Here is a 48908-nt window from a genome sequence, read left to right on the forward strand (position 1 = left end):
GCCCCCCCCGTTCTCCCCCCCCCCCCCCCCCCCCCTCCTCTTCCCCCCCCCCCCCCCCCCCCCCCCCCCCCCCCCCCCCCCCCACCACCGGTCAGCGGCCGACCTCCTGCGAGACCCAGGAGGAGACCGCCGAGCAGTAGTCCCGCGCGTTGGGCGCGAGGTTCATCGAGTGGCCGTAGCCGGACAGCGCGCAGGCCCTCAGCGGACTGCGGAAGTACGGCGCCTCGGCCGCGCGCAGCGTCTCCGACGTCGAGCAGTCCGTGGCCCGGTCCAACTCCAGCACTTGTCCATCCCGCCAGGAATTCGCCGGATCGGCGGCCAGTGCGGTCATCGTCTCCGAATACCGGGTGAGCGGACGGCGGTGGAAGGTGGGTTGGATCATCCGCGGTGGCCGGCGGTGGAATTCGCCGTCGGTGCTGACCAGGCCGTTCCCGAACGCCAGCCGCAGTTTGTCGATGAAGAGGCCCTTGTCGAACTTGTCCGTGTCGCCGGTGAGCACTTGGTGCGCCAATTTTGCGGTGGTGACGAAGTGCAGCGGTAGTTTGCCCTGGTAGACCCGCACGACCCAGCCGTGGGTCCGCAGCTCGGTGGTGAAGGCGAGCCGTTGTCGCAGGATGGCGGCGGTGTGCCCGAGCAGCGGTAATCGCCCGGGAACCGTGGGCACCTCGGTTTTCCCGGCATTCGCACTGGCGGTCATCGGCGTGCACTCTATGCGCCGTTCGGAGCCCGGCGGGATCGCGCATTGGAGTCAAGTTGGTCGAATCCGCTGGTGCCCGTGCGTCGCGAGCGGTTGGATGTTCTGGTCCGCCCGTCCCCTTGACCGATTCGCGAAAGCCCGGAGCGCGCCATGACCGACTTGGACTGGGTGCCCGAGGGCATCGACACCACAGTGCCGAGCGTGGCCAGGACCTACGAGGACGACACCCTGGTCTGGGCGGGCGTCGGCCGCAAGCCGGAGCCGGACCGTGAGCCGGTAGCCGGGGGTCGGTGATGACCGCCGCGCTACCGCAGGACGCGGACGGGCTGCGGGCCCGGACGAAGCTCGCGAAGAAGTGGGCCTACCTGCTCAGCTCCCGCACGTTCGTCCCGCTCACCGCCGTCGAGCTGGAACGGCAGCTGCTCGGGCTGGTCGAACGGCTGTGCGCGGGCGTGGCGACCGAGTCGCTGGCGCAGCGCGCGGGCCACGAGGTCGGCGACGCGCTGGTCGACCTGAACTGCACCACCGCCGAGGCGCTGCGGGTCTCGGTGGAGATCGTGAGCAAGGGCCTGCTCGGCATGCCCTCCCTCGCGCCGCCGGACAAGGTGCGCGAACGCGTGGTCGACGTGATCGCCTCGCTCTCGGCCGGTTTCGTCGACAAGACCCGCGCCACCGTGCTGACCCAGCAGGAGCAGCTCGGCCGCTCGCTGTACAAGGCGATGCGCGAGGCGCAGGTGGAGCTCCAGTACGGCGAGGCCAGGTTCGAGCTGCTGGAGCACCACCTGTCCACCGGCATCGCGACGGCCGACCCGGACGGCAGGCTGGTGCGCTCCAACGGCGCGCTGGCCCGGATCGTGGACCGCCCGCCCGCCGAGCTTGCCGGGTCGTCGCTGTTCGAGCTGGCGCACCCGGACGAGCGGACGGCGTTGCGCGCCGAGTTCGCGGAGCTGGCCGACGGCGGCACGGGGTCGGTCACCCAGCCGCGCCGGCTGCTGCGCGGCGACGGCGAGCCGGCCTGGGTGATGCTCACGCTGTCGCCGTTGCGCCGGTTGGAGGGCCACGCCCAGGTGATCGTGCTCGCCGAGGACGCCACCGACGTCAACCTGCTGCAAGGCCAGCTCAACCACCAGGCGCTGCACGACGTGCTGACCAGGCTGCCCAACCGCCAGTACTTCACCAGCAGGCTCGAGCAGGCGCTGCGCACGGCCGATCCCGGCACGGGCGTCACCGTGTTCCACCTGGACCTGGACGGCTTCTCGCGGATCACCGGCGGCCTCGGCCGCGAGGTCGGCGACCACGTGCTCAAGGTCGTCGCCGGCCGGCTGGGCGCGGTCGTGGCCGAGGAGAACGCGATGGTGGCCCGGTTCGGGCACGACGAGTTCGCGATCCTGATCGAGAACACCCCGACCACCCCCGACGTGGTGACCACGATCCGCCGGATCAACGACCTGTTGTCCGCGCCGTTCGACTCCGGCGGCAATCGGGTGGCGGTGTCGGCGACGATCGGCGTGGTGCACCGGCCGCCGCGCGACTCGGCGCCCTCGGACCTGCTCGACTCGGCCGACCTGACGTTGCGGCGGGCCAAGGGCAACGGGCGCAGGCAGTGGGAGCTGTACGACCCGGCGCGGGACGGTCGGGACCGGCGCGCGTTCAGCCTGGCCGCGACCATGCCCGGCGCGTGGGAGAACGGCGAGATCACGGTGCTGTACCGGCCCGTGGTGCGGCTGGCGGACGGGCGCGTGGAGTCGGCCGAGGCGGTGCTGCGGTGGGACCACCCGACGGCGGGCGCGCTGCCGCACGAGCAGTGCCTCGCCCTGGCCGAGGACACCGGGCTGATCGTGCCGCTGGGCACGTGGGCGCTGCGCGCGGCGTGCGAGCAGGCCCGGTCGTGGCGGCGGGAGCGGGGCCGCGACCTGCCGGTGCGGTGGGCGTTGACGCCGAGCCAGGCGGCGGACCCGGAGCTGCACGCCGTGGTGCGGGAGGCGTTGTCCGACACCGGGTTGCCCGCGTCGTCGTTGCGGCTCGGCGCGCCCGGTCAGGCGTTCTCCGGCGAGCGCGGCGACGCGGCCGACACGCTGAGGTACCTGGTCGAGGACGGGGTGGGCGTCGAGGTGGAGGACTTCACCGCCGCGCCGGACGACCTGGCGCGCCTGCTCGACGGCGTGCCGGTGCGGGCGGTGCGGATGGCGCGGTCGCCCGCCACGCGACCGGGAACGGCGGTGGCGCGGGCGTTGGCCGGTGTGCTGGAGGTGGTGCGTGACGCCGGCGTCGGGGTGACCGCCGCCGACGTCACGACACCGGAACAAGCCCGGTGGTGGCGGGAGGTGGGTGCGGACACCGCGTCCGGTCCCCTGTTCGCTCCCGCCGGTCCACCGGACGTGATCACCCGATAGCGCAAGTCAACGCAGGCGCTGTCGGGGAGCCGCTGGCGAGGTACCCGAACGTGACGCTCTCCCCCGGCTTGATCGCCGAGTTCCACGAGACGTTCCTGGCCGTCGCGGTCGTGCCGTCGGTGGTGATGGTCGCGCCCCAGGCGTGCCGGACGTGCCCGTTCGGGAACGGCCAGCTCACCCGCCAGCCCGCGGACGGCGAGTTCTCCTGGTGCCGCACGGTGATCTCGACGTGGTACCCGGTGCCCCACTGCGCCACCACGCGCATGGTCGCGGCGCAGTCGCCCTGGGTCGTCTTGAAGTCCGGCAGCTCGTCGAGGGTGATCACGTTCGCGTGGTCGTACACGCGGTGCACGAAGTCGCGCGGGTTGACCACGCCGTCCTGGATGAACGAGCCGCTCCAGGTGACGAACCAGGACCAGCGGGCCTCGTAGGCGCGGACCAGGTCGGGGTCCGGGATGGAGCCGACCTCGCCCAGGGCGACGAGCTTGCGGTCCTCGCCGAGGTCGACCAGCTTCTCGTACGGGCCGATGACCGGACCGTGGTCGCCCTGCGGCGGGTACGAGTCCATGCTGACCACGTCGACGACGTCGGCGCCGGGGTACCAGTCGGGCGAGACGGAGTTCCAGACCCAGATCAGGTTGTGCAGGCCGTGGTGGCCGACCAGCCGCTGGTGCAGCAGGCGGTAGAGCTGCTTGGCCGGGCCGGGCCCCTTGGCGCCCCACCAGAACCAGCCGCCCTCGGCCTCGTGCAGCGGTCGCCACAGGACCGGGACCTTGACGTCGGCGAGGCGCTTGAGCTGCACGGCGATCGCGTCCATGTCGCGGATCAGCAGCCGGTAGTCGGTGGAGGTCGGGTCGGCGAGGGCGGCGGCGAGGTCGAAGGTGGTGGCGTCGGTGTAGAAGCCGCGCCACCACTCCTTGCCCGGCTGGTCGATCAGGCCGGACGGGGCGTTCCAGTGCCAGGCCAGGGTGACGATACCGCCGCGCTGGTCGTAGGCGAGGGCGTGGTCGACGTCGCGGCCGACGGTGCCGCGCTCGACCCGGCTGGGCGAGTAGTCCATCAGGTCGTAGCCGCCGATGGCGGGCGCCTCGCCGATGTTCTGCTCGACCCAGTCGATGCTCGCCTGGTCCTGCTGACCCGACAGGATGTTCTCGCCGTAGTTGTCGGCCAGGTAGCGCATCAGGCCCTTGGCCTCGGTGGTGGCGGCCGGGTCGGTCAACGCGCCGGTGACCTGGTGCGGGCCGCGCGGCGCGCTGGGCGTCACCTTGATGGCGTCGATCAGGTACCAGCCCCAGTTGTTGGTGATGGTGACCGTGTTGTCGCCGGGGACCAGCAGCACCTTGCCGGCCGGGATGGACGTGAACGTCGGGTGCTCGGGGAACTGCACGTCGCCGAGGCCGCTGCCGTTGAGGGAGAGCGACGCCGTCTTCGCGCCGTACGGGGTGGCGTAGAGGATCGTGAGGTCGTGCAGGCCGCCGGGGCTGTCCGGGATCGTGATGGTCACGTTGTCCGTGCCGGTGTCGAAGCCCGCCACGTAACCGCGACCGGAGAAGCCGGCCACGCTCGACTCGACCACGGTGCCGTTCAGCTCGCCGTCCTCGGCTTCGTGGACGCCGGGCGCGGGAGGTGCGCTGGGGGTCACCTTGATCGCGTCGATCAGGTACCAGCCCCAGCCGGTGGTGAAGGTGACCGTGTTGTCGCCCTCGGCCAGCAGCAGCTTCGCGCCGGTGGCCTCGGTGAAGCCGGGGTTCTCGGCCAGCGCCACCTCTCCCACGGAGGCGCCGTTGAGGGAGACGGCCGTCTGCTTCGGGCCGTAGGGCGCGGCGTAGCGGACGGTGAGGTCGTGCAGCCCGCCGGGGCTGTCCGGGATCGTGATGCTCACGTGGTCGGCGGCCTCGTCGAACCCGCCGACGTAACCGGCGCCGGAGAAACCCTCGACGGACGTCTCGACCACGACGCCGGACAGGGCGCCGCCCTCCGCCTCGATCCACTCGCCCGGCGCCGCCGCGGCCGGTGGGGCGAGGGTCAGGGCTATCAGCGAGACGAGCAGTAACAACCTCACGTCGTTGGTCCCTTCACCGCCGTTGGCAGGGCACGAGCCGGGCTGCGCTCTGGGAGCGCTCCCAGCAGCATAGGGCGGGCATGGGCGCGGAGAAAGAGTCGGGGGTCTGCAACCCCGAAGACTTATGTAAGAACCAGACAAAAGTCCGGTCAGAATCAGCGAAAGTTCTGGACTAGACCACTGCCGGCGACCTACCGTTCACCACGTTCCGCCCATCCCCTGTGACCCGACCACAGCTCCCCTGCCACACCCCGCCACCGCGTGCGGACCCTGCAACCGTGCGACGACGACGTCGGACACCGCGTGGTCGTCCCTGCCCTCCTGGAGCATGGATCATGAGATGGACAGCGCGACGGACGCGCAACCCCACCCTCGGTCTGTTAGCGGCAGCCCTGCTGATCGGCGGCTCGGGCCTGCCGGCGACGGCCGATCCCCGCGGCGACGCCGTGCCGCCCCAAGAGCCCGGCGTGACGTTGCGGGTCTTCGACGTCCAGGTGCCGCTGGACAAGCTGTGCGCGCTCAAGCCCGCCCAGACGCCCAACGTCGACAAGCTCATGCCCACCGTCGACTGGACGACGACCACCGACTTCGGGTTCGCCGACCGGTTCGTCGCCCAGGTCACCGGCAACCTCAACGTCACGCAGGCGGGCACCTACGCGTTCCGGCTGCTCAGCGACGACGGGTCGCGGCTGACCGTGGACGGCGGCGTCGTGGTCGACCACGACGGGCTGCACGGTCCGGACCCCAAGGACGGCACGGTCACCCTGTCGACCGGCTACCACTCCCTGCTGATCGACCACTTCGAGCGCGACGGCGGGCAGCAGCTGACGTTGCAGTGGAGGCCGCCGGGCGCCACCGGCTTCACGGTCGTGCCGAACTCGGCGCTGAGCACGGACGCGGACGTCGTGCGGGTCACCGCGCCCGGCCGCAAGGACTGCGCGACCGGCTCCGACTCCCCCGGCGACGGGTTGCCGCTCAACTCCGTGCACCCGGACTACACGCTGACCACCCTGCGCCCCACCGGTTTCCAGCCGCGGGTCAGCGCGATGGACTGGTTCCCCGACGGCCGCCTGGCCATCGCCACCTGGGACGGCAAGAGCACCGACACCGGCGAGGTCTGGGTGCTCGGCAACGTCACCGGCGCCACCTCGCCGGACCGGGTCACCACCAAGCGGATCGCGACGAACCTGCGTGAGCCGATGGGCCTGAAGGTGCTCGACGGCAGGATCTACGTGTCGCAGAAGCACCAGCTGACCGAGCTGACCGACACCAACGGCGACGACGTGATCGACCAGTCGCGCGCGGTGGCGTCGTGGCCGTACGGCGGCAACTTCCACGAGTTCGCGTTCGGCCTGCTGTACCAGAGCGGGGCGTTCTACCTCAGCCTCTCCGTCGCGATCAACGAGGGCGGCGCCACGACCAACCCGCAGCCCGCGGCGAACCGGGGCACGACGGTGAAGGTGGACCGCGCGACCGGGCAGGTCAGCTACATCGCGGGCGGCCTGCGCACGCCCAACGGGATCGGCTGGGGTCCGGAGGGCGGCATCTTCGTCAACGACAACCAGGGCGGCTACCTGCCCGCGTCGAAGATGGTGCACATCAAGCAGGACCGGTTCTTCAACCACTACACCAACCCGGCGGGCCCGTTCGACGCGAAGCCGGTCAGCCCGCCGGTGTTGTGGTTGCCGCAGAACGAGATCGCCAACTCCCCCAGCACGCCCGTCCAGCTCACCCAGGGCGTCTACGCCGGGCAGATGGTCTTCGGCGACGTGACGTACGGCGGGTTGCAGCGCGCGTTCCTGGAGAAGGTCAACGGCGAGTACCAGGGCGCGGTGTTCCGGATGACGCAGGGGCTGGAGGCCGGCGTGAACCGGATCAGCCTCGGCCCGGACGGCGCGATCTACGTCGGCGGCATCGGGGACGGCGGCAACTGGGGCCAGGACGGCAAGCTGCTGTACGGGCTGCAGAAGCTCGCGCCCAACGGCGGCCGGACGTTCGACGTGCTGGCGATGCGGGCGATCGCGGGAGGGTTCGAGATCGAGTACACCCAGCCGTTGTCGGCGGAGACGGCGGCCGGGCTCGCCGGTCGGTACCGGGCCACGCAGTGGCGGTACGCGGCGGCGCCGACGTACGGCGGGCCGAAGGTGGACCAGGAAAGCCTCTCGGTCGCCTCTGCGGCGGTGTCCGCGGACGGCCGGAAGGTCACGTTGAAGCTCAACGGTCTCAAGGCCGGGCGGGTGGTGCACCTCCGCTCGCCGCGGCCGTTCTCGTCGAACACCGGCGTGCCGCTGTGGAACACCGAGGCCTGGTACACCCTCAACAACCTCGTCGGCGCCGCGCCGTCGGCCACGCAGTCGTTCGAGGCCGAGAGCGCGGCCCTGTCCGGCGGCGCGGGGGTCAACACCGACCACACCGGCTACTCGGGCTCGGGATTCGTCGACGGGTACGGGACTCAGGGTGCGACCACGCGGTTCGCGGTGAACGCGGCGGCGGCAGGCTCGCACAACGTGGGCCTGCGCTACAGCAACGGGCCCAACCCGTCGTCCGGGACCAAGACGGTGAGCGTGTACGTCAATGGTGCGAAGGTCAGGCAGGTGGCGTTGGCCGATACGGGGACGTGGGACACGTGGGCGACGCACACCGAGGCGTTGACGCTGCGGGCGGGCGCGAACACCATCGCGTACCGGGTGGACAGCGGGGACGTCGGGCACGTGAACCTGGACTACCTGACGGTCACCCCGGCCCAGCGCGTCGTCCTGTACGGCGGTGGCGGCACGGAGAACTGGCGCAACGCCGACGGCAGCGCCCCGTCGTGGCCGGTGGCGGGCGGGTCGATGGAGGCGCTCGGCGGCGACATCCGCAGCAGGCAGGTGTTCGGGGACTTCAAGCTGCACCTGGAGTTCTGGTTGCCGAACCTGCCGTCGAACGTGACCGGGCAGCAGCGGGCCAACAGCGGTGTCTACCTCCAGGACCGGTACGAGTTGCAGATCCTGGACAGCTTCGGGAAGCAGCCGTTGGGCGCCGATGAGGCGGGGAGCGTCTACTTGAAGCGGGCGGCGTCGGTCAACGCGGGCAGCGCGCCGCAGACGTGGCAGGCGTACGACGTCACGTTCCGGGCGGCCCGGTTCGACGGCGCGGGGGTGAAGATCGCGAACGCGCGGGTCACGGTGGTGTGGAACGGGGTCACGGTCCATCAGGACTTCGTGGTCGACGGGCCGACCGGTGGTGGTGCGGAGGAAGGGCCGACGGCGGGGCCGTTGCGGCTGCAGGACCACGGTGATCCGGGTGAGAACGTCAGGTTCCGCAACATCTGGGTCGAGCCCCTCGGGTGACGCGGGCCGCGCCGGGCCGCTTGTCGGTGAGCGGCCCGGCGCGGGTGGGGAAGGTGCGGATGGGGGTAAGAAGGCCCGTGCGGTGAAAGCGTTGTGCGGGACGCCTCAGAGGCCGCACAGTTCGTTGGCGGTGGCCCACAGTTCCTCCTCGCGTCGCTCGTCGTAGGACTCCGACGATGACGGGACCACCTTGCCCTTGTTGATGTAGGAACCGCTCTCGCCGGGGCGCGGCCCCGCCATCGCCTCCGCCAGGAGTCGGCCGGCTTCGGCGGGGGTGGTGGCGACCGGCAGGGCGACCAGCGCCTTGCCGACCGCGCGGAACGCGGCCCGGCCGAGCCGACCGGCGTCGCGCGACAGCTCTGTGCCCGGCACCAGCCCGGGGTTGTAGGAGTAGACGTCCACGCCCTCCGGTAGCCGGCGCCGCAGCGCGTGGACCAGGTAGATCACGCCGAGCTTGCTGGTGGCGTAGGCCCGCCTGCCCTCCCTGCCGGAGTCCTTGCCCGGCTTGACCAGCTCGCGCGGGTGGTCCCAGCGCGGCGGTGGGATCAGGCCCAAGGTGTTGAGGTCGGCGTCGTGCACGTCGCTGCCGACCACGATGATCCGCGCCGGGTTCGTGAAGCGCGGCAGGAGCAGGTTCAGCAGCAGGTGGTAGGCCAGCACGTTCACGCCGAAGGTCATCTCGAAGCCGTCGGCGGTGAGCTTGCGGGTGGTCGCCATCTGCAAGCCCGCGTTGCCCAGGAACCCCTCCAGCGGCCCCTCGACCTCGGCGGCGACGCGGCGGATGTCGGCGAACGACGCCAGGTCGCCGACCACCTCGGAGACGTTGCGGTTGCCGGTGACCGCGGTCAGTTCGGCGGCCAGGCCGGGCTTGCGGTTGAGCACGAGCAGGTGCCGGTCCGGGTGGTGGCGGAGCAGGTGTTCGGCGGCTTCGCGGCCGAGGCCACGGCTTGCGCCGGTCATCAATGTGGTGCCCGTGGTGCCCATGGTCGCTCCTGGTACGTAGTTCGAAGTGGTACTCAGTACCGTACCGGACTTCGTACCGGGGCCGCTATGCTGAGGCCATGTCGGAACGGATGCCGCTGCGCTTGCGCAAGCAGCAGCGCGCGCGGGAACAGATCGTGGAGGCGGCGTTCGAGCTGTTCGACGAACGCGGGTTCGCCGCGGTGACGGTCACCGACATCGCCGAACGGGCCGAGGTGGGTCGCACGACGTTCTTCCGCCACTTCGGCGACAAGCAGGAAGTGGTGTTCTCCGACGAGCAGGCGATCGTCGAGGCGCTGAGCGAACGACACCGGGCGTTGCCGCCGGTGACCGACCTGGCGGGCGCGCTGGCGCAGCTGCGGGTGGTGGCGACGGAGCTGTGCCGAGAGCTGACGGCGGACGGTGAGCACTACCGCACGCACGAACGGCTGCTGCGCGAGAACCCGGAGCTGCGGGACCGTGCGGCGCGCAAGTTCGCCAGGTTGTCCCAGATCCTCCGGGCCAACCTGCTCGAGCGCGGTGCGTCGGCTGAGGTGGCGGCGCTTGCGCCGCAGTTGGCGATGGCCTGCTTCGCGGCGGGGAATGCGTTGGCGGATGGCGATCCGGAGGTGTTGCCTGGGGCGGTGGATGCGGCGTTTGCGCGGTTGGGTGAGTTGGGTTCGGTGGACGGGGCGGGTGCGGTGGGTGGGGTGGAAGAGCTTTAAAGATTAAGAGAGTCCTCGCCGGACGGGCAGATCAGCAGGATGACGGGCCGGTGGGTGGTTCGGCGGCGGGTCCGTTGTTGGTCGGGTTTCGTGTCATCCCACCGACCTCCCTACGGGCTACCACACGCGTCAAGGGGGCCGGTATTGGCGGAGGGGCGGGCAGGGACGCACAGGCCCCCTTGACGCGCGCGGTAGGGCGGAGCCAGGTCGGCGGGATGACACGAAGCCCTTCCTTTGGGTAGGGCGGCGGGGGTGGGCGATTCGCACACGTGAGCGAATTTTGGTGCTGGACATCGCCTGAACGCACGCCTGTTGTCGGTCTGATGGGCTAAGTTTCTGGTTGCTATGCGACTCATCGGACGTGACCACCCAGCCGGGGTGCTGAGCGCGGAAGTAGACCGTGCGGTTGGCAGCCACGGTGGGTTGGTGCTGGTCGCGGGTGAGGCGGGGATCGGTAAGACCACGTTGGTGACCGGGGCGGCGGAGCGGGCGCGGCGGGTGGGGGCGTTGGTGCTCGGTGGGTCCTGTTGGGATTCCGAGAGCGCGCCCGGTTACTGGCCGTGGGTGCAGGTGATCCGGGCGTTGCGGCGGGCGGCGGCGGTCCAGGAGTGGGAGGCGGTGGACCGGGGGCCGCTGGCGGTGTTGCTCGGTGAGGAGCCCTCGGAGCACAGGTCGGAGAGCTTCGCGCTGTACGACGCGGTGACGTCGGCATTGGTGGCGGTGTCGCAGCATCGGCCGGTGGTGGTCGTGCTGGAGGACTTGCACTGGGCGGACTCGGCGTCGTTGAAGTTGTTGGAGTTCGCGGCGCAGCACACGTGGTTCGAGCGGGTGCTGCTGATCGGCACTTATCGTGACAACGAGGTGGACGCGGAGAGCCATCCGCTGAGGCCGTTGATGACGCCGTTGCTCAGTCGGGCCGCGACGGTGGCGTTGACCGGGTTGGCGCCGGCCGAGGTCGGTGAGTTGATGGCGCGGACGGCGGGGCGCGAGCCGGAGCCGGAGCTCGTGGCCGAGGTGCACTTGCGCACGGGCGGTAATCCGTTCTTCGTGGAGCAGACGGCGCGGCTGTGGCACGGCGGTGGGTCGGTGACGGCGGTCGCGCCCGGGGTGCGTGACGCGTTGGGGCGGCGGTTGTCGTTGCTGCCCGCGCCGGTCGGCGACCTGTTGACGACGGCGGCGGTGCTGGGGCACGAGTTCCACCGGAAGGTGTTGGCCGCCACGGCCTCGCTGCCGGTGCCGGCGGTGGACCGGTTGCTCGACCAGGCCGCGCAAGCACGGCTGGTGCACGGGTTGGGCGGTGGTCGGTTCTCGTTCGCGCACGACCTGGTGCGCGAGGCGCTGTACGGCTCGCTGTCCGATGTGGACGCACGGCACGCGGCGGTGGTGCAGGCGTTGGACGGCGACCTCGCGGAGCAGGTGTTCCCGGCGGACCTGGCCCGGCACGCGCACCTGGCCGGGGACCGGTTGGCGGCCGACCGGGCGGTGGACCTGATCGTGGCGGCGGCGCGGGACGCGAGCCGGCGGATGGCGGTCGAGGAGGCGGCCGGGCACTACCGGCGGGCGCTGGAGCGGGCCGAGGGCGCCAGGCGGCGGATCGCGGTGGCGTTGGAGCTCGGCAACGAGCTGTACCACTGCGCCGAGCCCGCGGAGGCGCGGAAGATCTTCGACGAGGCGGCGGCGCTGGCGCGGGAGCTGGACGACGCGGAGCCGTTCGCCCGGATCGCGTTGGCGGTCTACCGGTTCGCCGAGGACGAGGCGCGGGCCACCGCGGTGGTGCGGGAGGCGTACTGCCGGTTGATCGGGCCGGCGCCCGATGTGCCGACGGAGGTGTTGGCGCGCGAGATGAGCCTGCACGCCGCCGAGGTGGCGCGCGGTGGAGGCGACGACGACGCGTTGGCCTCAGGGCTGTGGGCGGTGCACGACACGACTGTGGGCATCGGCAACGCCGAGCAGCGGCTGGCGTTGATCGACGAGCTGATCACCGTGTCGCGGCGCAGCGGCGACCACACCGTCGAGCACTTCGCCACGTCGTTCCGGTGGGTGGCGCTGGTGGAGCTCGGCGACCCGCGCTACGTCGAGCAGCTGCACGCGTTCGTCGCGCTGTCGGAGCGGCTGGGCATGAGCCGGTTCAACTTCTCGGCCGCGATCGACCAGTCGATCATCACCGCGATGCAGGGCCGGTTCGTCGAGGCGGAGGCGTTGCTGGCCAGGGCGATCGAGCTGGGCGCGAGCAACCACACCGGGTTCCGGATGATGTACCTGCACCTGCGGTGGGCGTTGCTGGTGTTGCAGGGGAAGTTCGCCGAGCTGGACGAGTTGGCGCCGGAGATCCTCGCGAGCAACTACCCGTACCCGGGGCTGCCGGCGGGCATCGCCGCCCTCGAACGCGGTGACGTGGCGGCCGCCCGGGTCCACCTCGAGCAGCCCGTCCAGGACGACCGGTCGCACGCGTCGTTCGAGCCGCTGTGGCTGCGGTTCCGGGCCCAGTTCGCCCACGCGGCGGGTGACCGGGAGCTGGCGGCGCGGGTGCGCGAGGAGTTGGCGCCGCACCGGGGCAAGTGGCTGGTGTCGTTGTACGGGTGCGACATCAGCGGGCCGGTGGACCTGTGGCTGGGTCTGGTGGACCTGGCGCTCGGCCGGTGTGACGACGCGGTGGACGAGTTGACCGCGGCGCTGGGGTCGGCCGAGCGGATGCGGGCCCGGCCGTGGGTGGCGCGGGCGCGGTGCCACCTGGCGGAGGCGTTGCGGGCGCAGGGCGCGCCGTCGGGGCCGGCCGGGTCGGTGCCGGTCCGCGAGTTCCGGCGTGAGGGCGAGGTGTGGGCGTTGTCCTACGACGGGGTCACCGTGCGGATGCCGGACTCCAAGGGGCTGCGCGATCTGCACGTGCTGCTGAGCAGTCCGGGCGAGCCGGTGGCCGCGGTGGCGTTGCTCGCGCCGGAGGCGGTGGCGTCGGCGCGGTTGGGCGGCGACCCGGTGCTGGACGACGAGGCGAAGTCCCGCTACCGGCGTCGGCTGGCGCAGCTGGACGACGAGATCGACCGCGCGTTCGACGACGACCGCGCCGCCGCCCTGGACCGGGAACGCGCCGCGCTGCTGGAGGAACTGCGCACCGCCGCCGGTCTGGCCGGTCGCACCCGCAGGCTCGGCGACGAAGCCGAACGGGCCCGCAAAGCCGTCACCGCCCGCATCCGCGACACGCTGCGCAAGCTGGACGAACGCCACCCCGGTCTCGCGGCCCACTTGAGGGAGACCGTCTCGACCGGGGCGACGTGCGTCTACTCAGGACACGAGAGCTTCCGGCTCTAGCTCACTTCCGGTTGTACAGGCGCATGGTCAGGGCGCCGAACACGACGGTGAACACGATGCCGTAGCCGAGCGTCCACATCATGGCGTCGCCGTCGAACTCGCCCGCCATCAGCGCGCGCACGGCCTCGACCAGGGTGCTGATCGGGTTGACGTCGACGAACGCCTGCAACCAGCCCGGCATCGTCGCCGGGTCGACGTAGACGTTGGACAGGAACGTCAGCGGGAACAGGAAGAGCATGCTCACGCCCATCACGGACTTCTCGCTGCGCATCAGCAGGCCGAACATCGTCCACACCCACGAGAACGCGAACGAGAACGCCACCAGCACCGCCACGCCGAGCACCACGCCGACGAACCCGCCGCCGGGCCGGAAGCCCAGGATCAGGCCGACCACCATGATCACGGCGGACGCCAGCACGTACCGCAGCAGGTCGCCCAGGATGTAGCCGACCATCGGCGCCGGCCGCCAGATCGGCAGCGTGCGGAACCGGTCGAACACGCCCTTCTCGATGTCGGTGTTCACCGCGACGCCCGTGTACATGGTGATCATCACGACGCTGGTCACCGTGATGCCGGGCAGCAGGTACTGGATGTACTCCCCCGGCGACCCGGCCAGCGCGCCGCCGAACAGGTAGGTGAACATCAGAATCATCATGATCGGGAACGCGGTGACGTCGAACAGCTGCTCGGGCACGTGCTTGATCTTGAGCACGGCGCGCCAGCCGAACGTGAGCGACGCCGACAGCGCGCTCGGCCGGCGCGGCTGCACGGTCTCCAGCAGCACCGCCGCCAGGTCCTCCGCCTTGGGCGCGGGCAGGAGCTCGGCTTCCTTGGTGACGGTCACGCCGCCGCCTCCTTCTTGTCGGTGAGGGCCAGGAAGACCTCGTCCAGGCTGGGCTGGCCGAGGGAGAACGTGTCGACGGTGATGCCCTCGCGGGCGAGTTGGGCCAGCGCCTCGGCGGCCTGCTCGGTGGCCCGGCCGGAGAGCCGCGCGGTCAGCGCGACCGGGTCGGAGTCCAGCTGCACGTCGGCCTCCAGCGCGCCGGCCAGCACCTGCCGCGCCCGTTCCCGCTGGTCCGCGTCACGCAGGCGCAGGTGCACCGCGCCGACCCCGACGGACGCCTTCAGCTCACCCTTCGTGCCCTCGGCGATCACCTTGCCGTGGTCGATCACCGCGATGCGGGACGCCAACTGGTCGGCCTCGTCCAGGTACTGCGTGGTCAGCAGCACGGTGGTGCCGTGCGCGACGACCGCGCGGACGATGTCCCACACCTGGTTGCGGCTGCGCGGGTCGAGGCCGGTGGTCGGCTCGTCCAGGAACAGCAGCTTCGGCGTGTTGAGGATGCTGGCCGCGATGTCCAAGCGGCGGCGCATGCCGCCCGAGTAGTGCTTGACCTGCTTGGACGCGGCGTCGGTCAGCCCGAACGCCTCCAGCAGCTGCCCGGCCCTGGCGCGGGAGTGCGGGCGGGTGTGGCCGAGCAGCCTGCCCAGCAGGACCAGGTTCTCGGTGCCGGTCAGGTCCTCGTCGACGGAGGCGTACTGCCCGGTGAGGCTGACTAGTTGGCGCACCGCGTCCGGATCGGCGCGCACGTCGTGACCGAACACCCGCGCCTCCCCTTCGTCGGGTCGTAGCAGGGTGGCCAGCAGGCGGACCGTCGTGGTCTTGCCCGCGCCGTTCGGGCCGAGCAGGCCGTACACCGTCCCGGCGGGCACGGTCAGGTCGACGCCGTCCACCGCGCGGGTGTCGCCGAAGACCTTGACCAGGCCCGACGTTTCGATGGCGTTCATGGAGTTCCCCCTTCTCGGTGAAACACAGCTAGGAGACGTAAGGGCGTCGGGTGCGGGCATCCTTGAGGGCCGACGCCCACCAGGTGAGCTGGTCGAACATCGCCGCCGCGGCCCGGCGGCGGTGCTCGGTGTCGAGCGGTTCGTCGGCGAGCAGGTTCACGCCGACGCCCGTTCGCACTGTCATGACGTGCAACTCGGTGAAAACTGTTCGGAGCTGTTCCACGGCGTGGAAGCCCTCGGAGCGGTAGCCGTAGGAGACGAACCCGGCGGGCTTGGCGTGCCACTCGTCGTAGGCGTAGTCGATGGCCTGCTTGAGGGAGGCCGGGAAGCTGCGGTTGTACTCGGGGGTGACGACGACGAACCCGTCCGCGTCGGCCACCTGCCCGGTGAACCGCCGGATCTCCGGCGTCGGCCGGCCCGGGTAGCACGGCGGGAAGTCGTAGTCGGCCAGGTCGAGCACGACCGGCTCGACGTCGTCGCGCTCGGCCGCGACTTCGGCGACCCACCGGCCGATGCCGTCACCGACGCGTCCCTCGCGGGTGCTGCCGATGATCACGGCGATGCACAGCGGCTCCACGCGCCACCTCCTCTCACCCAGTAGGCGCGAGACGGCCCGCTAGACCGGATCTAGCAGCCGCGCGTCCTGGGTTGAGGACGGTGAGTCGAACGTCCGGAACGCGAAAACTCCACGTCCCCGGGGTGGGGACGTGGAGTTTTCGCGGTGCGCGTGGCTAGATGCGGCAGGTGTCCAGGGAGCTGACCAGGATCGCGCGGGCGCCCACGCGCCACAGCTCGTCCATGATGAACGGCGCGTCGTCGCGCGGCACGAGGGATCGGACAGCGACCCAGCCCTCGCGGGCCAGCGGCGAGACGGTGGGCGACTCGATGCCGGGCACCAGCTTGAAGGCCTCCTCCTGCGCCTCCACCGGGCAGTCGAAGTCGAGGATCACGTAACGGCGGGCGATCAGCACGCCCTGGAGCCTGCGGTGCAGGATCTCGACCGCGCGCACGGCGTCCGGGGCGTCGGCGACCGTGTCGCCCTGGATCAGCACGGCCTCGGACTTGAGGATCGGCGAGCCGAACGTCTCCAGGCCGGAGGTCTTCAGCGTGATGCCGGTTTCGACCACGTCGGCGATCGCGTCGGCCACGCCCAGCTCCACGGCGGTCTCCACCGCGCCGTCGAGCCGCACGAGGTGCGCCTTGATGCCGAGGTCGGCCAGGTGGTGCCCGACCAGGTTCGGGTAGCTGGTCGCGATCCGCTTGCCCTCCAGGCCCGCGGCGTCGTGGATGCCGCCCGGCTTGGACGCGAAGTAGAACGACGCCCGGCCGAAGCCGAGCGGCAGGATTTCCTTCGCCGACACGGTGGAATCGAGCAGCAGATCACGCCCGGTGATGCCGACGTCCAACGACCCCTCGCCCACGTACACCGCGATGTCGCGGGGACGCAGGAAAAAGAACTGCACATCATTTGCCGGGTCCGCCACGATCAGCTCACGGCCGGACCTGTTCACCCGGTAACCAGCTTCGGCCAGCATTTGCGCCGCGGGAGCACTCAACGAGCCCTTGTTGGGCAGGGCGAAGCGAAGAGGAGCCATGGCGCGAAGTCTCCCACACGGGGGCGCGCACCCACGTCTCGGGTATGCCCAGGTGTCCCACGGTGTGGAAACCACGCGGTGTCGCGCCGGCGTCACCCGTCCGTGCTTCCCACTAGGTGAGCGCGGACCGCCGGGACATTGACCCGGCGGACCTGTTCAACCCATTGACGACGGCCGTCGAATGAATTACAGAAACCGGCCCGCACGGGTTCGCGAGGTCAATAGCCAGCCCGCCCCGAAAGACACCGCGATCGCGACCGCGGCCACCAGGAATGCTTTCACCTCGGCCGGGAACGGCAACGGCCGGGCGGCCACCGCGAGCACGATGAGCACCGGCCCCTGGATGAAGAACGCGGCGAACGCGCCACGGGCGAGCGCCACGGCCAGCGGGCCGTCCCGGGTCAGCCGCCGTTGCGCCCACCCGAGCAGCCACACCGACCCGCCGACCACGAGCACCGCCTCCACCGCGGCGAACAGCAGCGCCTGCCACCGCCAGCCGCCGAGGAACGGGCCCGCCTGCCCGGCGAGGTCGGACACGCCGAGGGCGATCGCGGTCACCGGCACGGACACGATGGCCAGCGCCGCGACCACCCGGCTGCCGCGCCACATCCGCTCCGGCACCCGCTGCGCCAGGCCCGAGCGCGCGCCCACGATCCCCACCCCGAACATGGCGATCAGCTGCGGCCACCACCAGACGTGCAGGTCGCCGATCTGCCCGCTGCGCGCCGGGAACCACAGCCGCACCGCGAACGTGCTCACCACGACGCCGGCGGTGACCGCGACGAGGTGGCCGCCGGTCAGCACGACCGGCGTCACGCGCGGCCTGCCGAACAGCGCGTAGGCGACGGAGAACAGCAGCAGGATCTCCACGAACCACAGCGAGCCGGAGTCGAGCAGCGGGTCGCGGTGGGTGAACACCCACCACGGGCTGACGTCGTGCCCGGCGGCGCGGTAGGCCACCCACAGCGTCAGCGGCCACACCAGCAGCGCCGACAGCGCGAACGGGACGCCGAGGCGGACGAGCCGGTCCCGGACGAACCGGCCGGCACCCTTGCGGGCCACCGACTCGGGGGTGAACAGGCCGGACAGCAGGTAGAAGGTGCCCATCAGGAACAGCCCGGACGGGCCGAGGACGGCGGCGAGCACGGCCTCGACGTGCGGCTCGAAGGTGACCTCGTTGACCTCGTCGTACGGCCACCCGCCCACCGCCGAGTACCCGAGGAGCGCGTGCCCGCCGATCACCCAGGCGACGAGCAGCACCTTCAGGTTGTCCACCGCGGCCAGCCGGGACCGCTGCCCCACCTCTGCGGTCATCCTCCCAAGGTAACTGCTCCGGGCGGCGGCGGACCGGGTGAATTCGGCGGCGTCGCGGCGGGTCGGGGGGTCACGACCAGCCCGTGTTCGACCACCACGTGGCCTGCGTGACGACGGAGAAGCCCAGCGACTCGTACAGCGGCAGGCCCTGCTTGGTCGCGCTGAGGGCCATCGGCCGCGTCGGGTACTCGTTGACCACCGAGTTCAGCAGCGCCCGGCCGACGCCGCGCGAGCGGTGCCGGGGCAGGGTCGTCACCCAGTACACGCCGACCACGTCGTCCGCCTCGGCGGTCAGGCACGCCCCGGCCACGACGCCGTCACGCCACGCCGCGTGCAGCCCGAACCCCTCCCGGTCCTTCAGCGCCAGGGGCAGCGCGTTGCCGGTCGGGAAGCCCGGCAGCGGGAAGCCGTCGACCACGACCTGCTCGGCGACGGCCCACTCGGCGGCCGTGCGCACGCGCCGGACCTCCAGGGCGGGCGGCGGCGCGGGCGCGGGCGGCCGGACCATCACCGGCAGGTGCCGCGGGATCAGGCCGAGCGCCGCGCCGTCGATCCCGCCGAACGAGTCCTCGACCACGACCCGCGTCCCGGCCCGCTTGATCAGCAGCTCCAGCTCGGCGAAGTCGTCCGGGTCGAGGTCCGGCCGCACCGCGAGCACCCGCAGCAGGGTCGGGCCGCTCATCGCGAGGAACGCGTCGCGGCTGATCAGGACGTGCCCGCGGGTGCGGGCGAGGGCGGTCGCCAGGACGGCGGCGTTGCGCACCGCGAGGTGCAGCGAGGCGGACATGGGCCGAACCCTATGCGGCACCCGGACCAGTGGTCAGGTCCATTTCCGCCTCGCTCGCGTGGCCGCTCAGCGTCCGGCGAGCAGCTGGTCGAACGGCACGAACCCGGTGCCGGCGGGCTTCGCGGGCGCCCGGCCGACGAGCAGGTCGGCCAGCTCCCCCGCGGCCCGGTCGACGCGGCCGGGCAGCCCGTCGGCGCCCCAGTCGGACGACGCGGCGTACACGCCGGTCGGCACCACGACCGCCCGCAGGTAGGCGAACAGCGGTCGCAACGCGTGGTCGAGCACCAGCGAGTGCCGCTCGGTGCCGCCGGTCGCGGCGATCAGCACCGGCTTGCCCGCCAGCGACTCCGGCTCCAGCACGTCCACGAAGGACTTGAACAGCCCGCTGTAGGACGCGTTGAACGTCGGCGTCACGGCGATCACCGCGTCCGCGCCGACCACCGACTCCACCACGTCCCGCAGCCGTGCGCCGGGGAACCCGGTGACGAGGTTGTCCGCGATGTCGCGCGCCACGTCCCGCAGGTGCACGGTGCGCACCTCCAGGTCGGGCACGAGCCGTTGCGTGGCCTCGGCCAGCCGGGTCGCCAGCAGTTGGGTGGACGACGGCGTCCCGAGCCCGGCCTCCACGACCGTCAGCGTCGTCATCGGGCGTTCGCCTCCGAGGTGGCGGTCTTGAGCAGCGAGGCGTGGGTGGGCGCGTCGGGCACGTCGGCCGGGCGGCCGACCGCGAACTCGCGGCGCAGCGTCGGCACGATCTCGCCGAGGAGGTCGAGCTGCTCCAGCACCGTCTTCAACGGCAGGCCGGCGTGGTCCATCAGGAACAGCTGGCGCTGGTAGTCGCCGAAGTGCTCGCGGAAGGTCAACGTCTTGTCGATGACCTCCTGCGGGCTGCCGACGGTCAGCGGGGTCTGCTCGGTGAACTCCTCCAGCGACGGGCCGTGCCCGTACACCGGGGCGTTGTCGAAGTACGGCCGGAACTCGCGGACGGCGTCCTGCGAGTTGCGGCGCATGAACACCTGGCCGCCGAGACCGACGATCGCCTGGTGCGCGGCGCCGTGGCCGTAGTGCTCGAAGCGCTCGCGGTAGAAGGTGATCAGCCGCTGGAAGTGCTCCTTGGGCCAGAAGATGTGGTTGGCGAAGAAGCCGTCGCCGTAGTACGCGGCCTGCTCGGCGATCTGCGGGCTGCGGATCGAGCCGTGCCAGACGAACGGCGGCACGTCGTCGAGCGGGCGCGGGGTCGAGGTGAACGACTGCAGCGGCGTGCGGTGCTTGCCCTCCCAGTCCACGACGTCCTCGCGCCACAGCTTGCGCAGCAGGGCGTAGTTCTCGATGGCCAGGTCGATGCCGTCGCGGATGTCCTTGCCGAACCAGGGGTACACCGGGCCGGTGTTGCCGCGACCCATGATCAGGTCGACCCGGCCGTCGGCCAGGTGCTGCAGCATCGCGTAGTCCTCGGCGATCTTCACCGGGTCGTTGGTGGTGATCAGCGTGGTCGCGGTGGACAGGATCAACCGCTCGGTGCGCGCCGCGACGTAGCCGAGCATGGTCGTCGGCGACGACGGGACGAACGGCGGGTTGTGGTGCTCGCCGGTCGCGAAGACGTCCAGGCCGACCTCTTCGGCCTTGAGCGCGATGGCGACCATGGCCTTGATGCGCTCGGCCTCGGTCGGCGTCCGACCCGTGGTGGGGTCGGGCGTCACGTCGCCGACGGTGAAGACACCGAACTGCATGGCCACTCCTCGATCCGGTAGTTGCGCTTTCAACTAACTCGCACAACCGTACCGGGTCGCCGGCTATTCCGGTGTTGTCTGGTGGCGCGGAGCACGCCAAGGTGTGTGCCACGGGTCACCTATGGGGGAGGCACGGCACGGTGGTGCACCGCACTGGGGCGTACGGCACCGGGCAGGACGAGCTGGTGCGGCGTGCCGCGGAGATCGTCCCGGTCCTGCGCGCCCACGCCGAGTGGGGCGACGAGAACCGGATGCTGCACGAGGCGTCGTTGGAGGCGATGGCCGACGCGGGCGTGCTGCGGTTGCGGGTGCCCGCCGAGCACGGCGGCCACGAGGCGGACCTGGCCACGGTGGTCGGGGTGGTCGCGGAGCTGGCGCGCGGGGACGGCTCGGCGGCGTGGACGGCGGCGGTGTGGGCCCTCTCGACGTGGGTGGTCGGCTGGTTCCCCGACGACGTGCGGTGCGAGGTGTTCGCCAAACCGGACGTGCGGGTGACCGGCATCCTCAGTCCCACCGCGACGGCCGAGCCGGTCGGCGGCGGCGTGCTGGTCAACGGGCGGTGGGCGTTCACCACCGGCGCGCCGCAGAGCCACTGGACCACCAACGCCGCGGTGCTGCTGCCCGACCGGGCGCCGGTGGCGTTGGCGATCCCGCTCGTCGACCTGTCGGTCGTGGACGACTGGCACACCACCGGGCTGCGCGCGACCGGCAGCGTGACCACGGTGGCGAAGGACGTGTTCGTGCCCGCCGAACGGGTGCTGCCCCTCGAACCGGTGCTGCGGGCGCACCCCCACGCCGCCGCGCCGATGTTCCGCGCGCCGTTCACGCCCACGGCCTGCGCCACGGTGAGCGCGCCCGCGGCCGGCCTGGCCCGTGCGGCCGTGGACGCGGCACGGGGATCGGGGCTGCGGGAGGCGACGGTGCTGGCCGACGAGGCGGAGTTCCACTCCCGCCGCGCCGCCGCCGTGGTCGACCTCAAGGCCGCCGGCGGCGAGGAGTGGACGCCGGAGGACCGCGCCGGCGTGCGCCGCGACCTCGGCGAGGCGTGCTTACGGGCCCGGGACGCGGTCGACGTGCTGCGGGGTGACAGCCCGGCGCTGCACCGCGTCCAGCGCGACGCGCACGCCCTGAACCTGCACGCGATCCTGCACCCCAACGCCAACCTGGAGCGCTACGGCCCGGTGTTCCTCGGCGGCCGGCCGGAGGGCTGAGGACGCGAGGCCGGCGTACCCACCAGGCGACAGCACCGGGTGCGGGTGGCCGAGGCCGGACGCCGTTCGCGACGCGGCACGCGGAAGCGGTCCGGCACGGTGATCGGCGTCGCGGTGAGTCATCGCACTTCACCCTCAGTGCCCTGCCGGCGGCAACGGTCGTCAGCCGGTGCGGCGAGCCACCACCACCGCCGTGTCGTCCCGCCGCCACCGCACGGCGACCTCGCCGAACCCGGCCGCCCGGAGCGCGTCCACGTGCCACGACGCCGGCGGGTAGAAGTCGGCCGACTCGCCGTCCACCCGGTCGCGCGCGGCCTCGGCCAGTGCCGGGTGCGCCAACGCCTCGGCCCACCACTCGTGCCACCCGACCAGGCCGTCGCCCGACGACGAAGGCCCGCCCTGGGGCATCCGGTCGGCGTTGGCGAACACGCCGCCGGGCGCGAGCACGTCGTGGACCTCCCGGTACAGCTCGCGCAGCCGGTCCGGGCCGAAGCAGTGCAGCGCGGTGCCGGCGACCACGGCGTCGAACTCGCGTCCGGCGCCCCACCCCGGCGCGCCCAGGTCGGCCGACACCACCGCGACCCGATCACCCAGCGCGGCACGGGCGATCGCCAGCAGCACCGGGTCGACGTCGAGCACCGTCACCTCGGCGTTGACCAGCCGTGACGCGATCGACCCCGTCCCGCCCGCCAGGTCGAGCGCCCGACGTCCGACGGCGGCGTCCGCCAGCACGGCGAACGCCTCGTCCCGGTGCGGCAGGAAGGGCTCCTGCCGCGCGTCCCACCCGCGCCGCAGTCGCTCGGCGTCGGCGAAGCTCAGTCGTGTCGTCACACCACCGAGCTTATCGAAAACGATTGTCAGTCGCGCTCGATCAGGTGACCGACCACGTCCGGACCCGGGTGCGCGTGCCCCGAACCGTCACGGCGCTCGTCCGGCACGGGCAACTCCACCGGCGACCCGTTCCGCGCCGCACCCGCCGGCCGCGGCCCCACCCAGGCCAAGGCCAGGGCCGTCTCGCCCTTCAGGAACCGGTGCGCCCGCACACCGCCCGTCGCCCGGCCCTTCGCCGGGTACGCGGCGAACGGCGTCACCTTCACGCTCTGCCCGGTCGACGTGACCACCATCGGCTCACCGTGCTCGTCGTCGTCCGTGCGCACCGCGCCGAAGAACACCACCCGCGCGTCCGACCCCACGTTGATGCCCGCCATGCCACCGCCGCGCAGGCCCTGCGGGCGGACCAACGACGCGGGGTACCGCAACAGCGACGCCTCCGACGTCACGAACACCAGCGTCTCGTCCGCACTGGCCAGCCACGTCGCGCCGACCACCTCGTCACCCTCCTTGAGGGTGATCACCTCGAACTCGTCCGACCGCACCGGCCACTCCGGCGCGCACACCTTCACCGTGCCCGACCGCGTGCCCAGCGCCAGCCCCGGCGACCCGGTGTCGGTCAGCGGCGCGATGCCGACGACCTTCTCACCGGCCTCCAGCCCCACCAGCTCACCGGCCGCCATGCCACCGCTCAACGACACCGTGCCGCTCTGCTCCGGCAACACCGGCAACGGCAGCACGTCGGTCTTGAACGCCCGGCCCCGGTTCGTCACCACCAGCACCTGGCCGCGCGCCGTCGTGTGCACGGTCGCCGCCACCGCGTCGTGCTTGGTCCGCCCGTTGCGCCGACGCGCCTCCGACGACTCCTCCGACTCCGCCGCCGTCCGCGCCACCAGCCCCGTCGCCGACAGGATCACCTGGCACGGGTCGTCGGCGACCTCCAGCGGACCGGCGGGCTTCGACGCCGCCAGCACCTCCTTCAGGTCACCGTCGAGCAGCACGGTCCGGCGCTCCTGCTGGAGGTCCTTGGCCACCTTCGCCAGCTCCGCCGACACGACCTTCTTCAGCACGGCCGGGTCGTCCAGGATCTTGCTCAGCTCGGCGACCTCGTTGCGCAGCTTCTCCTGCTCCGCCTCCAACTCCAACGAGTCGTAGCGGGTCAACCGGCGCAGCGGCGTGTCCAGGATGTACGTCGCCTGGATCTCGGAGAGCTTGAACTTCGCCATCAAGCCCTCCTTCGCGGCGGCGGCGTTCTCGCTGCCCCGGATGAGCTTGATCACCTTGTCGATGTCCAGCAGCGCCTTGAGCAGGCCCTCGACCAGGTGCAGCCGGTCCTCGCGCTTGCGCCGCCGGAACCGGGTGCGCCGCGTGACCACCTCGTAGCGGTGCTTGAGGAACACCTCCAGCAGCGCCTTGAGCCCCAACGTCCGCGGCTGGCCCTCCACCAGCACCAGGTTGTTGATGCCGAACGACTGCTCCATCGGCGTGAGCCGGTACAGGTCCGCCAGCAACGCCTGCGGGTTCACCCCGACCTTGCACTCGATCACGACGCGCGTGCCGTTCTCGCGGTCGGTCAGGTCCTTGACGTCGGAGATCCCGGTCAGCCGCTTGGACTTCGTCACCTCGTCGGTGATCTTCTCGATGATCTTCTCCGGGCCGACGCCGTAGGGCAGCTCGGTGACCGTGATCGCCTGCCTGCCCCGGCTGCCCTCCAGCAACCCGGTCTCGACCTTGGCCCGCATCCGCACCACGCCGCGCCCGGTCTCGTAGGCCTTGCGCACCTCGTCCAGCCCGAGCAGCACGCCGCCGGTGGGCAGGTCCGGGCCCGGGATGAACTCCATCAGCTTGTCCAGCGTCGCGTCCGGGTGCGTCACCAGGTGCCGCGCCGCCGCCACGACCTCGCCCAGGTTGTGCGGGATCATGTTCGTCGCCATCCCGACCGCGATCCCCGACGTGCCGTTGACGAGCAGGTTCGGGAACGCCGCGGGCAGCACCGACGGCTCCTGCAACGAGCCGTCGTAGTTGGGCCGGAAGTCGACCGTCTCCTCGTCCAGCTCCCCGACCAGCAACATCGCCGCCGGCGACATGCGTGCTTCCGTGTAACGCGAGGCAGCCGGGCCGTCGTCCGGGCTTCCGAAGTTGCCGTGCCCGTCGACCAACGGGGTGTTCAGCGAGAAGTCCTGGGCCAGGCGGACCATCGCGTCGTAGATCGCGGTGTCGCCGTGGGGGTGGTACTTGCCCATGCAGTTGTGCACGACGAGACCGCTGACCACGAACGCGTGCTCGGGGCTCGACACCTGGATGTCGTAGGTGGTGTCCGGCGCGGCCGGCTCGACCGACACGACGTGCGGGAAGTGCTCGTCGGCGGCGTGGCGGGCGTTGCGGATCACCTGGACCAGGCCGTCCTGGCGCGGGCCGACGCCCGTCCAGCGCAGCAGCGCCACGGCGAGCGCGGCGGCGTCGCGGCCGGTGATCGTCAGGGTCGTCGCGGCACGGCGGGCGCGCAGGCCCGCGTCGGCCAGCACGGCGTGCTCGGCGTCGCCGCCGGGCAGGACGATGTCGCGGCCGTCGCGGACGTGGCCGGACGCGAGGAACAGGCCCGCGAGGAACGGCGTCCAGGACGACCGGTCGCGCAGCACGGCGTCCAGCCGGCCGGTCGCCGCCGCTTCGAGCCCGGCGTGCCGGGCGAAGGTGAGGGTGAGCCGGTCGCCGTCCTTTTCCCGGGACGCGGTCACGTCGTGCGCGATGGCCCAGCCGTGCGCGATGTCGACGGCGTGGACGTCGGTCGACTCCAGCCGCACGCGCCGGTCGGCGAGCACGTCACCGGACGCGGCCACCAGGCCGAGCACGAAACCGGACGCGTCGCCGTCGGCGAGCAGGTTCGCGTGCCGTTCGGAGCCGAAGCCGGTGGTGCGGGCGCCGACGAGGTCGCGGGCGGCGGTCCAGTCGGCGTCGGTCCAGCCGTCGCCGGTGTGGAACCGCTGGCCGGGCGTCACGAGCATCGAGTGGCCGTCCGACCAGGTGACGCGCACCAGTTCGGAGACCGGGTTCTCGTACACCTCGTCGACCGCGACCGGCTCGCCACGCCCGTCCAGGACGAGGTCGCCGATCTCGATCTCCTCGATCGGCCGCAGGCCCTCCGGCGTGGAGACGAGCGCGCCGCGCACGAAGCAGTCGCCGACCACGCGGGAGGACTTCACGTACGAGCTGGTCGGGCGGTAGCCCTGCTCGTTCATCGAGAACAGGATCCGGCGGTGCACCGGCTTGAGGCCGTCGCGCGCGTCGGGCAGTGCCCGGGAGTGGATCACCGAGTACGCGTACTCGAGGTACGAGTCCTCGATCTCGGTGGTGAGCGAGTTGTCGAAGACCTGGGCGCCCGCGCGGTCGAAGGCGGACGGGTCGACCCTGGTCGTGGGGGTCTTGCGGCGTGCCATGGTCGGTCGTTCCCTCGTGTGTCAGGCGGCTCAGATGTCGATCGCGGACTGGTCGACCCGGGCGGACGACTCGACGAGCCACGCCCGGCGCGGCTCGACCTTCTCGCCCATCAGCAACTCCAACGCGGCCTCCGCGGCTTCCGCGTCGTGCATGGTGATGCGGCGCACGGAGCGGGTCGCGGGGTTCATCGTGGTCTCCCACAACTCGTCCGCGTCCATCTCGCCGAGGCCCTTGAACCGGGGCACCGGCTTGACCACCGTCTTGCCCGCCTTCTCCAGCCTGGCGACCTTCTGCTCCATCTCGCGCTGGGTGAAGGTGAAGTGGGTCTCCGGGTTGCGGCCCTTGGTCATCACCTTGTGCAGCGGGGGCATCGCGGCGTAGAGCCGCCCGTCCTCGATCACCGGCCGCATGTACTTGGCGAACAGGGTGATCAGCAGCGTCCGGATGTGCGAGCCGTCGACGTCCGCGTCGGCCATCAGGATCACCCGGCCGTAGCGCATGGTGTTGAGGTCGAACGTCCGCCCGGTGCCCGCGCCGAGGACCTGCACGATGCTGGCGATCTCGACGTTGCGCAGGGTGTCGGCGAGGCTGGCCTTCTGCACGTTGAGGATCTTGCCGCGCAGCGGCAGCAACGCCTGGTACTCCGACACGCGCGCCATGCGAGCCGAGCCGAGGGCGCTGTCGCCTTCCACGAGGAACAGCTCGCTGCGGGCCACGCCGGTGGTGCGGCAGTCGACCAGTTTCGCGGGCATCGCGGCGCCTTCGAGGGCCGTCTTGCGGCGGGCGGCGTCCTTCTGCTGCTTCTGGGTCAGGCGGACGCGCGAGGCGTCGACGACCTTCTGCAGGACGAGCTTGGCCTCGCCCTTGGTGCGGCGGTCCTCGGTCCAGGCCTTGATGTGCTTCTCGACGACGCCGAGCGCCACCTTGGTGATGCCCGCGGTGGAGAGCTCGTCCTTCGTCTGCGAGGTGAACTGCGGTTCGGGGATGCGGACGTGGACGACGGCGGTCATGCCCTCCAGCACGTCGTCGAGCGTCGGCGGGTCCTCCTTGGGCTTGAGCAGGCCCCTGGTCTTGCCGATCGCGTCCTGGACCGACTTGAGCACCGCGCGTTCGAAGCCGCGGCGGTGGGTGCCGCCGTGCACGTTGCGGATGGTGTTGGTGAAGCACTCGACGATGCGCTCGTAGCCGGTGCCCCAGCGCAGCGCGATCTCGACCTCGGCGTGGCGCTCCACCTTGGACCGCATGACGCCGTTCTCGTCGGCCGCGTTCTCGTGGTAGACGCCGGCGCCGGTGATGAGCAGCGTGCCGGTGACCGGCTTGTCGCCGGTGGGCGCGAGGTAGTCGACCATGTCGACCAGGCCGCCCGGGTAGTGGAACGTCTCCTCGCTGATCGCGTCGTCGGTGGCGACGCGCAGGGTGTAGGTCACGCCGGGCACGAGGAACGCGGTGTTGCGCAGCTTCGTGCGGACGGCCTCGACGTCGAGCGCGGCGCCGTTCTCGAAGTAGCGGGCGTCGTACCAGTAGCGGATGGACGTGCCGGTGCGCTTGGTGCGGCCGGTGACGCGCAGGCCCGACTGGCGGGTGAAGCCGGCGTCGGGACCGGGCCCGTCGAACACGCCGGGCACGCCGTGGGCGAACGACATCTCGTGCGTCTTGCCCTCGCGGCGGACGACGACGTCGAAGCGGTGCGACAGGGCGTTGACGGCGGACGCGCCGACGCCGTGCAGGCCGCCGGAGGTCTTGTAGCCGGAGCCGCCGAACTTGCCGCCGGCGTGCAGCCGGGTGAGGACGAGCTCGACGCCGGACAGGCCGGACTTGGCGTGGGTGCCGGTGGGGATGCCGCGGCCGTCGTCGTCGACCTGGACGCTGCCGTCGGCGTGCAGGGTGACGACGATCTTGGTGGCGTGGCCGCCCACGCCCTCGTCGGTGGAGTTGTCGACCACCTCGGTGAACAGGTGGTTGATGCCCCTGCTGTCGGTGGACCCGATGTACATGCCGGGGCGCTTGCGCACTGCCTCCAGACCCTCCAGGTGGGTCAGGTCGTCGGCCCCGTACAGGATCTCAGCGGTCACCGGGTCGTTCTCCCCAGGTCGTGGCGTGTGTCGAGCGGCGTTCACGGTAGCCGAGCGAGGCGCGCGAGCACGCGCGGTCCCCGTTGTCCGGATACGGTCGGGCACGTCGTCGGTGTGGTTCACCGCGATCTTGTCATACTCGAACACAGGTTCGAACATGGAATCAGAACGGAGCACGCGCGCCCGCGGAGCACCCGCCGGGCCGGTTACCCGTCGCAGGTCCGGCCCACGCCTGGCGCGGGCGTGGCTGGTCGGATCGGTGTTCGGCGGCGTGCCGTCGACCGTGCACGTGCTGTGCACCGATGGTGACGTTCTGCGGTCGACGCGGGCGGCGGCGTCCTTGCTCGGCGGCACGGGTGTGATCCGCGGCGCGGTGGCCCACCTCGGCGTGTCGGCCTTCTGGACCGCCGTGCTGGCGGCCGTCGACCGGCGGTGGCCGTTGGACGCCCGCACCGGCGCGGTGGCGGGCGCGGTGATCGCGGCGGTGGACCTGGAGCTGGTCGGGCGGCGGTTCCCGGCGGTCCGGGAGCTGCACCGGGCGGCGCAGTGGGCGGACCACGTGGCCTTCGGCGCGCTGGTCGGAGCCGCTCTGAGGTCCACAGTGGACGAGGGTGGAGCAACGCGCCCGACCTCGATCGGGTGAATCCGCGTAGAGTGCTGGCGTTCCCGCACTGTCGTGCCTGGAGGTGATCGGGCGCCTTGAAGTTCCGACGTGCCGCACCGAAGGAGCGTGCCCCGCAGGTGGAGCCGGTGGTCGAACGAGAGCCCATGGCGGCGCCACCGGCGCCCGCACCCGCGCCCGCTCAGTTCTCGGCCTCGTTCGCCGGGGCGACGCTGATCGTCGGGCCGCCCGGTGGCGCGAGCCCCGCGGCGGTCGCGCTCGGCCGGAGCCTGCCGGTCGACCGCGGTCGCACGGTGGTCGTCGTCGAGCCGCCGGCCGGTGACGAGACGTCGTTCTGGCCCGCGGTGGCCGCCGCGCTGCACGGCAGAGGGCCGGTGCGGCTGATGACGCCCCACTCGGGCTCGATGCGGCCGACGGCTCCCGCGCAGTGGCTGACCGAGCAGTTGCAGGCGGAGGTCGTGGCGCCGGACGGCGCGGTCACCACCGTGCCGGGCGCCGCGTTCGTCGCGGGCAACGGCGGGTACGGCTGCTGGCTGCGGTTCCTGCCGGGCGCGTCGCCGGTGCCGATGGGCAGGCGGTTCCCGGTGCCGAACTGGGAGGCGGTCGACCCGAACACGCCGTGGCCGACGGGCGAGGTGGGCATCTCCGAGCCGATCCCGGCCGGGCTGTGGCTGCGGGCGCAACGCGCGCAGTTCGACCCGCAGGCGCCGGACGCGCGGGCGGTGATCGGGCTGCCGTGCCGGGACAACGTGCTGACCGTCGTGATCGGCGGACCGGGCCAGCCGGCCATCCCGACCGAGGAGGTGTGCCGCCTGCTCGGCGGGCTGCCGTCGGTGGCGCGGTCGCGGGTGCGGCTGGTCTGGTACGGCGGCGAGCACCAGGCGCAGGCGGTGGCGGAAGGGCTCGGCGAGCCGATCTCGCTGTACACGGGCCTGCCGGTGGGCGCGCTGCGCAGCGGCGCGGCCGTGGTGGCGGTGAACCCGCGCGGGCAGCAGACCTGGCGGCCGTACGTGACCGAGGTCCGCTACGCGCCGGGTGGAGCGCCGGTCGTCTCGGGCTACCGGGTGCCGGTGCAGGGGCTGGTGGAACGCGGGCCGGGCATCTTCGACCTGGGTGGCGGCGTGGTGCTCGAGGTCGTGCCGTCCGGGCTGTGGGTGCGTGACGCGGAGGACAACGGACCGGAGGTGCGGGCGCTGCCGGTGGACCCGGAGTGGGCCCGGCTGACCGTCGGCTCGCCCGGCCGCACGACGGCGGGCGCGGTCGCGGTGGCGGGCGCGTCGCTGGTGGAGCGGCTGGAGCCGGAGGTGCGGCGGCTGCTGAAGGTCGTGTTCTGCGACCCGTCGCCGATGCCGCGCCCGCCGGTGGCCGAGGAGCCCGCGCCGCCCGTGACCTCCGACGAGCCGGTGCCGCTGAGCGTGGACGGCCCGCTGGCGGACTCCCCCGCGCCCGTGTGGGGTGAGCAGGTGGGCGAGGAGGTCGTGCCGGTCGACCACCGCAGCACGGAGCCGGAGCGCGACGCGGTGCGCCGGATGCTGGGCGAGCGGTACGGCGAGCACGCGGCGGTGGCGTGCCGGCACATCGTGGAGCGCCCGGACGACCCGGAGGCGTTCGAGGCGGTGGTGACGGACCTCGCGGCGGTGTCGGCGTGCCTGCGCAACGACGAGGAGATCCTGGTCGAGGCGCTGCGCAGCGGGAAGCTGGGCCGGTTGTGGCCGTACGCCGCGTCGGTGGTGTCGGGGCTGCGCCGGTTGCCGACGCACCAGGGCGTGACGGTGTGCTGGGGTGACGCGCGCCGGTTCCGCACCGGTGACGTGCTGGTGGAGCACGGTCTGCTCAACACCGTCGCGGGGCCGCAGGTGCCGGTCGACGGGCGGGTGGAGTTCCTGCTCTGGTCGGTGACGGGTCGGCGGGTCTCGGTGGTCGACTCGTTCGGCAGCGTGGTCCAGGAGCGGGTGCTGTTCGCGCCGGGCACGGCGTTCAAGGTGCTCGCGGTGGTGGAGGCGGAGGAGTCGGCGCCCATGCAGGTCATGGCGCAGGAGGTCGTCGGTCGGCACCACGAGCTGCCGCCGGGCGTGCTGGGCAGTCTGGAACGGGCCGCGATCGCCCTCCGCAACCACGCCCGCGCCACCGCGTGAGGTCAGGGCGGTAGGCGGGGCGGCGGCAGGCGGGGCGACACGGCTCGGCAGGCGCTGACCCCCAGGCAGGCAGCAGCCTGAGCGGTGGTGCGTGCCTGAGCACGCCTCAGTACGCGACCGCGCGGTCGGCGAAGTTCGGTGCGGGGGCGACGCCGGCCGAGGACGGGTAGGAGATCCGGTCCGGCACGCCGTCGGACGTGTAGCGCTGCGCGGGCGAGGCGGCCAGCTGGTCGAGCCACACCGTGGAGCCGTAGCGGGCGTCCTCGCCGGTCGGGTCCTGTGACCGGATGCGGGGCGTGCGCGCCGGGTCGAAGTCCGCCGCGTACGGGGACGGCGCCGGGCCCGCGCCCACCATCAGCACGCACGCGTACTCGTACTGCGTGCCCTCGTAGCCGCCGCGCAGGGCGAGCGTGCCGTTCGACGGGATCGCGCCGAACGGCAGCGCCAGGCTCGACACCTGGTAGTCCGGCACGGCCCGCTGGATCTCCCGCTGCCCGGACGCGATCGCCTCCTGCACTCCCCCGTCGTCGGTCAACGCGAGGTTGGTGTGGTCGCGCGTGTGGTTGCCGATCTCGAACCCGTGCTCGCGCAACCAGCGCAGGGCCGCGCCGTCCGGCGACCCGAACGGCCCGGCGTTGACGTACAGGCTGGCCACCGGCCGGAAGCCGGGGTGCCGCGCGGCGACGTCCAGCAGGATGGCGATGGCCGTGCCGGCCGCGGGCTTCCCGTCGGCGCCGAGCGCGAACTGGGTCGCGTCGCCGTCGTCGAACGTCAGCACGACGGGGTGCGCGCCGGCCGGGAGGTCGATGCGCCCGGTCGCGTACTCGGTCGTGGTCACCGGCACGTACCCCTCGGCGGCCAACCGCTCCAGCTCCGCCCGGAACGCCGCCGGCGTCCGGTCGTAGACGGACGTGGTCTGCTCGACGAGCCGGTGGTACATCAGGATCGGCACCTGGCCGAGTTCGTTCGCGCCCACGGCCGCCGGGTCGGGCGGCGCGGAGGAGGACGGCGCGGCGGACGAGGAGCGCGCGGGCAGCTGCGCCGCGGCCTCGTCGGGCGGCCCCGCGCCGGGTTGGCCGGCGCAGCCGCAGCACAGGGCCGCGACGAGCGCCACAACGGTCCGGACCGGCGTCGACGTGGTGTTCACAGTCGAATGGTTCCGCGCCGCGGCCGGGTCGACACCGTGGTACACCCCTTCGGATGACCTTGGGTTTGGCGCTCCGCCACCCGGTCAAGTCGCTGATGACCGATGCCTCGCCAGATCGGAGTCACCCGATGTCGGAATCGCCCCGGAAGCTCAAGCGCGTGCTGATCCCAGTCGTCGGCGTCGTGGTGCTGCTGCTGATCGCCGGGGTCGTCACGACGATCGTCCACGGGCGCGGTGTCGGCCTCGCCGTGGCGGAGCTGGGCGACGGCACCGCTGTCACTCCTTCGGGTGTAGAGCGCGTGTCCATCACCACGGCGGAGGTCAGCGGGCTCGACCGTGTCACCGTGCACGTGGACGGACAGCCGGTGGAGGCGCGACGCGCCGACGGCCGCATGACGTTGACCGGGGTCAAGCTCGCCGAGGGCAGGCACACGCTGTCCGTGCGGGCGGCCAACCCGCTGCCCTGGATGCCCGACGTGGAGGTGCAACGCGAGTTCACCGTGGACGCCACACCGCCCGCGCTGAAGGTGGACGTGGTCGAGGCCGAGTCGCCGCGCGGCCCGGTGACGGTGAAGGGCAGCGCGGACGGCGCGGACACCGTGCGGGTGGGCGACCAGCGGGTGCCGGTGCGCGACGGGAAGTTCGAGGTCTCGCTGGAGTCGGCGGCCACCAGCGTCCGGGTCGAGGCCAGCGACGCCGCGGGCAACGCGCAGCGCCAGGAGGTCGCGGTCAAGGTCACCCACCCCGGGATGCGAGGGGTGCACATGAGCGCCGCCGCGTGGGCCACGGCGTCGTTGCGCGACCCGGTGCTGGCGATGGCGCGCGAGGGCCGCATCGACACCGTGCAGCTCGACATCAAGGACGAGAGCGGCGAGATCGGCTACGACTCGCAGGTGCCGCTGGCCAGGCAGATCGGCGCGAACCGCAACTACTACGACGCCCGCGCCGTGCTCGACGAGCTGCACGGGATGGGGCTGCGGGTGGTCGGCAGGCTGGTGGCGTTCCGCGACCCGGTGCTCGGCAAGGCGTCGTGGCAGGCGGGCGCGCGCGACCGGCTGGCGCAGAACTCGTCCGGTGCGCCCTGGTCGGCGCACTACGGCGAGTACGCGTTCACCAACTTCGCCAACCCCGAGGTGCGGGCGTACAACACCGCGATCGCCGGTGAGGCCGCGTCGCTCGGCTTCGACGACGTCCTCTACGACTACGTGCGGCGGCCGGACGGCCCGATCGGGCAGATGGTGTTCCCCGGCCTGACCACCAGCCCCGAGCAGTCCATCGTGGACTTCCTGAAGGAGAACCGGGCGGCCGTGCGGGAGCACGGCGCGTACCTGGGCGCGTCGGTGTTCGGCATCGCCGCGCACAGCCCGACCGACGTGGCGCAGGACATCCCGGCCATCTCCGCGCACGTGGACTACGTCGCGCCGATGGTCTACCCGTCGCACTGGGGCCCGAACGAGTACGGCGTGGCCAACCCCAACGCCATGCCGTACGAGATCGTGCGGGCGTCGGTCGCGGACTTCGTCCGGATGACCGGGGGCACCGGCGCGACGGTGATCCCGTGGCTGCAGGCGTTCTCGTTGGGGCACAACTACGGCCCGGGTGAGGTGCAGGCGCAGGTGCGCGCCACCTCAGAGGCGGGCGCGCCGTCGTTCCTGCTGTGGAACGCGGCCTGCACGTACGGCTCGGCGGGTCTGGAGCCCGCATGAGGGTGGTTTCCGCGGTGCCCTACCTGACCGGCGTCTGCCTGGCGGCGACGACGGTGGTGGCGTTGGACGTCGGGATGGAGGCCCGGCCGGCGACGGTGGCGTGGCCGTCGGCCCGGGTCGTGCCGTCGGTGTCCTCGCCCACGCCGTCGGAGGAGCGGAGCGCGCCGTCGGTCGACTCGTTGCGCTCCGGCGCGGACCTGCCGGCCGGTCCGCCGTTCCCCGAGCAGGGCGCGGGCACCTGGCACGTCGTGCCGCCGTCGGGCTCGGCCCCCGCGTCCGGCATCACGTACGCGGTCGAGGTCGAGGACGGGGTGGCGCTGCCGCACGGCGACGACTCGTTCGCCGCCGTGGTCGACCACGTGCTGCGGCACCCGCGCGGGTGGGCGAGCCGGCACGCGTTCCGGCGGGTCGGCGGTGAGGTGGAGCCGGAGCTGCGGATCCGGTTGACCTCGCAGCGGACCGCGCGGTCGTTGTGCGGGTTCGAGCTGCCCTACGACACGTCGTGCCGGGTCGGCTCGACGGTGCACCTCAGCTCGGCGCGCTGGTTCCGGGGCGCGCACACCTACGGCGACGACCTGCGCGGTTACCGGACCTACGCGGTCAACCACGAGGTCGGGCACTTCCTCGGCCTCGGCCACGAGGTGTGCCCGGCGGACGGCGCGCCGGCGCCGGTGATGATGCAGCAGACGTTGAGCGTGGACAACGACGGGCTGGCGTCGATCACGACGGGCAGCGACCAGGGTGTCGTGGTCGTGCCGGACGGGAAGTCGTGCACGCCGAACCCCTGGCCGTGACGGTCGGGGACCTCAGGTCGGCGGGGAACTCCGTCGAGCGCGTCCCACCCGGCCCGCGACCGAAGAGGTCGGCTTGACGCCACCGGCCGGAGCCCGTGGCGGAACGGCCGCCGTCGCGCGGACGCGCCTCCGCGCGACGGCGGCCACGTGGGTCACCCCGCCGCGGCCGTCCTGGCCCGCTGCTCGGCGACCAGGTCGCGGTACCAGTGGAAGCTCGCCCGTGGCGTGCGGACCAACGTCTCGTAGTCCACGTGCACGAGGCCGAACCGGTGCTTGTAGCCGTGCGCCCACTCGAAGTTGTCCAGGAACGACCAGACGAAGTACCCGCGCAGGTCGACGCCCGCGGTGATCGCGTCGTGGGCCGCCGCGAGGTGGGTGCGCAGGTAGTCGATGCGCTCCTGGTCGACGAAGCCGGGGTTGTCCGGGTACACGCACCCGTTCTCGGTGACGTAGACCGGCGGCAGGTCGGGGTAGCGCTCCTTCAGCCCGACCAGCGTCTGGGTCAGCCCGCCCGGCTCGACCGGCCAGTTCATCGCGGTGCGGGGGACGTCCGGCAGGCGGGTGGTGTCGATGCCGATGTCGATCGACGTGCGGGTGGCCGGGTTCGGGTCGCGGTGCGGCGCGTCGGCCACGTGCTGCCGGTAGTAGTAGTTGATGCCCACGTAGTCCAGCGGCGTGGAGATCAGCTCCAGGTCGCCGTCCCGGCGGAAGGACAGGTCGGTGACGCCCGCGAACGTCTCCTCGTAGTCGTCCGGGTAGCGGCCGGCGAACAGCGGTTCGGTGAACTGGCGGCGCAGCAGCAGGTCGTGCCTGCGCGCCGCGGCGACGTCCGCGTCCGACGAGGTGACCGGGGTCGACGGCGACTGGTTCAGCACGATGCCGAACTCGTGTCCCGGCGTGCCGCGCATGGCCCGCACCGCGAGCCCGTGCGCCACCATCAGGTGGTGCGCGGCGGAGAGGGAGCCGTGGCCCTCCCGCGCGCCGGGCGCGTGCCTGCCCTCGCCGTAGCCGACGATCGAGGACACGTACGGCTCGTTGAACGTCGTCCACTTCGACACCCGGTCGCCCAGGGCGTCGTGCACGACCACCGCGTACTCGGCGAACCGCTCCGCGGTGTCCCGCGACCGCCAGCCGCCCAGTTCCTCCAACGCCTGCGGCAGGTCCCAGTGGTACAGGGTGAGGAACGGCTCGATGCCCCGCTCCAGCAGCCCGTCGACCAGCCGGCGGTAGAAGTCCAGCCCGCGCTGCTCGACCGCGCCGGCGCCGGTCGGCAGGATCCGGGGCCACGCCACCGAGAACCGGTACGCGTCCACGCCGAGCTCGCCGAGCAGCGCCAGGTCCTCCGGCATCCGGTGGTAGTGGTCGCAGGCGACCGCGCCGGTGTCCCCACCGGCGACCGCGCCCGGCACCGCGCCGAACGCGTCCCAGATCGACGGTCCTCTCCCGTCGGCGTCGACGGCGCCTTCGATCTGGTAGGCCGACGTGGCGACGCCCCAGCGGAATCTTTGAGGGAAGTCGGTCATCCTTTGAGAGCTCCTTGCATGATTCCGCCGACGATCTGCCGGCCGAACAGGAGGAACACCGCGAGCACCGGCACGGTGCCGATCGTGGCCGCGGTGAGCACGAGGGTGTAATCGGTGGTGTAGCCGCTGGCCAGGGTGGACAGGGCGGTCTGCACGGTGGGGTTCTCCGGTGGCAGCACGACCAGCGGCCAGAAGAAGTCGTTCCACGCCTGCATGAACGTGAACAGGCCGAGCACGGCGGCGGCCGGGCGGGCGGCGGGCAGCACGACGTGCCAGTACAGGCGCAGCGAGCTGCACCCGTCCATCCGACCGGCTTCCAGCAGCTCGTCGGGCACCGCGCGTTCGAAGTACTGGCGCATGAAGAACACGCCGAACGCGGTGACCAGGCCAGGCACGATGACCGCGTGGAGCTCGCCCGCCCAGCCGAAGTCGCTCATCATCATGTACAGCGGGATGACGCCGAGCTCGGTGGGCACGGCCTGGGTGGCGACGACGAGCAGCATGAGCGCCGACCGGCCGCGGAACTTCAGCTTGGCGAAGGCGAAGCCCGCCAGGGTGGAGAAGAACACCACCGACACGGTGATGGTTCCCGACACGATCAGCGAGTTCGTCATCGCCAGCGCGAAGTCCGACTGGTCGAATACCCGGGAGATGTTGGCGAACAGGTTGCCGCCGGGCACCAGCACCGGCGGCACGCTGTCCACCTTGTCGGGCGTCTGCGACGACACGACGAGCGACCAGTACACCGGGAACGCCGACCCGGCGAGCACGGCGATCAACGCCGCGTAGGTCCACGGTCCGGGCATCCGCAGCATCCCGCGCCGCCGACGGTGCGGCGCGGGCGCGCCGGGCGCCAGCGGTTCGAGCACGGTGGTCATGGTGTCCTCTCAGTCCGTCCGGATGCGGCGCGCGGCCAGGTAGCTCAACCCGGTGATGAGGACCGTCGCGATGACCAGCAGCCAGGCGATGGCCGACGCGTAGCCGAAGTCGAACTTCGAGAAGCCCTGCTCGTAGAGGTAGAGCGCGGCGGTCTGGAACTGCCGGTCCGAGCCGCCGGTCGCGGCGCCCGCGCCGGGGTTGAACAGCAGCGGCTCGGCCAGCAGCCGCATGTTGCCCGCGGTGGCGATCACCGTGGAGAAGATGATCTGCGGGCGCAGCATCGGCACGGTGATCCGCCAGAACTGCTGCCACGCGCTCGCGCCGTCCAGCCGGGCCGCCTCGTACACGCTGCTCGGGATGGCCTGCATGGACGCCAGGAAGATCAGCGCGTGGTAGCCGGTCCAGCGCCACACCACCATCGCGGCGATGGCGGTGTGGGAGCTGCCGGTGCCGGCCTGCCAGTCGATCCGGCCGGCGCCGAACAGCTCCAGCACCCAGTTGATCAGCCCGAAGTCGCGGCCGAACAGCTGCGCGAAGATGATCGTCACCGCCGCCACCGAGGTGATGTTCGGCAGCAGCACGCCCATCCGGAAGAACGTCCGGCCGCGCAGCCGCCGGTTGAGCAGCTGCGCGATGCCGAGCGCGAACAGGATCTGCGGGACGGTGGTGAACAGCCACAGGCTCAGCGTGTTGCCCATCGCGTTCCAGAAGTACGGGTCCGCGGTGAGCAGTTCGACGTAGTTGTCCACGCCGATGAACGTGGCCGCGTCGCCGTCGAGCAGGTTGCGGTCCTGCATCGACACCCACGCGGTGTAGAGCAGGGGGAACAGGCCGAACACCGCGAACAGCAGGAAGTACGGCGCGATGTAGGCGTACGGCGCGTAGCGGATGTCCCACCGGTGGCGGCGTTCGCGCCAGTCCTTCTTCATCAGTCTTCGAGCCTCTTGACGTCGCCGACGAACTGGTCCCAGGACTCGTCCGGGCTCTGCTTGCCCTGCTCGACGCGCTGCATGGCGTTGCCGAGCTCGGTCTGCACGTCACCGGCCTTGGGGCCCTGGTACTGCGGCTTCAACGCGCGGGCGGCGTCGGTGAAGACCTTGCCGACGGGCGCGTTGTTGAAGAACGGGTCGGCCTTCTGGGCGACCGACTGCTCGCTGTAGAGCTTCGGCGCGGACGGGAGCAGGCCCGCGTTGGCGAAGACCTTGGCCTGCTGCTCGGGCGCGGTGAGCCAGGTGACCAGCTCGACGGCCTTGTCGACGTTCTTGCCCTGCTTGGGCACGGTCAGGTACGAGCCGCCCCAGTTGCCGCCGCCGCCGGGCACGGCCGCGAGGTCCCACTTGCCCGCGGTGTCCGGGGCCTGGTCCTTGATCTTGGCCATCATCCAGGCCGGGCAGGCGAGGGTGGCGAACTGGCCCTGCTTGAAGCCGGTGTTCCACTGCGGGGTGCTGTGCAGCAGCCCGGCGGACAGGCCGTCGGCGACGCCTTGCGCGACGAGGTTCCAGCCCTTCTTGATGTCGGCGTTCTCGCCCACGACGATCTTGTCGCTCTTGTCGTAGTAGCCGGTCGGGGCCTGGCCGACGATCGCGTTGAGCACGGTGGGGCCGCCGTCGAAGAACTTGGCGCCGGCCGGGGCCTTGGCGGCGAACTGCTTGCCGGTGGCCATGAACTGCTCCCACGTCGGCCACAGCGCCGAGACCTGGTCGCGGTCCGACGGCAGGCCGGCGGCCTCGAACAGGTCGCGGCGGTAGCAGATGGCCAGGCCGCCGATGTCGGTGCCGTAGCCGATCTGCTTGCCGTCCTTGGACAGCGAGCCCTCCCACTTCCAGTCCAGCCAGCGGTCCTTGATGTCGGACTTCAGCTCGACGAACTGGCCGGGGTTGGCCTTGAACTGGTTGATGTAGCCGACGTCGACGGCCTCGACGTCCGCGGCGCCGTTGTTCGTGGCGAGGTGGGCGGCGAGGTTCTTGTGGTGGTCGGAGTAGGAGGCGGTGCGGTCGGTGATGTCGATGTCCGGGTGCGCCTTCTCGTACTCCTCGAACAGCTGCTGGTAGCCGAAGTTGCCGAACAGCCCGATGGTGATCCTGGTCTTGCCGTCGCCCGCGCCGCTGCCGCAGCCGGTGGCGACCAGGGCGGCGGCCAGCAGGCTCGCGCCGACCAGGGTCGGAGTTCGTCTCATAACGCGGCTCTCCTTCTCCATCAATGAGCGGGCCGTTTTCGGGCACGCCGGACACGCGTTGGGTCGATCCGGGGGTTTCCGGCGAATTCGACCGGGGTTCGCACCCCGCCGCTGTGGTGTACATGACAGCCCCGGCCCGCGACACCGTCAAGTAACGAAACCATAACCTGGCCGTTCCCACGCTTCGACGTTTCCGCAGGTGATACCGTGTCCACCCTGGTCAGGACGCACTGGCTGAGCGGCTGAAACCGGTTACAAAGAAAGGGCGGCAGATGACCACGATCCGTGAGATCGCCCAGCTGTGCGGGGTGTCGGTGGCGACCGTTTCACGCGTTTTCAACCAGCCGCTGACAGTCAGCAAGGAAAAGCGCGAAGTGGTCGAGCGGGTGGCCCGCGAGCTCGACTACCGGCCCAACGAGTCGGCCCGCGCGCTGGCCACGAAGAGGTCCGGGCTGATCGGTTTGGTGTGGGACACCGACCACCGCAGGCCCGGCTGGCGGCACCCGTACCTGCAGGAGTTGCTGATCGGGTTGAAGTCGGCGCTGAGCGCGCACGGCTACCACCTGTTGATGCTCGCCACGAGCGGGTCGGCGGCGCTGCGGGCGGTCGGCGCGTCGCTGGCGGACCCGGTGGCGTACGTGAACATGACCCGGCGGCACCACCTCGGCGGGCTGGTGCTCATCGACAGCGGGTCCGACGCCTCGGCGTTCACCGCGTTCGCCCAGTCCGGGCTGCCGTGCGTGGCGGTGGACGTGGACGTCGACGGGCCGCGGGCGACCTACGTGACGTCGGACAACGTCGGCGGCGCGGCGATGGCGGTGCGGCACCTGGTCGGCGCGGGTCACCGCCGGATCGCCACGATCACCGGGCCGCGGGCCAACCGCCCGGCGGCGGACCGGCTGGACGGCTTCCGCTCGGCGATGGCCGGGGAAGGGCTGGCGGTGCCGCCGGAGTACGTGGTGGAGGGCGACTTCTACCGGCCCAGCGGCCAGGCGGCGATGCGGTCGCTGATCGCGTTGCCCGAGCCGCCGACGGCGGTGTTCTGCGCGAGCGACGAGATGGCGGTCGGCGCGTTGCTCGCGGCGCGCCACGCGGGGCTGCGGGTGCCGGACGAGCTGGCGGTGGTGGGGTTCGACGACATCGAGCTGGCCGCCCTGGTCGACCCGCCGCTGACCACGTTGGCGCAGGACAAGGCGGGGATCGGGGTGGCCGCGGCCCGCGCCGTGCTGACCATGGTGCACGGCGGCGAGAAGCCCGCGCCCGCGTTCCTGCCGACCAAGCTGGTGGTGCGCGCGTCCAGCCGGTGAGCCGCTCCGGTCAGCAGGTCAACGCCGGGGTGCTGTGCGGTGGCCCGAACTCCAGGCGCAACGAGTCGGTGCGGGGCACGACGAACGCGGTGCCGGACGACGTGCGCCACGTCGCGGGCAGGAACACGTACTGGCCCCCGGACTGCAGCAGCAGCTTCAACCCGTCGTAGCGGTACTTGTGGGCCGCGTCGGGCTGCGCGCACGTCACCTGGCGCACCCCCTCGCCGGTCAGGTTCAGGCTCTCCCCGCTGTAGACGACCAACGCGGGCATCTCCGGCACCCGTGCCTCGGTCTCGGCGCCGCGCCGCGTCCCGACCGCGCTCGAGTAGTCGCCGACCGCCCAGAACAGGCCGATGCTGACCAGCAGGAACGCGGCCACCGACTCCGCGACGCCGAATCCCGCGCCCTTGCGGCCACGGCCCGCCGTGACGCTCCACCGCCGCCACGCGAACGCCAGCAGGACGACGCCGACCGCGAAACCCAGCCCGGGCAGACCGGGGTAGCCGCGGTACGGCTCCGGGTCGACGGTGATCGGCACCGTCACCGCGAGCAGGGCGGCGCCGAGCACGGCGGCCACCGGCGCGCAGACCCGCAGGAACGCCGCCCACCGCCGCGCGGACAGCCGCGTGCGCAGGTAGCGGGCCAGGAAGGTGACGAGCAGGACGGCGATCGCGAACCCCGCCAGCGGCATGAACAGCCCGTCCGCGCCACGCGCCAGGATCTCGTCCGAGGTCTGGCCGAGCAGCGTGTAGTGCACCCGGAAGTGGGCGAAGAACACCTGCGTGGCCACCAGGCCGAAGAAGTACAGCAGGGCCGTGAGCAGGGTGGTGTTCGCGACCACCGACGCCACGATCCGCAGCGCCCGCGGCGGCCCCGTCTGCGGATCGGCCAGGTCGGGCACGGCCGGCGAGGCGGGAGCGGTGACGGTGCGGCGCGTGCTCACCACGCTCACCTACCGGCCGAGGTCTTCGTGACCGTCGTGGTCGTGGTGGTCGTGGTCGTGGTCGTGGTCTTCGTCGACGGACCTCCGGGGTCGACGGTGCCCGACCCGGTGGTGCCGTCGCCAGGGCACTGCGGACCGTGGTAGATGATCACGGTGCCGCCCCGGTCGACTGGGTTGGGCGAGATCTCCGAGATGCAGCCGGTGCTACCGCGCAGCTTCGTGACCACCTTGATGTGGCACCGGCTCGGGCCGCACTGCTCCTCCAACTGGGCCTCGATCGTCCGCTTCTTCTCCTCCGGGCCCTGGGCCAGGCGGCTGGGGTCGTAGCGGATCGGGCTGCCGGGCGCTCCCGGTTTCCCCGCCGTGGTGGACGAGGGCGCCGGTGGTGTCCCCCGAGTACCCGATTCGTCCCCGCCGGGATCCGTCGCCTCGGGTTCCGTCGCCTCGCCCGGCTCGGGTTCGGCCGCGGTGCCCTCCTGGGACGCCTCCGTCGACTGAATCGTGGTGAGCTGCGAGGACACCGGCTTTCCCGGCACGTCGGAACACCCGACGACCACCGCGCAGACCAGCACTGCGAACGATCTTCCGGTCGACCGCCTCATCGGTAACCACCGCCCTGCCATCTCCCTGCGGTTTCACCCATTAGGAGTTTCGGGGCGCGTCCTCGGATACACCGAGTGGACCAGCGTCCACCGCTGATCAGACGTTGCGGCGGTACTGGCCTCCCACCTCGAAGAACGCCTCGGTGATCTGACCGAGCGTGCACACCCGGGCCGCGTCCATCAGCACCGCGAACACGTTCTCCCCCGACGCGGCGGCCTCCTTCAGCCGGCGCAACGCGGGCTCCGCCTCGGCCGCGTGCGCGGCGGCGAACGCGCGCGTCCGCTCGACCTGCGACCGCTTCTCGTCCTCGGTCGCCCGCGCCAGCTCGATGGTCACGTCCTCCCGCTTCCCGTCACCGGGCAGGAAGGTGTTCACCCCGATCAACGGCAGCGAACCGTCGTGCTTGCGCTGCTCGTAGAGCATCGACTCGTCCTGGATCCGGCCGCGCTGGTAGCCGGTCTCCATCGCGCCCAGCACGCCGCCGCGCTCGGAGAGCCGGTCGAACTCCGCCAGCACCGCCTCCTCGACCAGGTCGGTCAGCTCGTCGACCACGAACGAGCCCTGCAACGGGTTCTCGTTCGCCGACAGGCCCCACTCCTTGTTGATGATCAGCTGGATCGCCATCGCCCGGCGCACCGACGACTCCGTCGGCGTGGTGACCGCCTCGTCGTAGGCGTTGGTGTGCAACGAGTTCGTGTTGTCGTACAGCGCGCACAACGCCTGCAGCGTGGTCCGGATGTCGTTGAAGTCCATCTCCTGCGCGTGCAGCGACCGACCGGACGTCTGCACGTGGTACTTGAACTTCTGCGACCGCTCGTTCGCCCCGTACCGCTCGCGCATCGCGATCGCCCAGATCCGCCGCGCCACCCGGCCGATCACGCTGTACTCGGCGTCCATGCCGTTGGAGAAGAAGAACGACAGGTTCGGCGCGAAGTCGTCGACGTCCATGCCGCGCGCCAGGTACGACTCGACGTAGGTGAACCCGTTGGCCAGCGTGAACGCCAACTGGCTGATGGGGTTCGCCCCGGCCTCGGCGATGTGGTAGCCCGAGATCGACACCGAGTAGAAGTTGCGCACCTTCCGCCGGATGAACCACTCCTGGATGTCGGCCATCATCCGCAGGGAGAACTCGGTGGAGAAGATGCAGGTGTTCTGCCCCTGGTCCTCCTTGAGGATGTCCGCCTGCACGGTGCCGCGCACGGTCGACAGCGCCCACGCCTTCAGCTCGTCCGCCTCGGCCTCGGACGGCTCGCGGCCGTGCTCGGCGCGGAACTTGTCGACCTGCTGGTCGAGCACCGTGTTGAGGAAGAACGCCAGGATCGTCGGCGCCGGGCCGTTGATCGTCATCGACACCGACGTGGTCGGCGCGGTGAGGTCGAACCCGTCGTAGAGCGCCTTCATGTCGTCCAGCGTCGCGATGGACACACCGGACGTGCCGACCTTGCCGTAGACGTCCGGCGGGGTGTCGGGGTCGCGGCCGTACAGCGTCACCGAGTCGAACGCGGTCGACAGCCGGGTCGCCTCCGAGCCCTGCGACAGGTACTTGAACCGGCGGTTCGTGCGGAACGCGTCGCCCTCGCCCGCGAACATCCGCGCCGGGTCCTCGCCGTCGCGCTTGAACGGGAACACACCCGCTGTGTACGGGAAGTGGCCGGGCAGGTTCTCCTTGCGCAGGAACCGCAGCAACGTGCCGTCGTCCTCGTAGCGCGGCAACGACACCCGCCGCACCTTGTTGCCGGACAACGTCTCCCGGGTCAGCTTGGTGTGGATCTCCTTGTCCCGCACCCGCACGACCATCTCGTCGCCGCTGTAGGCCTCCACCACCCGCGGCCACGACGCCAGCAGCTCCGCGGACACCGAGTCGACCCGCTCCTGCGCGGACTCCAGCAGCGAGGTGATCGCCGCCGTGTCGTGCCCGGCCCCCGCCAGCTCCTCGCGTGCCGCGCGCAGGTGGGCGACCCGCCGCACCGCGTCCACGTGCGTCTCGGTGGCGCGGTGGTAGCCGCGCACCGCCTCGGCGATCTCGGCCAGGTACCGCACCCGCGTGGGCGGCACCACGGTCGCCGCCGACGTCGACACCTTCCCGGTCACCACCGGCAGCACGCCCTCGGCCACGTCCAGGCCGCGTTGCGCCAGCTCGCCGCGCAGGTGCTGGTACAGGGCGGTCACGCCGTCGTCGTTGAACGTCGCCGCCGACGTGCCGAAGACCGGCATCTCCTCCCACGAGGCGCCGAAAGCCTCCCGGTTGCGCACCAGCTGGCGGGCCACGTCGCGCCGCGCGTCCTCCGCGCCGCGCCGCTCGAACTTGTTGATCGCGACCGCGTCCGCGAAGTCCAGCATGTCGATCTTCTCCAGCTGCGACGCGGCGCCGAACTCGGGCGTCATCACGTACAGCGAGAAGTCGACGAACGGCACGATCGCCGCGTCGCCCTGGCCGATGCCCGGCGTCTCCACCACGACCAGGTCGAACCCCGCCGCCTTGCACGCCAGGATCGCGTCACCCAGGCCGTCGGGCACCTCCGAGCCCGCCCGGCGGGTCGCCAGCGAGCGGAAGAAGACGCGGTCGCCGTCCAGGCAGTTCATCCGGATCCGGTCGCCGAGCAGCGCGCCGCCGCCACGACGACGCGTCGGGTCGACCGCCAGCACCGCCACGCGCAGCTTGTCCTGCTGGTCCAGCCGGAACCGGCGCACCAGCTCGTCGGTCAGCGACGACTTGCCCGAACCACCCGTTCCGGTGATTCCCAGCACCGGCACCGAGCGCTCGCCCGCGACGTGGACCATCCGGTCGCGCACGTCCGCCGGCAGCACGCCCGCCTCGATCAGCGTGATCGCCCTGGCCAACACGTCCTCGTCGCCGGTGAACAGCCCGTCCCACGACGACGGTCGGCGCTCGGCCAGCGGCTCGTCGCACGCCTCCACCATCGTGTTGATCATGCGGGCCAGGCCGAGCTCCTGCCCGTCGGCGGGCGAGAAGATCCGCGCCACGCCGCGCGAGTGCAGCAGCTCGATCTCCTCCGGCACGATCACGCCGCCGCCACCGCCGAAGACCTTGATGTGCTCCGCGCCGCGTTCGGCGAGCAGTTCGACCAGGTAGCTGAAGTACTCGACGTGCCCGCCCTGGTAGGCGCTGATGGCGATGCCCTGCACGTCTTCCTGCACGGCCGCGGCGACGACCTCGCGCACCGACCGGTTGTGGCCCAGGTGCACCACCTCGACGCCCTGGGACTGCAGGATCCGACGCATGATGTTGATCGCGGCGTCGTGCCCGTCGAACAGGCTGGCCGCGGTCACGAAGCGGACCGGGTGCAGCGGGGTGTGCAGCGGGGCAGCGGTCACGACTGGCTCCTTCGGCAGCGCGGAACTGCGTCCAGATTACTAGGACATCCGTCTATCGGAAGTACTAGTGAGTTGTGCGACAGGTCACCCGAGGCACCGAGAACCCGGACAAATCGGACCTATCCGACCGACGTCGATCGTTTTCGCAACCCTGGCCGTACCCCTCTCCGAACACGCGTGTAACTTCCGTCCAAACGGGGTAGAGGATCTTCCATGAGCAGCACACCTATCTACGACGAGCTGGCCGCCATCCTGCTCGCCGACCACCCGGGCACCGCCGATGCGGCCGTCGCCGGGAAGCCGCAAACCGAGTCAGCCGACGAGCCGTCCAAGCAGGTCCGCACCGGTGGCCGTCGTCGCAAGCCCGAGCCGGATGCCTGATCTTCTTTAGTCAGCACTGAAGCTATAGAGCTTGTTGGGGTCGAACGGGTGTTCGACCCTCGGGTTATGCTGACCTCATGCAGGTGTCGCTGTTCGACGACGGCGCCGAGGCCCCGGCGCTGCGCCCGCTGACCGGTGTGCGGCGGACCGAGCTGGGCGACGGCGCGTGGGTCGACGTGCTGCCCGGCTGGCTGACCGGCGCGGACGCGTTGTTCCGACGCCTGGTCGCCGAGGTGCCCTGGCGGGCCGAGCGCAGGCAGATGTACGAGCGCGTGGTGGACGTGCCGCGCCTGCTCTGCTTCTACGGCGAGGACGCGCCGCTCCCCGATCCCGTGCTGACCGCGGCGCGGGACGGGTTGAGCGCCTGGTACGCCGAGGAGCTCGGCGAGCCGTTCCGCACGGCGGGCCTGTGCTACTACCGCGACGGCCGCGACTCCGTGGCGTGGCACGGTGACACGATCGGGCGAGGTTCGACCGAGGACACGATGGTGGCGATCGTGTCCGTCGGGGCGCCGCGCGCGCTGGCGTTGCGCCCGCGCGGCGGCGGGGCGACCCTCCGGTACGCGCTCGGCCACGGCGACCTGATCGTCATGGGCGGGTCGTGCCAGCGGACGTGGGAGCACGCCGTGCCCAAAGCGGGCAAAGCGGTCGGACCGCGCGTCAGCATCCAGTTCCGCCCGCGCGGCGTGCGCTGATCACCTGGAATTCTGCTGCTTGTGGAGCATGACCGCCGTCACTACCCTCCCTCTGGGAGCGCTCCCAGAACGCGTTGCGAACATCCTCAAAGGAGAGCGGTATGCGGCAACGGAGATCCATCTTCGGCGCTCTGCTGGCGGCTGCGGTAGCCGTCAGCGGGGTCGTCGCGGTGGCGACGGCGGGACAGGTCACGGCGGCCCCGGCCGGTGGTTACCTGCACACCGCGGGCAGCAAGATCGTGGACAGCACCGGCGCGACGGTCCGGCTGACCGGCATCAACTGGTTCGGCATGGAGACCGACAACAAGACCTTCCACGGGCTGTGGTCCAACCGCACGTGGAAGCAGCAGCTCGACCAGATGGCCTCGCTCGGCTACAACACGCTGCGCGTGCCCTTCTCCAACGACGCGCTCAAGCCGGGCGCGACGGCGTCGGGCGTCAACGACTTCACCAACCCCGACCTGGTCGGGCTGTCGCCGTTGCAGATCCTGGACAAGGTCATCGAGTACGCGGGCCAGAAGGGGATGCGCATCATCCTCGACCGGCACCGCCCGACCAGCGCCGGGCAGTCCGCGCTCTGGTACACCGCGACCGTGCCGGAGAGCACCTGGATCGACGACTGGAAGATGCTCGCGCAGCGGTACGCGGGCAACACCACCGTGATCGGCGCCGACCTGCACAACGAGCCGCACGCCGAGGGGACCAACCCCAACGCCACCGGCGCGTGCTGGGGCTGCGGCGTGGTGGCGCGCGACTGGCGGCTGGCGGCCGAGCGGGCGGGCAACGCGATCCTGTCCGTGCAGCCGAACTGGCTGATCTTCGTCGAGGGTGTGAGCTGCCCGAGCGGCGGGCTGTCCGACACGTGGGACAACGACCCGTCCAACGACGAGGACTGCGGCTGGTGGGGTGGCAACCTGTCCAAGGCGGGCGAGTTCCCGGTGCGCTTGGACGTGCCGAACCGGCTGGTCTACTCGCCGCACGAGTACGCGACCTCGGTGTTCGAGCAGAAGTGGTTCAACGCGCCGGACTTCCCGGCGAACATGCCCGCCATCTGGGACAAGTACTGGGGCTACCTCCACAAGAGCAACACCGCGCCGTTGATGATGGGCGAGTTCGGGTCGACGCTGGCCAACCCGAAGGACAAGGTGTGGCTGGAGAACCTGATGGCCTACACCGGCAAGGGTGTCGACGGCATCTCGTTCACGTACTGGTCGTGGAACCCGAATTCCGGGGACACGGGCGGGATCGTGGGTGACGACTGGACCACGGTGAACCAGGCCAAGCAGTCCATCCTGCAGCCGTACCTGATCCCGCCGACCGGTGGGACCACTACGACGACCACGACCACTACCACTACCACTACGTCCGGGGGCAACGGCTCGGGGGCGTGCAAGGTCGCGTGGCGGCAGGACAACGCGTGGCAGGGCGGCTTCCAGGGTTCGTTGACGGTGACGAACAGCGCGACGAGCGCGGTGAACCCGTGGAAGGTGGTGTTCACGCTGCCGACCGGTGCGACCATCGGCAGCGGGTGGAACGGGACGTTCAGCCAGACCGGGTCGACCGTCACCGTGACCGCGCCGTCGTACGCGCCGTCGTTGGGTGCGGGTGCTTCGGTGTCGCTCGGGTTCACCGCGAACGGCACCGCTGGGGCGCCGACCGGCGTGACGCTGGGCGGAGCCGCCTGCACGGCGTGACGCCGGGGCGGGGCCGCCTGTGTCGCATGGCATCGGGCGGCGCCGCCGTGCGTCGCATGACACCAGGCGGCGCCGCCGTGCGTCGCGTGACCGGGGGGCGGCGCGGCCTGCACGGCGTGACGCCCTGAGCTCGCCGCGAAACGCGGCGCGGCGGGTGCCCGGGTTGCTACCCGGACACCCGCCGCGCTGGACGCGAGCCAGCGTTTGACCGCTCGGCCCCTGAACGCTCAGTCCTTGAACGCGTCCTTGACCTTCTCGGCCGCCTGCTTGAGGTTGCCCTTGACCTGCTCACCCCGGCCCTCGGCCTCCAGGTCGGGATCGTCGGTCGCACGACCGGCCGCTTCCTTCGCCTTGCCCTTGACTTCGTCGGCCTTGGCGTCGAACTTGTCGTCGATACCCATGACGCCCGGGTACCCCCGCCGGGACCGGGGAAACGGCCGACGGTCGCGATCATCGCGGCGGTGGTCGGGGTGGCGGTCGGGGCGGTGGGTGGGTAGGCCGGTGGTTGCTCGCGGACCTCTTTGTTTCAACCGACGTTTCAGGGCAATGGTAACGGCGTCTTTTTTGATCGTCGGCGGCAAGATCACCCGATCGTGGAGCCCGTGATCAGGAAAGGTGCAGGTCAGGGTTGGGATGAAGAGTTGGTCCCACGTGTTGCGGCGGGGGGGGGGGGGGGGGGGGGGGGGGGGGGGGGGGGGGGGGGGGGGGGGGGGGGGGGGGGGTTGGTTT

The 48908-nt window shown here is 71.6% G+C and carries 37 protein-coding genes; 14 read left to right on the plus strand and 23 right to left on the minus strand.

The annotated features are described in order from the left end of the window. Positions 1–91: 91 nt before the first annotated feature. Positions 92–697 carry a hypothetical protein gene (locus ACZ7GX_RS25530; protein WP_498780136.1) on the minus strand — a complete coding sequence of 202 codons (606 nt, stop codon included), beginning with the start codon at positions 695–697 and terminating at the stop codon, positions 92–94. Between the two features lie 150 nt (positions 698–847). On the opposite strand from ACZ7GX_RS25530, the gene ACZ7GX_RS25535 reads away from it, so the two are divergent. Then, positions 848–991, plus strand: coding sequence for a hypothetical protein (locus ACZ7GX_RS25535; RefSeq protein WP_498780138.1), 144 nt, complete (start codon positions 848–850; stop codon positions 989–991). Then, complete coding sequence (locus ACZ7GX_RS25540; RefSeq protein ID WP_498780139.1) at positions 991–3090, plus strand: putative bifunctional diguanylate cyclase/phosphodiesterase; 2100 nt, start codon at positions 991–993, stop codon at positions 3088–3090. The genes ACZ7GX_RS25535 and ACZ7GX_RS25540 overlap by 1 nt, the downstream gene beginning before the upstream one ends. Here the strand turns inward: ACZ7GX_RS25540 and ACZ7GX_RS25545 are convergent. Beyond that, a complete protein-coding gene (locus tag ACZ7GX_RS25545; protein ID WP_498780141.1) occupies positions 3080–5152 on the minus strand; it encodes a glycosyl hydrolase in 2073 nt (690 codons plus the stop codon). The two genes, ACZ7GX_RS25540 and ACZ7GX_RS25545, sit on opposite strands and share 11 nt — an antisense overlap. Before the next feature lie 335 nt (positions 5153–5487). Here ACZ7GX_RS25545 and ACZ7GX_RS25550 point away from each other — a divergent pair, with 335 nt between their 5' ends. Beyond that, the gene (locus tag ACZ7GX_RS25550) at positions 5488–8484 is read left to right on the plus strand and encodes a 3-keto-alpha-glucoside-1,2-lyase-like domain-containing protein (RefSeq protein ID WP_498780143.1); all 2997 of its coding nucleotides are present in this window, start codon (positions 5488–5490) and stop codon (positions 8482–8484) included. Between the two features lie 105 nt (positions 8485–8589). Here the strand turns inward: ACZ7GX_RS25550 and ACZ7GX_RS25555 are convergent, their stop codons facing one another. Next, positions 8590–9468: an SDR family NAD(P)-dependent oxidoreductase gene (locus ACZ7GX_RS25555; protein WP_498780145.1), complete on the minus strand. Its 879-nt coding sequence runs from the start codon at positions 9466–9468 to the stop codon at positions 8590–8592. Positions 9469–9545: 77 nt separating this feature from the next. Between ACZ7GX_RS25555 and ACZ7GX_RS25560 the strand changes: the two genes are divergently transcribed. Both ACZ7GX_RS25560 and ACZ7GX_RS25565 read left to right on the plus strand, forming a co-directional pair. Continuing rightward, positions 9546–10169 carry a TetR/AcrR family transcriptional regulator gene (locus tag ACZ7GX_RS25560; RefSeq protein WP_498780146.1) on the plus strand — a complete coding sequence of 208 codons (624 nt, stop codon included), beginning with the start codon at positions 9546–9548 and terminating at the stop codon, positions 10167–10169. Positions 10170–10514: 345 nt separating this feature from the next. Beyond that, a complete protein-coding gene (locus tag ACZ7GX_RS25565; protein ID WP_498780148.1) occupies positions 10515–13475 on the plus strand; it encodes an ATP-binding protein in 2961 nt (986 codons plus the stop codon). Between the two features lies 1 nt (position 13476). Here the strand turns inward: ACZ7GX_RS25565 and ACZ7GX_RS25570 are convergent, their stop codons facing one another. From ACZ7GX_RS25570 to ACZ7GX_RS25605, 8 genes are all read right to left on the minus strand, one after another. After that, entirely contained in the window at positions 13477–14319 is an 843-nt protein-coding gene (locus ACZ7GX_RS25570; protein WP_498780150.1) for an ABC transporter permease, read from the minus strand. After that, positions 14316–15263 carry an ATP-binding cassette domain-containing protein gene (locus ACZ7GX_RS25575; RefSeq protein ID WP_498780151.1) on the minus strand — a complete coding sequence of 316 codons (948 nt, stop codon included), beginning with the start codon at positions 15261–15263 and terminating at the stop codon, positions 14316–14318. Before ACZ7GX_RS25575 ends, ACZ7GX_RS25570 begins: the two co-directional genes overlap by 4 nt. A gap of 28 nt (positions 15264–15291) precedes the next feature. Next, positions 15292–15840 (minus strand): NADPH-dependent FMN reductase, encoded by a 549-nt coding sequence (locus ACZ7GX_RS25580; RefSeq protein WP_498780153.1) that lies wholly within the window; start codon positions 15838–15840, stop codon positions 15292–15294. Positions 15841–15994: 154 nt separating this feature from the next. Next, a complete protein-coding gene (gene hisG, locus ACZ7GX_RS25585) occupies positions 15995–16858 on the minus strand; it encodes an ATP phosphoribosyltransferase (RefSeq protein ID WP_498780155.1) in 864 nt (287 codons plus the stop codon). 186 nt (positions 16859–17044) lie between these two features. Beyond that, a complete protein-coding gene (locus tag ACZ7GX_RS25590; RefSeq protein ID WP_498780156.1) occupies positions 17045–18172 on the minus strand; it encodes an acyltransferase family protein in 1128 nt (375 codons plus the stop codon). Positions 18173–18242: 70 nt separating this feature from the next. Then, on the minus strand, positions 18243–18959 hold the full coding sequence (locus ACZ7GX_RS25595; RefSeq protein WP_498780158.1) for a GNAT family N-acetyltransferase: 717 nt from the start codon (positions 18957–18959) through the stop codon (positions 18243–18245). A gap of 66 nt (positions 18960–19025) precedes the next feature. Further along, positions 19026–19604: an FMN reductase gene (locus ACZ7GX_RS25600; RefSeq protein WP_498780159.1), complete on the minus strand. Its 579-nt coding sequence runs from the start codon at positions 19602–19604 to the stop codon at positions 19026–19028. Next, complete coding sequence (locus tag ACZ7GX_RS25605) at positions 19601–20689, minus strand: LLM class flavin-dependent oxidoreductase (RefSeq protein WP_498780160.1); 1089 nt, start codon at positions 20687–20689, stop codon at positions 19601–19603. The genes ACZ7GX_RS25600 and ACZ7GX_RS25605 overlap by 4 nt, the downstream gene beginning before the upstream one ends. A gap of 140 nt (positions 20690–20829) precedes the next feature. On the opposite strand from ACZ7GX_RS25605, the gene ACZ7GX_RS25610 reads away from it, so the two are divergent. Next, positions 20830–21900 carry an acyl-CoA dehydrogenase family protein gene (locus ACZ7GX_RS25610; protein ID WP_498780162.1) on the plus strand — a complete coding sequence of 357 codons (1071 nt, stop codon included), beginning with the start codon at positions 20830–20832 and terminating at the stop codon, positions 21898–21900. A 162-nt stretch (positions 21901–22062) separates the two neighbouring features. Here the strand turns inward: ACZ7GX_RS25610 and ACZ7GX_RS25615 are convergent, their stop codons facing one another. The 3 genes from ACZ7GX_RS25615 to ACZ7GX_RS25625 are packed head-to-tail and all read right to left on the minus strand — an operon-like array spanning position 22063 to position 28238. Next, complete coding sequence (locus ACZ7GX_RS25615) at positions 22063–22731, minus strand: class I SAM-dependent methyltransferase (RefSeq protein WP_498780163.1); 669 nt, start codon at positions 22729–22731, stop codon at positions 22063–22065. Positions 22732–22757: 26 nt separating this feature from the next. Next, positions 22758–26165: a DNA topoisomerase (ATP-hydrolyzing) gene (locus ACZ7GX_RS25620; RefSeq protein ID WP_498780165.1), complete on the minus strand. Its 3408-nt coding sequence runs from the start codon at positions 26163–26165 to the stop codon at positions 22758–22760. A 30-nt stretch (positions 26166–26195) separates the two neighbouring features. Continuing rightward, on the minus strand, positions 26196–28238 hold the full coding sequence (locus ACZ7GX_RS25625; protein WP_498780166.1) for a DNA gyrase/topoisomerase IV subunit B: 2043 nt from the start codon (positions 28236–28238) through the stop codon (positions 26196–26198). 157 nt (positions 28239–28395) lie between these two features. Between ACZ7GX_RS25625 and ACZ7GX_RS25630 the strand changes: the two genes are divergently transcribed. Then, entirely contained in the window at positions 28396–28881 is a 486-nt protein-coding gene (locus ACZ7GX_RS25630; protein WP_498780167.1) for a hypothetical protein, read from the plus strand. A gap of 125 nt (positions 28882–29006) precedes the next feature. Next, on the plus strand, positions 29007–30995 hold the full coding sequence (locus tag ACZ7GX_RS25635) for a hypothetical protein (protein ID WP_498780168.1): 1989 nt from the start codon (positions 29007–29009) through the stop codon (positions 30993–30995). Positions 30996–31101: 106 nt separating this feature from the next. On the opposite strand, the gene ACZ7GX_RS25640 is transcribed toward ACZ7GX_RS25635, so the two are convergent. After that, positions 31102–32142, minus strand: coding sequence for a polysaccharide deacetylase family protein (locus ACZ7GX_RS25640; RefSeq protein WP_498780169.1), 1041 nt, complete (start codon positions 32140–32142; stop codon positions 31102–31104). A gap of 158 nt (positions 32143–32300) precedes the next feature. On the opposite strand from ACZ7GX_RS25640, the gene ACZ7GX_RS25645 reads away from it, so the two are divergent. Both ACZ7GX_RS25645 and ACZ7GX_RS25650 read left to right on the plus strand, forming a co-directional pair. Then, the gene (locus ACZ7GX_RS25645) at positions 32301–33848 is read left to right on the plus strand and encodes a putative glycoside hydrolase (protein ID WP_498780170.1); all 1548 of its coding nucleotides are present in this window, start codon (positions 32301–32303) and stop codon (positions 33846–33848) included. Beyond that, complete coding sequence (locus tag ACZ7GX_RS25650; RefSeq protein WP_498780171.1) at positions 33845–34642, plus strand: DUF3152 domain-containing protein; 798 nt, start codon at positions 33845–33847, stop codon at positions 34640–34642. The genes ACZ7GX_RS25645 and ACZ7GX_RS25650 overlap by 4 nt, the downstream gene beginning before the upstream one ends. Before the next feature lie 152 nt (positions 34643–34794). Here the strand turns inward: ACZ7GX_RS25650 and ACZ7GX_RS25655 are convergent, their stop codons facing one another. From ACZ7GX_RS25655 to ACZ7GX_RS25670, 4 genes are read right to left on the minus strand one after another with little or no spacing between them, the layout of a single operon-like run. Further along, on the minus strand, positions 34795–36165 hold the full coding sequence (locus ACZ7GX_RS25655) for a GH1 family beta-glucosidase (RefSeq protein ID WP_498780173.1): 1371 nt from the start codon (positions 36163–36165) through the stop codon (positions 34795–34797). Then, positions 36162–37043: a carbohydrate ABC transporter permease gene (locus ACZ7GX_RS25660; protein WP_498780175.1), complete on the minus strand. Its 882-nt coding sequence runs from the start codon at positions 37041–37043 to the stop codon at positions 36162–36164. The genes ACZ7GX_RS25655 and ACZ7GX_RS25660 overlap by 4 nt, the downstream gene beginning before the upstream one ends. A 9-nt stretch (positions 37044–37052) precedes the next feature. Next, complete coding sequence (locus tag ACZ7GX_RS25665; protein ID WP_498780177.1) at positions 37053–37973, minus strand: carbohydrate ABC transporter permease; 921 nt, start codon at positions 37971–37973, stop codon at positions 37053–37055. Continuing rightward, positions 37973–39220 (minus strand): ABC transporter substrate-binding protein, encoded by a 1248-nt coding sequence (locus ACZ7GX_RS25670; protein ID WP_498780179.1) that lies wholly within the window; start codon positions 39218–39220, stop codon positions 37973–37975. Before ACZ7GX_RS25670 ends, ACZ7GX_RS25665 begins: the two co-directional genes overlap by 1 nt. A 272-nt stretch (positions 39221–39492) precedes the next feature. Between ACZ7GX_RS25670 and ACZ7GX_RS25675 the strand changes: the two genes are divergently transcribed. Beyond that, on the plus strand, positions 39493–40527 hold the full coding sequence (locus ACZ7GX_RS25675) for a LacI family DNA-binding transcriptional regulator (protein WP_498780180.1): 1035 nt from the start codon (positions 39493–39495) through the stop codon (positions 40525–40527). 10 nt (positions 40528–40537) lie between these two features. On the opposite strand, the gene ACZ7GX_RS25680 is transcribed toward ACZ7GX_RS25675, so the two are convergent. The 3 genes from ACZ7GX_RS25680 to icmF all read right to left on the minus strand — a co-directional run bounded on the left by ACZ7GX_RS25680 (position 40538) and on the right by icmF (position 45409). Further along, positions 40538–41470: a hypothetical protein gene (locus ACZ7GX_RS25680; RefSeq protein WP_498780182.1), complete on the minus strand. Its 933-nt coding sequence runs from the start codon at positions 41468–41470 to the stop codon at positions 40538–40540. Positions 41471–41475: 5 nt separating this feature from the next. Continuing rightward, on the minus strand, positions 41476–42006 hold the full coding sequence (locus tag ACZ7GX_RS25685; protein ID WP_498780183.1) for a hypothetical protein: 531 nt from the start codon (positions 42004–42006) through the stop codon (positions 41476–41478). Between the two features lie 163 nt (positions 42007–42169). Then, the gene (gene icmF / locus ACZ7GX_RS25690; RefSeq protein WP_498780184.1) at positions 42170–45409 is read right to left on the minus strand and encodes a fused isobutyryl-CoA mutase/GTPase IcmF; all 3240 of its coding nucleotides are present in this window, start codon (positions 45407–45409) and stop codon (positions 42170–42172) included. 213 nt (positions 45410–45622) lie between these two features. On the opposite strand from icmF, the gene ACZ7GX_RS25695 reads away from it, so the two are divergent. The 3 genes from ACZ7GX_RS25695 (at position 45623) to ACZ7GX_RS25705 (ending at position 48179) form a co-directional block, all read left to right on the plus strand. Continuing rightward, on the plus strand, positions 45623–45790 hold the full coding sequence (locus ACZ7GX_RS25695; protein ID WP_498780186.1) for a hypothetical protein: 168 nt from the start codon (positions 45623–45625) through the stop codon (positions 45788–45790). Positions 45791–45867: 77 nt separating this feature from the next. Then, positions 45868–46485: an alpha-ketoglutarate-dependent dioxygenase AlkB gene (locus ACZ7GX_RS25700; protein WP_498780188.1), complete on the plus strand. Its 618-nt coding sequence runs from the start codon at positions 45868–45870 to the stop codon at positions 46483–46485. 101 nt (positions 46486–46586) lie between these two features. Beyond that, positions 46587–48179, plus strand: a complete 1593-nt coding sequence (locus ACZ7GX_RS25705) for a cellulase family glycosylhydrolase (protein ID WP_498780190.1) — start codon at positions 46587–46589, stop codon at positions 48177–48179. A gap of 227 nt (positions 48180–48406) precedes the next feature. Here ACZ7GX_RS25705 and ACZ7GX_RS25710 read toward each other — a convergent pair whose 3' ends face one another. Next, a complete protein-coding gene (locus ACZ7GX_RS25710; RefSeq protein WP_498780192.1) occupies positions 48407–48580 on the minus strand; it encodes a CsbD family protein in 174 nt (57 codons plus the stop codon). Positions 48581–48908 lie beyond the last annotated feature (328 nt).

Source organism: Actinosynnema sp. NPDC037264, from assembly GCF_055603705.1.

Coding starts and splice junctions, on each gene's coding strand:
- ACZ7GX_RS25600 (WP_498780159.1), bottom strand. CDS start 19,604: ATGACGACGCTGACGGTCGTGGAGGCCGGGCTCGGGACGCCGTCGTCC.
- ACZ7GX_RS25665 (WP_498780177.1), bottom strand. CDS start 37,973: ATGAAGAAGGACTGGCGCGAACGCCGCCACCGGTGGGACATCCGCTAC.
- ACZ7GX_RS25710 (WP_498780192.1), bottom strand. CDS start 48,580: ATGGGTATCGACGACAAGTTCGACGCCAAGGCCGACGAAGTCAAGGGC.
- ACZ7GX_RS25575 (WP_498780151.1), bottom strand. CDS start 15,263: ATGAACGCCATCGAAACGTCGGGCCTGGTCAAGGTCTTCGGCGACACC.
- ACZ7GX_RS25590 (WP_498780156.1), bottom strand. CDS start 18,172: ATGACCGCAGAGGTGGGGCAGCGGTCCCGGCTGGCCGCGGTGGACAAC.
- ACZ7GX_RS25660 (WP_498780175.1), bottom strand. CDS start 37,043: ATGACCACCGTGCTCGAACCGCTGGCGCCCGGCGCGCCCGCGCCGCAC.
- ACZ7GX_RS25605 (WP_498780160.1), bottom strand. CDS start 20,689: ATGCAGTTCGGTGTCTTCACCGTCGGCGACGTGACGCCCGACCCCACC.
- ACZ7GX_RS25630 (WP_498780167.1), top strand. CDS start 28,396: ATGGAATCAGAACGGAGCACGCGCGCCCGCGGAGCACCCGCCGGGCCG.
- ACZ7GX_RS25555 (WP_498780145.1), bottom strand. CDS start 9,468: ATGGGCACCACGGGCACCACATTGATGACCGGCGCAAGCCGTGGCCTC.
- hisG (WP_498780155.1), bottom strand. CDS start 16,858: ATGGCTCCTCTTCGCTTCGCCCTGCCCAACAAGGGCTCGTTGAGTGCT.
- ACZ7GX_RS25550 (WP_498780143.1), top strand. CDS start 5,488: ATGAGATGGACAGCGCGACGGACGCGCAACCCCACCCTCGGTCTGTTA.
- ACZ7GX_RS25620 (WP_498780165.1), bottom strand. CDS start 26,165: ATGGCACGCCGCAAGACCCCCACGACCAGGGTCGACCCGTCCGCCTTC.
- ACZ7GX_RS25700 (WP_498780188.1), top strand. CDS start 45,868: ATGCAGGTGTCGCTGTTCGACGACGGCGCCGAGGCCCCGGCGCTGCGC.
- ACZ7GX_RS25595 (WP_498780158.1), bottom strand. CDS start 18,959: ATGTCCGCCTCGCTGCACCTCGCGGTGCGCAACGCCGCCGTCCTGGCG.
- ACZ7GX_RS25705 (WP_498780190.1), top strand. CDS start 46,587: ATGCGGCAACGGAGATCCATCTTCGGCGCTCTGCTGGCGGCTGCGGTA.
- ACZ7GX_RS25560 (WP_498780146.1), top strand. CDS start 9,546: ATGTCGGAACGGATGCCGCTGCGCTTGCGCAAGCAGCAGCGCGCGCGG.
- ACZ7GX_RS25530 (WP_498780136.1), bottom strand. CDS start 697: ATGACCGCCAGTGCGAATGCCGGGAAAACCGAGGTGCCCACGGTTCCC.
- ACZ7GX_RS25535 (WP_498780138.1), top strand. CDS start 848: ATGACCGACTTGGACTGGGTGCCCGAGGGCATCGACACCACAGTGCCG.
- ACZ7GX_RS25655 (WP_498780173.1), bottom strand. CDS start 36,165: ATGACCGACTTCCCTCAAAGATTCCGCTGGGGCGTCGCCACGTCGGCC.
- ACZ7GX_RS25675 (WP_498780180.1), top strand. CDS start 39,493: ATGACCACGATCCGTGAGATCGCCCAGCTGTGCGGGGTGTCGGTGGCG.
- ACZ7GX_RS25650 (WP_498780171.1), top strand. CDS start 33,845: ATGAGGGTGGTTTCCGCGGTGCCCTACCTGACCGGCGTCTGCCTGGCG.
- ACZ7GX_RS25565 (WP_498780148.1), top strand. CDS start 10,515: ATGCGACTCATCGGACGTGACCACCCAGCCGGGGTGCTGAGCGCGGAA.
- ACZ7GX_RS25635 (WP_498780168.1), top strand. CDS start 29,007: ATGGCGGCGCCACCGGCGCCCGCACCCGCGCCCGCTCAGTTCTCGGCC.
- ACZ7GX_RS25540 (WP_498780139.1), top strand. CDS start 991: ATGACCGCCGCGCTACCGCAGGACGCGGACGGGCTGCGGGCCCGGACG.
- ACZ7GX_RS25670 (WP_498780179.1), bottom strand. CDS start 39,220: ATGAGACGAACTCCGACCCTGGTCGGCGCGAGCCTGCTGGCCGCCGCC.
- ACZ7GX_RS25695 (WP_498780186.1), top strand. CDS start 45,623: ATGAGCAGCACACCTATCTACGACGAGCTGGCCGCCATCCTGCTCGCC.